47 protein-coding genes, 3 tRNA genes and 1 pseudogene (1 of these 51 running past the window's edge) are annotated in these 57,671 nt (G+C 50.3%); 27 read left to right on the top strand and 24 right to left on the bottom strand.

All coding sequences use genetic code 11. From position 1 onward, the window contains the following. The 4 genes from B7990_RS11700 to B7990_RS11685 all read left to right on the top strand — a co-directional run. Nucleotides 1-84, top strand: the final stretch of a protein-coding gene (locus B7990_RS11700; RefSeq protein ID WP_088641115.1) for a 1-acyl-sn-glycerol-3-phosphate acyltransferase. The gene continues 627 nt to the left of window position 1, outside the view; the window shows 84 of its 711 coding nt (coding positions 628-711); its start codon lies beyond the left edge, outside the window; its stop codon occupies nt 82-84. Then, nucleotides 84-932, top strand: coding sequence for a patatin family protein (locus B7990_RS11695; protein ID WP_088641114.1), 849 nt, complete (start codon nt 84-86; stop codon nt 930-932). The genes B7990_RS11700 and B7990_RS11695 overlap by 1 nt, the downstream gene beginning before the upstream one ends. A 443-nt stretch (nt 933-1,375) precedes the next feature. Beyond that, nucleotides 1,376-2,725, top strand: coding sequence for an NADP-specific glutamate dehydrogenase (gene gdhA, locus B7990_RS11690; RefSeq protein ID WP_014544927.1), 1,350 nt, complete (start codon nt 1,376-1,378; stop codon nt 2,723-2,725). Nucleotides 2,726-3,529: 804 nt separating this feature from the next. After that, on the top strand, nt 3,530-5,533 hold the full coding sequence (locus B7990_RS11685; RefSeq protein ID WP_088641113.1) for a bifunctional diguanylate cyclase/phosphodiesterase: 2,004 nt from the start codon (nt 3,530-3,532) through the stop codon (nt 5,531-5,533). Nucleotides 5,534-5,803: 270 nt separating this feature from the next. Here B7990_RS11685 and B7990_RS11680 read toward each other — a convergent pair whose 3' ends face one another. Both B7990_RS11680 and greA read right to left on the bottom strand, forming a co-directional pair. Next, nucleotides 5,804-6,637, bottom strand: a complete 834-nt coding sequence (locus B7990_RS11680) for a TatD family hydrolase (protein WP_088641112.1) — start codon at nt 6,635-6,637, stop codon at nt 5,804-5,806. A gap of 160 nt (nt 6,638-6,797) precedes the next feature. Then, entirely contained in the window at nt 6,798-7,265 is a 468-nt protein-coding gene (greA, locus tag B7990_RS11675) for a transcription elongation factor GreA (protein WP_088641111.1), read from the bottom strand. A gap of 224 nt (nt 7,266-7,489) precedes the next feature. Between greA and B7990_RS15255 the strand changes: the two are divergent. Together B7990_RS15255 and B7990_RS11665 are read left to right on the top strand one after the other, a co-directional pair. Next, nucleotides 7,490-7,972: pseudogene (locus tag B7990_RS15255) on the top strand (DUF2062 domain-containing protein); the annotation flags it as partial. A gap of 99 nt (nt 7,973-8,071) precedes the next feature. Beyond that, nucleotides 8,072-9,316 carry a DUF1015 domain-containing protein gene (locus B7990_RS11665; protein ID WP_368668132.1) on the top strand — a complete coding sequence of 415 codons (1,245 nt, stop codon included), beginning with the start codon at nt 8,072-8,074 and terminating at the stop codon, nt 9,314-9,316. A gap of 303 nt (nt 9,317-9,619) precedes the next feature. On the opposite strand, the gene B7990_RS11660 is transcribed toward B7990_RS11665, so the two are convergent. Both B7990_RS11660 and lepA read right to left on the bottom strand, forming a co-directional pair. Further along, nucleotides 9,620-10,561, bottom strand: a complete 942-nt coding sequence (locus B7990_RS11660) for a S26 family signal peptidase (RefSeq protein WP_088641108.1) — start codon at nt 10,559-10,561, stop codon at nt 9,620-9,622. A gap of 14 nt (nt 10,562-10,575) precedes the next feature. Further along, complete coding sequence (lepA, locus tag B7990_RS11655) at nt 10,576-12,396, bottom strand: translation elongation factor 4 (RefSeq protein WP_073424034.1); 1,821 nt, start codon at nt 12,394-12,396, stop codon at nt 10,576-10,578. Between the two features lie 241 nt (nt 12,397-12,637). On the opposite strand from lepA, the gene B7990_RS11650 reads away from it, so the two are divergent. Together B7990_RS11650 and B7990_RS14960 are read left to right on the top strand one after the other, a co-directional pair. Then, a complete protein-coding gene (locus tag B7990_RS11650; protein ID WP_173353887.1) occupies nt 12,638-13,063 on the top strand; it encodes a peptidylprolyl isomerase in 426 nt (141 codons plus the stop codon). A 2-nt stretch (nt 13,064-13,065) separates the two neighbouring features. Further along, nucleotides 13,066-14,157: a hypothetical protein gene (locus B7990_RS14960; protein WP_176407305.1), complete on the top strand. Its 1,092-nt coding sequence runs from the start codon at nt 13,066-13,068 to the stop codon at nt 14,155-14,157. A gap of 179 nt (nt 14,158-14,336) precedes the next feature. On the opposite strand, the gene lexA is transcribed toward B7990_RS14960, so the two are convergent. Then, nucleotides 14,337-14,990, bottom strand: a complete 654-nt coding sequence (gene lexA, locus B7990_RS11640) for a transcriptional repressor LexA (RefSeq protein ID WP_088641106.1) — start codon at nt 14,988-14,990, stop codon at nt 14,337-14,339. 182 nt (nt 14,991-15,172) lie between these two features. Here lexA and B7990_RS11635 point away from each other — a divergent pair. After that, nucleotides 15,173-15,246 (top strand) — tRNA-Pro (locus B7990_RS11635). 691 nt (nt 15,247-15,937) lie between these two features. On the opposite strand, the gene B7990_RS11630 is transcribed toward B7990_RS11635, so the two are convergent. From B7990_RS11630 to B7990_RS11605, 6 genes are all read right to left on the bottom strand, one after another. Then, complete coding sequence (locus B7990_RS11630) at nt 15,938-16,609, bottom strand: hypothetical protein (protein ID WP_088641105.1); 672 nt, start codon at nt 16,607-16,609, stop codon at nt 15,938-15,940. A gap of 66 nt (nt 16,610-16,675) precedes the next feature. After that, nucleotides 16,676-18,916, bottom strand: coding sequence for a CotH kinase family protein (locus B7990_RS11625; RefSeq protein ID WP_088641104.1), 2,241 nt, complete (start codon nt 18,914-18,916; stop codon nt 16,676-16,678). Nucleotides 18,917-19,233: 317 nt separating this feature from the next. After that, nucleotides 19,234-20,163 carry an alpha-E domain-containing protein gene (locus B7990_RS11620; protein WP_014544941.1) on the bottom strand — a complete coding sequence of 310 codons (930 nt, stop codon included), beginning with the start codon at nt 20,161-20,163 and terminating at the stop codon, nt 19,234-19,236. A gap of 31 nt (nt 20,164-20,194) precedes the next feature. Further along, entirely contained in the window at nt 20,195-21,688 is a 1,494-nt protein-coding gene (locus tag B7990_RS11615) for a circularly permuted type 2 ATP-grasp protein (protein ID WP_088641103.1), read from the bottom strand. Between the two features lie 141 nt (nt 21,689-21,829). Continuing rightward, on the bottom strand, nt 21,830-22,711 hold the full coding sequence (locus B7990_RS11610) for a transglutaminase family protein (RefSeq protein ID WP_088641102.1): 882 nt from the start codon (nt 22,709-22,711) through the stop codon (nt 21,830-21,832). A gap of 1 nt (nt 22,712) precedes the next feature. Next, nucleotides 22,713-25,088, bottom strand: coding sequence for a circularly permuted type 2 ATP-grasp protein (locus tag B7990_RS11605; protein ID WP_254917508.1), 2,376 nt, complete (start codon nt 25,086-25,088; stop codon nt 22,713-22,715). A 361-nt stretch (nt 25,089-25,449) separates the two neighbouring features. Between B7990_RS11605 and B7990_RS11600 the strand changes: the two genes are divergently transcribed. Then, nucleotides 25,450-27,090 (top strand): acetolactate synthase large subunit, encoded by a 1,641-nt coding sequence (locus B7990_RS11600; RefSeq protein ID WP_088641101.1) that lies wholly within the window; start codon nt 25,450-25,452, stop codon nt 27,088-27,090. A 9-nt stretch (nt 27,091-27,099) separates the two neighbouring features. Further along, on the top strand, nt 27,100-27,273 hold the full coding sequence (locus B7990_RS14955) for a hypothetical protein (protein WP_173355199.1): 174 nt from the start codon (nt 27,100-27,102) through the stop codon (nt 27,271-27,273). 235 nt (nt 27,274-27,508) lie between these two features. Here the strand turns inward: B7990_RS14955 and aspS are convergent, their stop codons facing one another. Continuing rightward, on the bottom strand, nt 27,509-29,302 hold the full coding sequence (gene aspS, locus B7990_RS11595; RefSeq protein ID WP_088641100.1) for an aspartate--tRNA ligase: 1,794 nt from the start codon (nt 29,300-29,302) through the stop codon (nt 27,509-27,511). Nucleotides 29,303-29,446: 144 nt separating this feature from the next. Here aspS and B7990_RS11590 point away from each other — a divergent pair, with 144 nt between their 5' ends. After that, nucleotides 29,447-30,025 carry a hypothetical protein gene (locus tag B7990_RS11590; protein ID WP_088641099.1) on the top strand — a complete coding sequence of 193 codons (579 nt, stop codon included), beginning with the start codon at nt 29,447-29,449 and terminating at the stop codon, nt 30,023-30,025. 8 nt (nt 30,026-30,033) lie between these two features. On the opposite strand, the gene B7990_RS11585 is transcribed toward B7990_RS11590, so the two are convergent. Continuing rightward, nucleotides 30,034-30,681 (bottom strand): hypothetical protein, encoded by a 648-nt coding sequence (locus B7990_RS11585; protein WP_088641098.1) that lies wholly within the window; start codon nt 30,679-30,681, stop codon nt 30,034-30,036. 190 nt (nt 30,682-30,871) lie between these two features. Here B7990_RS11585 and B7990_RS11580 point away from each other — a divergent pair, with 190 nt between their 5' ends. From B7990_RS11580 to B7990_RS11545, 8 genes are read left to right on the top strand one after another with little or no spacing between them, the layout of a single operon-like run. Continuing rightward, nucleotides 30,872-31,474, top strand: a complete 603-nt coding sequence (locus B7990_RS11580; protein WP_014544947.1) for an ATPase — start codon at nt 30,872-30,874, stop codon at nt 31,472-31,474. A 9-nt stretch (nt 31,475-31,483) separates the two neighbouring features. Further along, nucleotides 31,484-32,020, top strand: a complete 537-nt coding sequence (locus B7990_RS11575) for a hypothetical protein (RefSeq protein WP_014544948.1) — start codon at nt 31,484-31,486, stop codon at nt 32,018-32,020. A 17-nt stretch (nt 32,021-32,037) separates the two neighbouring features. After that, nucleotides 32,038-33,795 carry a V-type ATP synthase subunit A gene (locus tag B7990_RS11570; RefSeq protein ID WP_088641211.1) on the top strand — a complete coding sequence of 586 codons (1,758 nt, stop codon included), beginning with the start codon at nt 32,038-32,040 and terminating at the stop codon, nt 33,793-33,795. Then, on the top strand, nt 33,788-35,089 hold the full coding sequence (locus B7990_RS11565; protein WP_073424070.1) for a V-type ATP synthase subunit B: 1,302 nt from the start codon (nt 33,788-33,790) through the stop codon (nt 35,087-35,089). The genes B7990_RS11570 and B7990_RS11565 overlap by 8 nt, the downstream gene beginning before the upstream one ends. Before the next feature lie 2 nt (nt 35,090-35,091). Continuing rightward, nucleotides 35,092-35,724, top strand: a complete 633-nt coding sequence (locus tag B7990_RS11560; RefSeq protein ID WP_014544951.1) for a V-type ATP synthase subunit D — start codon at nt 35,092-35,094, stop codon at nt 35,722-35,724. Then, nucleotides 35,721-37,652, top strand: coding sequence for a V-type ATP synthase subunit I (locus B7990_RS11555; RefSeq protein ID WP_088641097.1), 1,932 nt, complete (start codon nt 35,721-35,723; stop codon nt 37,650-37,652). Before B7990_RS11560 ends, B7990_RS11555 begins: the two co-directional genes overlap by 4 nt. 39 nt (nt 37,653-37,691) lie before the next feature. Next, entirely contained in the window at nt 37,692-38,147 is a 456-nt protein-coding gene (locus B7990_RS11550) for an ATP synthase subunit K (protein WP_015732433.1), read from the top strand. An 18-nt stretch (nt 38,148-38,165) separates the two neighbouring features. Further along, nucleotides 38,166-38,621 (top strand): V-type ATP synthase subunit K, encoded by a 456-nt coding sequence (locus tag B7990_RS11545; protein WP_088641096.1) that lies wholly within the window; start codon nt 38,166-38,168, stop codon nt 38,619-38,621. Between the two features lie 359 nt (nt 38,622-38,980). On the opposite strand, the gene metK is transcribed toward B7990_RS11545, so the two are convergent. Beyond that, a complete protein-coding gene (gene metK / locus B7990_RS11540; protein WP_088641095.1) occupies nt 38,981-40,174 on the bottom strand; it encodes a methionine adenosyltransferase in 1,194 nt (397 codons plus the stop codon). Between the two features lie 215 nt (nt 40,175-40,389). On the opposite strand from metK, the gene B7990_RS11535 reads away from it, so the two are divergent. The 5 genes from B7990_RS11535 to B7990_RS11515 all read left to right on the top strand — a co-directional run bounded on the left by B7990_RS11535 (nt 40,390) and on the right by B7990_RS11515 (nt 45,054). Further along, nucleotides 40,390-41,154, top strand: coding sequence for a Nif3-like dinuclear metal center hexameric protein (locus B7990_RS11535; protein ID WP_088641094.1), 765 nt, complete (start codon nt 40,390-40,392; stop codon nt 41,152-41,154). Nucleotides 41,155-41,329: 175 nt separating this feature from the next. Then, nucleotides 41,330-42,250: a M23 family metallopeptidase gene (locus tag B7990_RS11530; RefSeq protein WP_088641093.1), complete on the top strand. Its 921-nt coding sequence runs from the start codon at nt 41,330-41,332 to the stop codon at nt 42,248-42,250. Between the two features lie 50 nt (nt 42,251-42,300). Next, on the top strand, nt 42,301-43,575 hold the full coding sequence (locus B7990_RS11525; protein WP_088641092.1) for a hypothetical protein: 1,275 nt from the start codon (nt 42,301-42,303) through the stop codon (nt 43,573-43,575). Between the two features lie 79 nt (nt 43,576-43,654). Beyond that, the gene (locus B7990_RS11520; RefSeq protein ID WP_254917507.1) at nt 43,655-44,356 is read left to right on the top strand and encodes a hypothetical protein; all 702 of its coding nucleotides are present in this window, start codon (nt 43,655-43,657) and stop codon (nt 44,354-44,356) included. Between the two features lie 11 nt (nt 44,357-44,367). Further along, nucleotides 44,368-45,054, top strand: coding sequence for a hypothetical protein (locus B7990_RS11515; protein WP_088641090.1), 687 nt, complete (start codon nt 44,368-44,370; stop codon nt 45,052-45,054). 99 nt (nt 45,055-45,153) lie between these two features. On the opposite strand, the gene B7990_RS11510 is transcribed toward B7990_RS11515, so the two are convergent. From B7990_RS11510 to B7990_RS11500, 3 genes are all read right to left on the bottom strand, one after another. Further along, nucleotides 45,154-45,229 (bottom strand) — tRNA-Asp (locus tag B7990_RS11510). 25 nt (nt 45,230-45,254) lie between these two features. Next, a tRNA-Val gene (locus tag B7990_RS11505) sits at nt 45,255-45,329 on the bottom strand. Nucleotides 45,330-45,335: 6 nt separating this feature from the next. After that, nucleotides 45,336-45,527 carry a hypothetical protein gene (locus B7990_RS11500; protein WP_088641089.1) on the bottom strand — a complete coding sequence of 64 codons (192 nt, stop codon included), beginning with the start codon at nt 45,525-45,527 and terminating at the stop codon, nt 45,336-45,338. 175 nt (nt 45,528-45,702) lie between these two features. Between B7990_RS11500 and B7990_RS11495 the strand changes: the two genes are divergently transcribed. Next, the gene (locus tag B7990_RS11495; protein ID WP_088641210.1) at nt 45,703-47,073 is read left to right on the top strand and encodes a chloride channel protein; all 1,371 of its coding nucleotides are present in this window, start codon (nt 45,703-45,705) and stop codon (nt 47,071-47,073) included. A 169-nt stretch (nt 47,074-47,242) separates the two neighbouring features. Here the strand turns inward: B7990_RS11495 and B7990_RS11490 are convergent, their stop codons facing one another. From B7990_RS11490 to hisS, 6 genes are all read right to left on the bottom strand, one after another. After that, on the bottom strand, nt 47,243-48,310 hold the full coding sequence (locus tag B7990_RS11490; RefSeq protein WP_088641088.1) for a peptidoglycan DD-metalloendopeptidase family protein: 1,068 nt from the start codon (nt 48,308-48,310) through the stop codon (nt 47,243-47,245). 173 nt (nt 48,311-48,483) lie between these two features. Further along, entirely contained in the window at nt 48,484-49,035 is a 552-nt protein-coding gene (locus tag B7990_RS11485; protein WP_088641087.1) for a hypothetical protein, read from the bottom strand. Between the two features lie 151 nt (nt 49,036-49,186). Then, nucleotides 49,187-51,037 carry an MBOAT family protein gene (locus tag B7990_RS11480; protein ID WP_088641086.1) on the bottom strand — a complete coding sequence of 617 codons (1,851 nt, stop codon included), beginning with the start codon at nt 51,035-51,037 and terminating at the stop codon, nt 49,187-49,189. A 27-nt stretch (nt 51,038-51,064) separates the two neighbouring features. Next, a complete protein-coding gene (locus tag B7990_RS11475; protein WP_088641085.1) occupies nt 51,065-53,101 on the bottom strand; it encodes a GDSL-type esterase/lipase family protein in 2,037 nt (678 codons plus the stop codon). Nucleotides 53,102-53,120: 19 nt separating this feature from the next. Further along, nucleotides 53,121-54,737, bottom strand: coding sequence for a hypothetical protein (locus B7990_RS11470; RefSeq protein WP_088641084.1), 1,617 nt, complete (start codon nt 54,735-54,737; stop codon nt 53,121-53,123). 37 nt (nt 54,738-54,774) lie between these two features. After that, a complete protein-coding gene (gene hisS, locus B7990_RS11465; RefSeq protein ID WP_088641083.1) occupies nt 54,775-56,079 on the bottom strand; it encodes a histidine--tRNA ligase in 1,305 nt (434 codons plus the stop codon). Between the two features lie 336 nt (nt 56,080-56,415). On the opposite strand from hisS, the gene mdh reads away from it, so the two are divergent. Next, nucleotides 56,416-57,357: a malate dehydrogenase gene (mdh, locus tag B7990_RS11460; protein WP_014547218.1), complete on the top strand. Its 942-nt coding sequence runs from the start codon at nt 56,416-56,418 to the stop codon at nt 57,355-57,357. 150 nt (nt 57,358-57,507) lie between these two features. Here mdh and B7990_RS11455 read toward each other — a convergent pair whose 3' ends face one another. After that, complete coding sequence (locus tag B7990_RS11455) at nt 57,508-57,663, bottom strand: T9SS type A sorting domain-containing protein (RefSeq protein WP_254917519.1); 156 nt, start codon at nt 57,661-57,663, stop codon at nt 57,508-57,510. Nucleotides 57,664-57,671: the final 8 nt, after the last annotated feature.

The raw sequence follows: 57,671 nt of genomic DNA, 5'->3' as shown, positions 1-57,671 counted from the left end.
CAGATTGCTTTAGGACAGCAGGGGGCTATTCTTCCTGTCGCGGCTGAAACTCCTGAAGAAATCATTCCTGAGGAGAGCAAGTAGTGAAGATTGGCTTGGCTCTTGAAGGTGGTTCGCGTCAGACCATTTTTACGGCAGGTGTTCTAGATGCCTGGATGGACGAGGATATTTATTTCTCGTATTTTACGGGTGTGAGTGCCGGTTGCCATGCCGCGATGAATTTTGTCACGCGTCAGCGTGGACGTTTCCGCCATATCATTCAGCCGACTAAAATCCAGCACGGGATGGATCACGCCAACCGCATTCTTGATGGGATCCAGAAAGAGTGCCATGCGCTCCATTACAATGCTGCGTATGGCGATATTCCGTTCGATTTTCACCTGTTCTTTGGTTCGGGCGTTGAATGCGAATTTGGCCTTACGTGCTGTGAAACGGGCCGCTCGGAATTCTTCCAGGAGTACATGAGCGAAAAGCGGTTGCTCGACATTGTTAACGCGAGTAGCGCACTTCCGATTCTTTTCCCGATTGCTGAAATTGATGGCAAGCATTATGCGGATGGCTGTGTCACTTCTCCAATTCCGTACAAGCGCGCCTTTGAAAAGGGCTGTGACAAGGTCGTTGTCGTCTCGACGCATTACCCCGGTGAAAGTGTGACGGACTTTCGCAAGTTCCGGATGGTCTTGAATCCGGTGTTCAAGCGCAAGTATCCAGATTTCTTCCGTGCGCTTATGTTGCGTTACAAGCGTTACGAGAAGATGTTTGCTGAAATGGAAAAACTCGAAAAGACGGGCAATCTTTTGATTTTCCGCCCGGAGAGCAAGGTCTGTGACCTTTTCGAGACCGACCGTGAAAAGCTCGATGAAACTTATAACATGGGCTTTGAATATGCCAAGCGCCGCATGGGCGACCTCAAAGCCTTCATGGAAATCTAGTAGACGCTTGTCATCTTGACGCTAAAAGCGGAAAGATCCAGTCATTTTTAGTATTGTAAAGTCCGCCTCTGTGCAGGCTTTTTTGCTATGTCATGCCCGCCTCCGAGTTCTTTGACCACTTAGAGCTTTAGCTCTTATGTGGTCATGATCCGCGTATGGGGAGCGCACCGCCTTCTCGTATAAAGAAAAACACTGTAGAGAATGTAAAACTTTCTTTACTAAATTTTGCAAAATACATAAACTTACAAAAATGTAAGTCTTTCTACTATATACCCTTGATTTTTCGCGAAAAAAAACAATTGGTAAAACTGATGAAAAACTAACTTACAAAAATGTAAGAAATTGAAGATTTTTACTCCTTTTTCACTTTTTCCTAACACCCTTTACTATCTTTACAAGCGTTAAAACATTAACAATCAAAATTCTCAACGGAGATATAAAAAATGGCAATTAAGAATGCTTACCTTCAGAAGGTTTATGAAAAGGTCGTCGCCCGTGATCCGGACCAGGCCCTCTTCCACCAGGCTGTCCGCGAATTCCTCGAATCCCTCGACCCCGTCCTCGAACAGGACAAGTCTTGGGAAACTAACGGCGTGATCGACCGCCTCGTTGAACCGGAACGCGTGATCACCTTCCGCGTACCTTGGCTCGATGACAAGGGTAACGTTCAGGTGAACCGTGGCTACCGCGTGCAGTTCAACTCCGCTATCGGTCCTTACAAGGGCGGTATCCGTCTCCGTAACGAAGTTACTCTTTCCATGCTCAAGTTCCTCGGCTTCGAACAGATCTTCAAGAACAGCTTGACCACGCTCCCCATGGGCGGCGGCAAGGGCGGTTCCGACTTCGATCCTAAGGGTAAGAGCGACAACGAAGTGATGCGCTTCTGCCAGTCTTTCATGACTGAACTCTGCAAGCACGTCGGTGCCGACACGGACGTTCCGGCTGGTGACCAGGGTACTGGCGCTCGCGAAATCGGTTACATGTTCGGTCAGTACAAGCGCATCCGCAACGAATTCGTCGGCGTTCTCACGGGTAAGGGCCTCTCCTACGGTGGTTCTCTCGCTCGTACCGAAGCTACCGGTTACGGCCTCTGCTACTTCACTCGCGAAATGCTCAAGGACCTCGCTAATGACTCCTTCGAAGGCAAGACTGTCGTGATCTCCGGTTCTGGTAACGTTGCTCAGTTCGCTTGCCAGAAGGCAACGCAGCTCGGTGCTAAGGTTGTTACCGTTTCTGACTCCAACGGCTACATCTACGACCCGAACGGCATCAACCTCGACGTCGTTCTCGACCTTAAGAACAACAAGCGCGCTCGTATCAGCGAATACGCTAAGCTCGTTCCGGGTTCTGAATACCACGAAGGTTCTAAGGGCGTTTGGACGGTCAAGTGCGACATCGCTCTTCCGTGCGCAACTCAGAACGAACTCGACCTCGAAGGTGCAAAGGCTCTTATCGCTAACGGCGTGAAGGCTGTTGCTGAAGGTGCTAACATGCCGTCTACTCCGGAAGCTATCGAAGCCTTCCAGAAGGCTGGCGTTCTCTTTGGACCTGCCAAGGCTGCTAACGCTGGTGGCGTTGCTACCTCCGGCCTCGAAATGTCTCAGAACTCCGAACGTCTCTCTTGGACCTTCGAAGAAGTCGATAAGAAGCTCGAAGGCATCATGAAGAGCATCTACGCCGCTGCTTCCTCTGCTGCTGTCAAGTACGGCCAGAAGGGCAACCTCGTCATGGGTGCAAACATCGCTGGCTTCCTCAAGGTTGCCGATGCCATGAAGTGGCAGGGCGCTGTTTAATAAGACCGCTCGGCTCTATCGCATTCAATACAATGTGATATCGCCTCGCTCTCGCAATCGCGACCGGTTAATACCGGTCGCTTTTTGCTCACGGATGCAATGCCTTGCTTAACGCAAGGCATCGCTTTAGACTAGGGAAGGCTCCGCCCTCCAAAACATTAGACCGAATCCGCTAGAATCTGGATGAAATATGCAGGCTGGCGGATTCTCTCGCAATCACGCCTCGTTAATACGAGGCGTTTTTCGCTCACGGCCCCTCCTTTCCCAAATGCTAATTGCATAGGAATTAAAGAACGCTTGGTTGATACCAAGTGTTCTTTTTTGCTTTGAATGTTTGCTTGTTTTTACATTACGGAATGTTGCTTGTTTACATTTTGCCGCGGGGTAGGGGTGCCTGGGCCATTTTTTTGATCATAAAATTTTAGGAAAATGATTGTCGGGGATGTATCTTTTTTCCAATTTTTTGGAACAATTTGGATCATCTTGCGATACGAAAAAGAGTGATGCCCCTCACAAAACGCAGTATTTAACGGTGTTGATAAATGGTAAAAAATAATTTATCCAAATGTTGAAAAATATTTTATCTATAATGAGCTTTTTCGATATTTTAAGCCTATATTCAATTATAGTTGATGTGGATACCTGCAAAATTTCAAATGTAAGTATCCATGTTAATTAACACGATAAATATTCCAAATTGGAATACTAGGAATTGGAGTAAAGAAATCATTACTAAATTCTTCCATGGTGTTCCGTTTTGAAATATTCTACCTATTTTAGGTGTAAATAAAAGATTGGGTTGACATGAGACTTTTTGATGAACATGTGGTGTTGCGTTTTTCGCTATTGTTAGCGTGTTTCCTATTTGCAGAATCGATTCCCGATATTCTGAATTTTACTGAGCACGTCTATAATTTCATACCGTACTTTTTGGCGATAGTTTTTTTGGCGTATGTTGCTCTTTTCTACAAGTTTCCAAAAGATGGTCGGAAGATCCGCAACGATGTTGAAATCCCTGAACCGAAGGTCGTAGAGCCGATTCGCGATCTTAAGAAGGATCTTCTTGAAAAAGATGAACTCTTCCAGATGATGATCGATGTGTCGTCTGATGGATTCTGGACATTTGATGTGGCGTCCGGGAAGGTTTACTGGTCTAACCGCATAGCGAAGTTGCTTGCTGCTGAAAGTGCGAACCTTGAAGATTCTTTTGAACCTCTAAAAAACAGGGTGATCGAAAGCGACTGGAATGCTTTCCGTGAACAGCTCAATGCCGCTTTGCAGACCTCAGGTACGTTCTCGTGCAATCTGACGTTGCTGGATGCTTCCAAGAAAAATGCAAAGCTCGTGATTAGCGGCCGTGTCCAGAGCAATGAAATGGGTCGCCCGATTCGCGTAATCGGTTCCCTGACTGAATCTGTCGATCGCAAGTCTGCGGAACGTGAACGCTATAATTACGTTTACCAGGATGCGCTCACGGGCATCTTCAATCGCAAGTATTTCTTGGAAAAGCTTAAGACCGATGTGGATATCGCAGCGAAGCGCCCGGGTTATGTTTTTGCCGTAGCGCTTTTGGATGTCGATAGCTTTGGCGCTATCAATGCTTCTTATTCCATCAATATCGGTGATAATGTCCTCCGCACGATTGCCGACCGTTTAAAGTCTGTTGCCCGCCCGGATGACTGCGTGGCTCGTATTGGACCTGATGTTTTTGCGGTCATTTTGCATAACATCCAGAGCCGCGATCCGAATGATGATTTGATACCGCTTGTACGTAATATTCATAACAAGGTAAAATCTCCGATTGCGCTGGAAGGCAAAGACCTTTACATCAGCGTTTCGATGTCGATTGTCGTAAACCAGGATGTCGATTGCGTCGAGGACATTCTTGCCAATGCAAACGCGAGCCTTCGCGATATGAAGAAGGGCATTAACCATGGCGGTATCCAGTTCTTTAGCGGCGGCATTCGCGAAAAGGCGATGAAGCTTTACAAGCTCGAATTTGAAATTCGCAGGGCAATCCAGGCCCAAGAATTTGTGCTGATGTACCAGCCGATTGTCGATATCCAGGCGGGCAACAAGATTGTGGGCTTTGAAGCGCTTGTGCGCTGGAATCAGTCGGAACGAGGCATTATTTCGCCGGCTGAATTTATCCCGATTGCCGAAGAAACCGGCCTCATTGTGCCTATGGGTGCACTTATTTTGCGCATGGCCTGTAGGCAGACCAAGCAATGGGTCGATATGGGCTACAAGGATATCCAGGTGGCGGTGAACTTCTCGGCTAAGCAGTTCTCGATGGATTCCATGGTCGATGATGTGCGTCGCGTGCTGACGGAGACGAACTTGAATCCGCGCAACTTGAAGCTTGAAATCACTGAATACACGGCTATGTGCGAGGCTGACAAGACGATTGAAATCATGCGTGCGCTTTCGAACATGGGCATCCAGATTTCGATTGATGACTTTGGCACGGGTTACAGCTCGCTATCTTACTTGAAGCGTTATCCGGTGCATACGCTCAAGATGGACAAGTACTTTGTGGATCACGTGGCGGATAATGAAGAAGATGCTTCGTTTGCACGCATGGTGATTGGCATTGCGAGGTCATTGAACTTGGACCTCATCGCCGAAGGCGTTGAAACGAAGGAACAGCTCGACTTCTTGTATCGCGAAGGCTGCCACTTGATTCAGGGGTACTACTTTAGCAGGCCGCTCAATACAGATAAAGCGCTAGAGTACATGAAGGAACATTATAATGTTCCGGCGCAGGGATCCAGCTTCGAAACAGAACCGGAAGCCGTTAAAGCATAAATGCCTTTGTCATTCCCCTAACGGGGCTTGACTTGATCGCCTCGGATATAGAAACATGCAAGCATGTTTCTGCATCACTCGACTCCTTTGTCATTCCCCTAACGGGGCTTGATTTGATCGCCTCGGTAATGCGAAAGTATGCTTTCGCGCTACTCTCGGCTTCGTTGTCATTCCCGGCGCTTGTCCTCGCTTGACGGGGATGACCGGGAATCTCCTTTTTATAGTCTTGGGAAATGCCCGCTCGGAGGCGGGCATGACAAATAAAGTTATTCAGATTCTATAGCATTTTTTCGTATTTTCACGACAGTGATGGTAGAGTTCTTCTACCGTCACGTTTTTTATTTCGGCGAGCTTGTCGGCAATAAACGGGATGTAGCCGGAATGGCAGGGCTTGCCGCGGAAGGGGACGGGCGCCATGTAAGGGGCGTCGGTCTCCAAAAGCATCTGGTCGAGCGGTACGAGCGCTGCTGCATCCCGGACGTTTTGCGCGTTGTTGAACGTGACGATTCCCGTGAATCCGACGAAGATGTTTGCGTCTAGCTGAAGAAGCTGCTCGACGAATTCTGGTGTACCTGTAAAGCAATGGACATGGATGTTGCGGTCGTGGAGGCTCGCAGAGTGGAGCACGGCGAGGGCGTCGTTATCGGCTTCACGCAGGTGGAGTACGAGAGGCTTGCCGCTTTCGATGCCGAGCTGCAAATGGCGTTCGAAAAGCTTGACTTGGGCGGCCTTTGTTTCGGCACCGTAATGGTAATCAAGGCCGAATTCACCGCAGGCAACGCACTTCGGGTGCTTCAAAAATTCCATCATTCGTGCTTCATCTTCGGCGGTCTCTGTTTCGACGTACTCGGGATGGATGCCGTATGCAGTGTAGACGAACGGATATTTTTCGCTGAGTTCTCGGGCGCGGTCGAAGTCGGCCGGGTCGCAGGCAACGTGAATGAATGCTTCGGGCTGTGCAATCTTGGAGGCTGCCGCCTTTTCCTTGGCTGTGCTGCGTTCGGTCGTGAAACTGGCGCTCTGGAAACGCTCTAGAAGTGCGTCAAAGGATTCGCCCGCATGGCGCTCGTAAGAGTCTATATGACAATGAGTATCGATGAACATAGTTTAGTAGACAGTAGGAAGTAGGCGGTAGGAAGTGGTTGATGCTTAGAAGCTGAGTTGTCATTCCCGCCCCGGAACAGAGTCCGGGATAAACTCCAGCGGGAATCTCCTTCTCTTTTAATGAAATGGAGGTGCCCGCTCGGTGGCGGGCATGACATGTTCAATAATTAACTTCTAGAATTTCGTACGTAATCTTTCCGCGGGGGGCTTGGACTTCGACGGTGTCGCCGGCTTTTTTGCCTTGCAAGGCTTCGCCGATGGGGGACTTCATGCTGATGCGGCCCTGGAGCGGGTCGATTTCCTTGTCTCCGACGATGCTGTAAACCTTTTCGCGTTTGGTCTTCTTGTCGAGCATCTTGACGGTAGCGCCAAAGCGAATGGATCCGTCCTTGGTGGCGGCGTTTTCGACAATCTGTGCGCCATCCAGAATGCGGTCTAGTTCACGCAGGCGGCGGTCAATTTCGCGTACGCGCATGCGTCCGTAAGTGTAGGCGGCGTTTTCGCTGCGGTCGCCTTCGGCAGCGGCGGCTTGTACCTGGTTGATCATTGCCGGGCGTTCGACGTATTTGAGATGTTCCCATTCTGCCTTGAATTTTTCAAAGCCTTCTTTCGAAATCAAGTGTTTCATGGGCGGAAATTTAGAAAATGTGTTTAAAACTTGTTCATGGGGTCTTAGGGGCGTAGTCCCTAGGCGTAGGGGTGATGGAAGACTTGCCCTAGAAGGAGGTGCCCGCTCGGTGGCGGGCATGACAATAGGGCAAGGCTGCAATCAGGGGGAGGCTTCCCCCTTCCTACTGTCTACTGCTTACTTCCTACTTTTACTATCTTTGGCTCGGTTATTTAAGAGGTGATATGGTTAAATTGAGAAGGAACGAATCGAAGTACAAACGCTTAAGCCGTATTTATTACAATAGGATGTTCCCGAGGCGTCAGGATGCCATGCGTGTGGCGTGGTCTGTGGCGGCGGGCGTCTTTATTGGTATTTGGCCGACGATTGGTGTCGCCATTATTTTGACGGTTGCGTTCTGTGCGTTGTTCCGCCTTCCGAAGGTTCCGGGGATTGTCTCGTCGTTTGTGGCAAACCCGCTGACTCAGTTCGGATTTTTCTACCCGACGGGCTACATGCTCGGGTGCAAGATTGTCCATCCGGCGGCGATTAAGTTTGACTTTTTGGAAGAATTCCAGGGGCTATCGTTCAAGAATTTCACGACGGTGATCGGGCATTTGTGGAATGATGCTGCGGACCACCTGTTGGCGTTCATGATTGGCATTACAATTGTCGCTGCTATTGGCGGCGCCATCTTCTTTTTTCTAGCTTATTTCATCGTAAGTTACAGAAAGAAAAAATGGATTGAGGCAAAGACGGGTTATATCCATAACTTGATTGCCGAAGACGAAGTTTTAATCAAAGAAGCACACAAAGGAAAGAAACCTATGATGCACATCTATCCGTTCAAGGCTTTGCGTCCGGTGAACCCGGCTGAAGCTGAGACTATCTCTGCGCTCCCTTACGACGTGATGAATCGCGCCGAAGCCAAGGCTATGGCTGAGGGCCTTCCGCACTCCTACTTGCGCGTGACGCGTGCCGAACTCGAACTTCCGGATTCTGTCGATGCTTACGATCCGAAGGTTTATGCCCACGCTCGTGAAAATCTCGACAAGATGATCGAAGACGGCGTGATCGCTTTCGACCCGAAGCCGTGCCTCTACGTTTATCGCCAGACGATGAACGGTCGCGAACAGTACGGTCTTGTGTGCTGCGTTCCGGCTGCTGACTACTTCAACGGCACCATCAAGAAGCACGAACTTACCCGCGCTGACAAGGAAGAAGACCGTTTGCGCCATGTGCTTGCTACGAACGCCAATACGGGTCCGGTGTTCCTCACTTACCGCGACAACGGCCAGTTTGATATCTTCGGTGCCGTGACGAAGCGCAAGCCTGTTTACGACTTCGTGAGCAAGGGCGACGGCTTTGGCCACACGGTTTGGGTCATCGACGATGACGCTGAAATCGAAGCTATCCGCAAGTCCTTCGAAGAAATTCCGGTGAGCTACATCGCTGACGGTCACCACCGCAGTGCTGCTGGCGCTCGCGCTGCCAGCTATCGCGCCGAACAGAATCCGAAGAACACGGGCGACGAAGAATACAACCGTTACCTCGCTATCCTCTTCCCGAGCACCCAGCTCAAGATTTTGGACTACAACCGCGTGCTTAAGGACTTGAACGGCCGTACGCCGGAACAGCTCATGGAAGAAATGAAGCTTGTGTTCGACATCGAAGAATTGCCGAGCATGCAGAGCCCGGCCAAGCAGAACCAGGTGAACTTCTACATGGGCGGCAAGTGGTATGCTTGCACGTTCAAGGACAAGTTCCTCAAGAATCTTGGCCCGGTCGATGGCCTCGATGTGGCTCTCCTCCAGAAGCTCATCTTGAAGCCGCTTTTCGATATTGACGATCCGCGTACTTCCAAGCGCATCGACTTTGTCGGTGGCATCCGTGGTCTTGGCGAACTTGTGAAGCGCGTCGATAGTGGTGAATGCGCTTGCGCCTTTGCCATGTACCCGACCACTCTCGATCAGCTCATGAGCATTGCCGATGCTGGCGAAATCATGCCGCCGAAGAGCACGTGGTTTGAACCGAAGCTCCGCGACGGTCTCTTGGTCCACACGCTCGACTAATTAGTGGAACGCGCGCTTGATGTAGTGCGAGACGCGCGGACTTCTAATGAGGATTTGCAAAACGCACCCGGCTCGGGTGCGTTTTTGCTTTTAATACGCAATGCTTTTATTTTTGTGTTCTTGCAAACGGTTGGTTGCAAAATTCGGCTTTCTTCTGCTTTTCTTAAAATAGGATTCTAAATTACCAAAGCGTAAAAAAATCTTGGAATGGAATGTTAAGACAAATGAATAAATTGTTGAGATTTTTAAATTTGTTGCGCTTGGCTGTTTTCTGGAAATTTAGATTTTTTAAGTTTTGGTAACTTATTGCTTTTTCTTGTTCGTTTTTTTCTTGTTTTTCTTTATTTGCTGCTGAATCGATTTCTGGAAATTTAAAATACGGTTGTCGATTTGCGATTGAATTTTATTGGCGACTTTGTTTGCTCGGCCGAGAAGGCGGTTTTTTGTAAAGAATCCGATTTCTCTTGAATCCGCGCAGTGGCTTGCCTTTTCGCAAACGAGGTAGTAGCAATCTTCTGGTACAACGTAATAAGAAATCTTGGACGAATCTGTGGCGCTGAAGAGTTCGCGCTTGATGTGGATGGGCGTGTTGCCCGGTTCTGCAAGGAATATTTGCAGTTCTACGAGGAATCGATCTTGCCATGGCATGTAGTCGATTTCCTGTAAACTAACAAGGCGGTTTCCAAGTTTGGTGGAACCGATGCGCTCTATGGGCATTTCTCGATTGCCTTGCCAGAGACTCGACTTGACATAGATTTTTTCGTTCTGCTCGTGCATGAGCGAAATCAGGTAGTCTTGTTCTACATCGTTTAACTGGTCGAATCGGAGCGTGTCTCCCTTGCGCGGAACGTAGATGCTTCGCGTTTCGATAAAGGCATCTTCTCCTCTCCACTTAAAATTGCGATGAGGTGTATAGACTTTGCCGTTGTTTGTAATCGTGATCGAATCGCCTGGAATGCCCAAAACCCTGCGCACCATGTTGTCCTGGTTCCGCATGATTCCCCAGACAAAGTCTCCATCTGCAATTTTTTCAGTGCAGCTTGGAAGCTTGCACATCCACAAAATGCTGTTCTTCTTGAATTTTGGATAGAGAGAATTGTCCAGGACTCGGACGGGTTCCATGATGTAGTAGCGTACTGCAATCATGGCGGCGAGTACAACACCGAGGATAAAGACGAGAAAGAACACGTGCGCCCTGGAATGGCGTCGTTGCAGTGACTTGACTTTACGATCGAGTGCTGACATGGTTCGAATTGCGATTAGTCGTTGCCGCCGGTGGAATCGTCGCTGAGCGAGAGGACTGCGAGGAACGCCTTCTGCGGCACTTCGACAGAGCCGATGCTCTTCATGCGCTTCTTACCTTCCTTCTGCTTTTCGAGTAGCTTACGCTTGCGGGTGATGTCACCGCCGTAGCACTTGGCAAGCACGTCCTTGCGCACAGCCTTCACGGTGGAGCGGCTGATGATCTTTCCGCCGATTGCCCCCTGGATGGCCACGTCGAACTGTTGGCGCGGAATGAGGTCCTTGAGCTTTACGCAGATGGCGTTAGCGTAGGTGTTGGCCTTGTCGCGGTGGATAATCACGGAGAAGGCGTCGACCGGGTCACCGTTCAAGAGAATGTCGAGCTTGACGAGGTTGTTGCGCTTGTATTCGCTCGGCGTGTAGTCGAGACCTGCGTAACCGCGGCTTAAGGATTTGAGGCGGTCGTAGAAGTCGAACATGATTTCGGCAAGCGGGAGGTCGTACTTGAGGATGACCTTCGTTTCGTCGATGTATTCCATCGTTTCGAACGTGCCGCGCTTTTCTTCGCAAAGTGTCATCATGGCGCCGACGTATTCTTTCGGCGTAAAGATCTGAGCCTTCACGTATGGCTCTTCGATGTAGTCGTAGCGGCTAGCGTCGGGGAGCTTGGACGGGCTTTCGATTTTCACCATGGAGCCATCGCTCATGTAAACATGATATTCCACGTTCGGCACAGTTGTGATGATGTCCACGTTGAATTCGCGGTCCAATCGTTCCTGCACGATTTCCATGTGCAAAAGTCCGAGGAAGCCCGTGCGGAAGCCAAAGCCGAGCGCTTCGGAAGTTTCCGGTTCCCAGCAGAGGGCGGAGTCGTTGAGGCGGAGCTTTTCAAGGGCTTCGCGCAAGTCCTTGTAGTCTTCCGGGTCGATGGGGTAGATACCCGAGTAGATCATCGGGAGCACGTCCTTGTAGCCCGGGAGCGGTTCTTCGGCCGGATTAGCGGCATCGGTAAGCGTATCGCCGATCTTCACGTCGCTAATCGTCTTCACGTTGGCGAGCACGTAGCCGACCATGCCTTCGGTGAGTTCCGGGCGCGGGTCGCGGCGCATGCTGAATGTACCGACTTCCGTGACTACATATTCGCCGCCCGTCTTCATCATGCGGATTTTCATGCCCGCCTTGAGTGTGCCTTCGACGATGCGGATGTAGTTGATGACGCCACGGTAGGAATCGTAAACGGAGTCAAAGATGAGGGCCTTGAGCGGCTTGCCGGAATCGCCCTTGGGGGCCGGGATTTCATCGACAATCTTGTCGAGTACCTGTTCCACGTTGAGGCCCGTCTTGGCGGAAATGCGCGGGATTTTGTCCGGGTCGTAGCCGAGTAGGTCGCCGACGAGCTGCGCCACGTGATCGGGCTGTGCACCCGGAAGGTCTACTTTGTTCAAAACCGGGATGATCGTGAGGTCGTTTTCAATCGCAAGGTAGAGGTTCGAAAGCGTCTGGGCTTCGATGCCCTGGCTTGCATCCACCACGAGGATTGCACCTTCGCATGCGGCGAGGGAACGGCTGACTTCGTAAGTGAAGTCCACGTGCCCCGGCGTATCGATCATGTTTAAAATGTATTCTTCGCCATCTTTTTCGTAGACCATGCGGATGGCGTGAGCCTTGATGGTAATGCCGCGTTCGCGTTCCAGATCCATGTCGTCCAGGAGCTGGTTCATCATTTCGTTTTTGGAGACAGTCTTGGTCAGTTCAATCATTCTGTCGGCCAAGGTGGATTTGCCGTGATCGATGTGGGCGATAATGCTAAAATTACGGATATTGTTGTTTTGCGGCATATTAAGATGTTGAAGAGTTTTTGCATAAATATAGAAATCTTGTGCCTGTTTATTGTAATTCGCTGTGAACCCTTTAAAAAAAAACTATATTCTTGTTTAACAATTTGTTCTTTTAGAACGGTATAACGACGGAAGTTAAGTTTTGTTTAGAAAACTCATTATTTGCAGTGCCTTGTGCCTTGCCGCAAATGCTTTTGCTGCGGGAAAAGTTTTTAACAAGGATTATACGGGTGTTTCCCAGATTCTTGCCGAAATTACAACCCATGAGGGGAAAATCGTGGTGGACTTGAACTTCAAGGCCGCTCCGAATACCGTAGCGAACTTTGTTGAACTTGCGAATCAGGGGTTCTACAACGGTCTTGTGTTTCACCGCGTTGTTCCAGGATTCATGATCCAGGGCGGCGACCCGAATGGCGATGGAACGGGCGGTCCCGGTTACACTATCGACGATGAAAAAAACGATCTTAAGCATGAGACTGGTGTGATTTCTATGGCGAACAAGGGTCCGAATACTGGCGGCTCTCAGTTCTTCATCACTCATCTCCCGCAGCCGCATTTGGACGGCCATCATACCGTATTTGGTAAGGTTATCGAAGGACATGATGTTGTCTGCCGTATTGACCTGAACGATCCGATTTTAAACATTAAAATTGTGGAAAAGAAGTAAATATGAGTTCAAAAAAAGCGACATCAAAAGCGCCTGCAAAGGCTAGTACTTCTGAAAAGAAAGCGGCAAAGGCCGCTCCGGCCAAAAAGCCTGTAGCAAAGGCTGCTCCGGCACCGGCTAAGAAGGCAGCCCCTGCCAAGGCTCCTGCAAAGGCCGCCCCGGCCAAAAAGCCTGTAGCAAAGGCCGCTCCGGCTCCGGCAAAGAAGGCTGCGCCGGCGAAGGCTCCTGCAAAGGCTGCCCCGGCTGCTTCGGCCAAAAAGCCTGTCGCAAAGAAGGATGTTCCGGCAAAGAAGGAACCCGCAAAAGTGGTGAAGGCCGCCCCGACGAAGGCTCCAGCAAAGGCAGCTCCGGCAAAGGCTGTTGCCGAAACATCCAAGAAACCAGCTCCCGAAAAGAAGGTTGAACCGGCAGTCGAGGCTAAGGCTCCAGTAGCTCCGAAAAAGGTTGTCGAAAAAGAAGTTGTAAAGGAAGTCGAAAAGAAAATCGAAAAGGAACCGGTTAAGGAGACTGTAGAAAAGGCTCCTGAAAAAGTTCTTGAAAAAGCTGAAGTTGTTGAAAAGTCTGAACCCAAAAAGTCCGCTGTGAAATCTGATTATCCGTATGCTGTTTTGCTTGAAGGCGGTAAGAAGCCTTGCAAGTTCATTATGTTTGTAGAAATTGATGAGCAGGAAGAACGCGCCAACAAGAAGAAGGTGACTTCTGAAATGAAGAACCTCGAAAAGAAGCCGACTTCCGCTATCCGCCACAAGATCTCTCTTGCTGAAGAAACTCAGGAAGAACTGACGGAACGCATCTTGAAGGAACTCGAAGAACAGAACGCTGCGTTCACGCGCGAAGCTGCAACGCAGATTTGCACTCGTTGCAACAAGAACCTTGTTTCTCCGGAATTTTGGGTCGATAAGCACCTCGGTTACTGCGAAGAATGTGCCGCTATTTTGCACTTGGGCCAGTCCAAGGAAGCCCGCAAGGTGGAATACCAGCTGGGCGCCATGGGTGGAGACTCTTTGGATGAAGTGGAGGACGACGATATCGAAGGACCGGACGCAGCTGACCTCAAGGAAGCTGAAGAAGAACTCGCCGATTTCGACGATTAATGTCGTCCTGGAACGTAGCGACGGACAACCTCGATAGGCGAGAGTCGCATCCATTAAATTATACGAACGAAAAAAAAGCCGAGGCGTTGAACCTCGGTTTTTGTTGTTTACTGTTCGCATCAATTCGTCATCCAGAGGATGTGAAACGACGATGGATCCAGTAAAGTGTTGTAGATAAATTAGTTGACTTTTCTCATGACGCCGATGACGCGGCCTGCAATGGAGAAGTCTTTTTTGTTGTTCACAATGATTGGCTTGTACTTCGGGTTGGCCGGGCGTAGTTCCACATGGTCTGCGCTCGGGTGGTAGTACTTGACCGTCGCTTCGTTATCGATTTGTGCAACGACGATTTCGCCAAGGTCGGCGGTCTTTTGCTGACGTGCAAAAATCAGGTCTCCATCGAAAATGCCTGCATTGATCATGGAATCGCCTTTGACGCGAAGCGCAAAGACGTCGCTACGGCAAGCGAGAAAGTCTCTGTCGATTGTGACTGTGCCTTCGAGGTTCTGCACGGCGAGAATCGGCGTACCGGCGGCAACGCGACCGACGATAGGAATCTCGATAGTGTTGTTTGCGACTTCCTTGCTGGATTCTTTGTCGTCGCTCAAGATTTCGATGCCGCGGCTGAGGCGCGGAGAGCGGTTGATGTAGCCTTTCTTGATGAGGGCGGCGAGAATGGAACGTACGCCGTTCGTGGAAGAAATGTCGAAGTGGTTGCCGATTTCGCGGACTGTTGGCGGCATGTGATTTTCTTTAGAATACTTCTTGATGTATTCGTAGATTTCTTCTTGCCTTGCGGTCATCTCTTTGCGTTTTTCGTTATTGTTTTCCATGGTTTGCCTCTCGTCATAAAGGATGCTGGAATATATACAATATAAATATAATGCACAACTGAGCAATTGTCAATATTTTCAGTGCACAAAAGTGAAGTTTTTGTGAAAAATTTTATTATAGATAAATTTTTTTTGTAAATAGACTCAATTTTCTGTTAATCTTTGCTATATTTGGAGCACTTCGGGGTGTAGCTCAGCCTGGTAGAGCGTCTGCTTTGGGAGCAGAATGTCGTCAGTTCGAATCTGGCTACCCCGATACGAAAAAGGACCCCTTGTGGGTCCTTTTTTCGTATCTTAGGTAGCCAGATCAGCTTCACCGAAGGTGAAGCCCGAAGGGCAAGCCGGGAAGTGAGCGAAGCGAAACCGAAGCCGGCGCCGCCAATCTGGCTACCCCTAGCATAAAAACGAAGTGAGTGTTTTGGCAATCTGGCTACCCCGATGTGCAAAGTAGGGTAGCGCAGCGAAACCGAAGCCGGCGCTGCCACAAAATTCGCCAATGATTAAACGGAGAGAAATCGTATGGAGAATTTTGCGCTACGTCGTAAGACGTAGCCCGTAGGGTTCGCGCCGCTCGGCGTAGCCGAATAGCGGCAAGAACAATCTGGCTACCCCGATGAAAATGTTTTTTCGCGAATGAAATCTTGACTGGATTCCTCCGCCTTCGGCGTCGGAATGACGGAGCGCCCGGAGGGCAAAACGCGAAACGAAGTGAGTGTTTTGGCCATCTGGCCATCCCGAACCCCTTTCCATTCCATAAAAAAATCTACGCAGCTGTAAGCTACGCAGATTTTTGTTGTTTGGGGGATATGTGCTTAATATAGTTATTCAATATCTTTAAAATATTGCTTTTTACTTCCCCAAATGATATGACCGTATCGATTGTATTTCGGTGTTTCTAATCAAAATCCCTTGCTGAATAAGTCTGTATATAGTTCAAGCCTAGTTCTCTAATCTTTCTTGAGAAAATATCTATCCGTCGGGAAATAATCTATAAGAAATGACCCTTGGTAAACTGTGTAAAATTCAGTTCCAATATTCGTTGCTAAATAAGTGCGTTTGCTGACCGTTATGTTCGATTTGCTACTGAATATAAGGTCGTAATGCATCCCTGATTTTGTTGTCCAAGTATCTTTATCAATAAGGATTTCTTTTTGAAGTATTGGCTTTTTTGTGAACCTTGCATGGAGTTCAATAACTTGCGGAATAGAAACGAGAATGGCAAGTAAGACTAGGAGAAATAATTCAGTAATAAAATTTTTTGTAGATGGCACTTTGTTGTTTTTTTTTATTGGCAATACTTTAAAGAAGTGTAAAATGATGCCCATTCCAAAGCTTACACAGAAGGCTAGTGAAATTCTAAGCAATGTTCTGTATAACTCACGCTCGGCAAGTTTGTCTAAAAATGCATCATCGATGATATAGCCGAGATTAAACGAATGTGTTTTTGCTCTTAGAAGGAAAAATGTTGCAATGAAACATACTTCTAATATGGATAAAGTAATTAGCGTCTTTTTTTTGAATGAATTTTTTTTAGAAATAGTTGACTTCACTTCGGACGGTGGGAGAGGTTGACTTTCCATCATCATGAGTTTTCTGCGTCTTTTGGCGGCTCTGGACATGTTCTCAATATAAAAAATCCCCGCGACGCTTGTTCGCAGGGAGGAGGATGTGGATTGTGTGATATCTTACTTGAACACAGCCGTAATTGTCATACCTGCGGTGGGCGTAACCTTGTGAGGGTTTTCTGTTGAACCGTCAGACCATCCCGTGAATACTGCACCGGCGCTTGCCGCAGCTGTCAATTGAAGCTCGTTGTTGCTGAAGAACTTGCACTGATAATTGTTGCTCGGAAGTTTCATGCCGTCCACCTGTACGCTGCCGTTTCCGCTGACGCCGATCGTCACGGAAACTTCGTTCTCAAGGTCAAAGCGTTCAGCCATTTCTTTCTTGAGCGTTTCGCCGCGATTCTTGGCGTAGGATATAAGTGTATTGCCTGTCGGATCCCACTTGAAATTGCTCTGATTGCGCGGCCAGCGTTTTTCGTCGCGCTGCTGTTCCGAAGATGGTATGGTTGCCATCATGGACTGCACAGTGCTCTGCACCTTTTCGTAAGTCAAGTAGCTGTTGAGGAGGATGCAGGCGTTGTTGATGAACATGCGCTTGAAATCAGGATTTTCAAGGAGCTTCTTGAGCATGCCGCCTGGAGACCTGCTGTCAACGGAGCTGCCGCCGCCAAAGCCGCCGAAACCGCCCCACATGCCACCGTTTCCGCCTTGATTGCTTGATTTTGAACCGAGAACCCAGTCAAACATATTCTGATTTTGAACATCGAAACCGCTAATGCCCGGTGTAAAACCAAAGCCGTGATCTGTGTCGAATGCGACGAATTTGAACGGGTGTCCGTTGCCGCCCCAGGCGCGAATATTGTTGTTTGGCCAGTCACCGTTGTGGTAGTACATTTCGGCGAACATGTACTGGGCAAAACTGTTGACATTGAGCTTGCTCTTAATCTGTTCGTACTGAGCGTTGTTTTCGCCTGCAAAATTTGCACTAGAAATGCTGTTTACAAGTTGCTGGTAATCGCTAGTTGAAGCTCCGTTTGTACCGCTTGCTTCGTAGCTTGTACCGGCGATCTTGATCATGTTGATGGACTTTGAATCAATGCCGTAGTTTGTTTCGACAAAGTGTCTGTTCAATCGTTCACGCATGTCATGGATGCCGAAGTATTCGCCATTGAAGAACACGACGACTTGGCGGCTGCGCTGGTAATCGACTTCCGTGCCTTCCATGAGTGATGTCATCATGGCGTCACCGATGTAATCCGTCCAGAAACGGTTGCCGTTGTTGCGCAAGTTGAAACTTTTGAATTTCTTGGCTTCTGGGCGCGTCTTGAACAAAGAGTATTTGATAACTTTGTCGCCGTATGTGTCGTTGTCCATTTTTATGGCCACGCTTTTCTTTGGCTTGTAGCGGCTCCAGTTCCCGATAATTGAAATGCCTGCATCAATTTCCCAAGTCTTTTCAGTGGTAGAACTTCCTTTTTCAAAGTATTCCACGTGTACGGGAAGCTCCGTGTCTTTCCAGAAGTTTGCGGCCTTGCAAGGTTCTGTACATTTGGGATTGCTGTTGTCTGTTATGTTGCCACCTCCGCCAATGTCCCACATGCCACCGCCAAATCCGCCGCCAGTGAGGTTCCCTGTTGCATAGAGACCGTCTGTAGAGTCGAACATGTCGTGGTGATTGACGGTGAGTGCGATAACCGGCATCGAAACGCTTTCGTTGATGAAGTACGTCTGTGTCGTGGTATCCACAGCCATGCCGTTTACAAATTCAGAACAACGTACAACTGAGTTTTCTGTAATTGGGGTGGCTGATGTAATTTGTTTGGAATTTGCTGTCGGGAATGAACCGTCAAATGTGCAACGGATTTCGCCGCCTTTTTGAGGCGTGGGCGGTTCAATGGTTAAACTCTTGTAGAACCCTGCTTTCGGGAGGAATGTTGCTTTAGGCTTGTGGTTATCGCCATAATCCTGAAGACTGCTAGATGATGATTGTGCTGTCGATGTATTTGATGTTGCTGTGGAGCTTGAGGAAAGTGCTGGCTGCTCTGGTGTAGTCGAACTGCTCGTCTCTGAAATGACGGAACTTGAAAGTGCGATAGGCGAGGAAGAACTGCTGAGGTTGTTTACGCTAGATGAGCCTGGAACAGGAGCGGTCTGTGAACTTGAAACTTCGGAAAATTCGACAGAAGAAGACAAAAATTGTGCTGGAGGAAGGTTGCTTGAATTTTCCTGGGGGCCAATAGATGACGAACTTTCGCTGATTTGAGGTGTGTCGTCAAACGGAGCTGCGACATTGTCGTCTGTGCAACTACAAAAATATGTGCTCGCAAACGCAAGAAACCAAACTATGTGTTTATTTTGCATATCTCATCCCATAATGAATTAACAAACATACCAACACCTTCATAATGGAATATATAGTGGTTTATCTTGCATTTGATAATATTTGTCAAAAAATTTTATTGACTGTTGTCAAAATTGAGAATTTTAAAAAACGAGTGGGGCGAAAACGCTCAGAAAATTTTTTTTTGCATGAAAGAAGTATTTTTTTTATATGATTTAAATGATTGCTTTTTAAATTGATTTTGGTTATATAGCATAAGTTCGGCGTTTTTTTATCAAAAAGAAATGGCGAGCCGAAACCCGCCATTGTGATTTTATTTGAGTGTAATGGAATTTTTTTAGCAGAAGAAATCTTTCCAGATCTGGTTGCCAAGTTCGTTCAAGCGAATCTGAACTTTTTCAATTTGTTCGTGAAGCCCTTGATCGATGATTTCTTCGATGGTGGTGAACGCAATGTCGGAACGCAACTTTCCTAGGAGGCGGATGGATTCTGCCTTGCTCTTGACAGGGTAGGCGATGTTCTTGAGGCATTGCTCTGCTTTTTCTAGGCAGTAGCGCAAGGAACGCGGAAAGTCTTCGGAGAGCAGGAGAAATTCCGCGACGTTATGCGGTGTCACATTCGAATTGCGACGGTGAAACATTTCGTACGCACCGACGCTCTTGAGAACGGCGTTCCACTGCACGGTATCGAGCGCCATGCCCACCATGCTCACGTCCGGAAGCAAGATGTAGTACTTGACGTCCAGAATTCGCGAAGTCTGGTCAGCGCGTTCGAGCAATGTGCCGAGATGCGTGAAGTTCCAAGCGACATCGTGGTTCATCGTGCCTTGAATGATGCCCGCGGTGAGCTGACTGAATTCCTTGACGCTGTTGTAAAATGCGTGCGGACCTGCCAACGCTTCTTTAGGCATTTCAGGATCGTTCAGTTTCAGATAGAACTGGTTGATGGCAATCCATAGCTCCGAAGAAATTCTTTCGCGGACGCAGCGGGCGTTTTCGCGGGCGGCCCCGACGCACGAAATGATGCTGTTCGGATTTTCCTTATCGAACGTCAAGAACATGAGCGCGTTTTCGATGGAAACGTGCGCGTATTTTTTGAAGAAGTCATCGGCATTGCCGGCAATCTGAATCACCGGTTCCCAAGGGCGCTCTTCACCGGGCAAATCCAGTTGCAGCTGGAGGTTCACGTCGATGCTTCGCGCGACGTTTTCGGCGCGTTCTATATAGCGGGCGAGCCAATAAATGGAATTTGCGACTCTACTTAACATAATCTACTTCCTACTTCTAACTTCCTACAGTCTACTGTTGCTGCTGTTGTTGTTCCATCCAGAGTTTAGCTTGTCCGAGTTCTGGAGCCTTTTCGTTTTCGGCAATGACCCAGGTGTCCTTGCATCCACCGCCCTGCGAACTGTTTACCACGATAGACCCCTTGCGGAGCGCCACACGGGTGAGACCGCCAGGGAGAATGTAGGTCTCACGCCCTTGCACGATGTAGGGGCGCAAGTCCACATGGCGACCTTCGAAACCGCCATCGACAATGCATGGTACGCGGCTGAGCGAAATCATGGGCTGCGCGATGTAGTTACGCGGATTTGCGATGATCTTGCTCTTGAAAGCTTCACATTCCTCCTTCGTCGATTTTGGACCGACGAGCATCCCGTAGCCGCCGGATTCGCTAGCAGCCTTGACGACCATGTTCTCGATGTGATCCAATACATGCTGCATGTGCTTCGGGTTCTCGCAGACAAATGTCGGCACGTTCGGGATAATCGCCTCTTCGCCGAGGTAGTACTTGATAATCTGCGGCACGTAGGTATAAATCGCTTTATCGTCCGCGACGCCGCAACCGGGCGCATTCGCAAGCGCAACGTTACCTGCCTTGTACGCTTCGATGAGTCCGGACACGCCGAGGCAAGAATCCGGACGGAACACTTTCGGGTCCAAGAATTCATCATCGACACGGCGGTAAATCACGTGAACCTGCTTGAGGCCGCGCGTCGTACGTGCATAGACCTTCTTGTCCTGCACGACGAGGTCGTCGCCGGTCACGAGGTCCACGCCCATCTGCTGTGCCAAATAGGAATGCTCGTAGTACGCCGAATTGTAGATGCCGGGAGTCAACACCACAACTTTAGGCGATGCTGTGGAATCTGCCAAGTATTCCAGCGCGTGGCGCAAACGAGTGCAGTATTCGTCTACAGGGCGAATGGAGCAGTTGGAGAAAACCTGCGGGAATGTCCTCTTGAGAATCTGGCGGTTCTGCAACACGTACGAGACGCCACTCGGGCAACGCATGTTGTCTTCAAGCACGTAGAACGTGCCGTCGGTATCGCGCACAAGGTCAGTGCCGGTAATGTGCGCCCAGATTCCCTTGGGCGGCACAAAGCCTTCCATCTGCGCTCTGTATGCGGTGCAGGTGTTGATGAGACTTTCAGGGACGACCTTGTCACGCAAAATCTTGCGATCGTTGTAGATGTCCGTCAAAAAGCAGTTCAGTGCTTCTGTACGCTGTTTGAGGCCTGCTTCGAGGTGCTTCCAGTCGGCTGCGCTTACAATACGCGGGATGACGTCAAAGGGGATGATTTTGTCCTTGCCGTCCTTGTTGCCGTAAACCGCGAATGTAATGCCGTTATCGTAAAACGCAGATTCCGCAATGATTTGACGGCGTTGCAGTTCTCCTTCGGGAAGCTCGTTGATTTTCGTAAACAACGGCTCTGCTGCCGGGCGGGGAGTCCCGTCAGGTAAGCAAAGCTCGTCGTAAAAGCCTTCGGTGTCGTAATTTCCAAATCGCATGTTTTGTTTCCTTATGCTTTTATGTGTTAGTTACTTCGCCCTTCGGGCTTTTCTAGTTGCTAGTTAATAGTTGGTAGTTATTAGAGATTGCTATATAAACATTTCTAGTAACTCGGAACTAGTAACTGCCGCGAAGCGGCCTCAGTAACTCTTCGTATCCACGTTCACGGACACTTTCAAGGTATGCTCGCCACCTCCGGTGATGACGCCCTTTAACGGGCTAACATCTCCGAAGTCTCTGCCCCAGGCGAGTATGATGTGCTCGTCACCTCCAAGCACATTATTGGTGGGGTCCAGTTCTACCCAGCCGTGGCCGGGAATGTAGGTGCTGACCCAGGCGTGGGTCGCGTCGGCTCCGACGAGTTTGGGTTGCCCTTCGCATGGGTGTGTGCGGAGGTAGCCGCTCACATAACGGCAGGGCAAGTACAGTGAGCGCAAACAGCCTATCATCAGGTGCGCAAAGTCCTGGCAGACGCCTTTTCGTCCGCGCAAGATCTCTTGCGGCTGCGCCCCGATTCTCGTGGCTCCCGGCGTGTACTTGCAATCCGTGTAGATGCGCGTCATCAGCTCGTAGGCGGCGTCAAAAATGGGGCGGCCCTGCTCAAAGCTTTCGAGCGCGTAATTGCGGACCGATTCGTCAAACTTGGCGAAAGGGGAGGCGTAGGCGTACATCGCGGCGTCTAGCGTCTCGTCGCTTGTCGGGCGTTCCAAAAGTTTTGCGACATCTTCCCATTTCATTGTTTCACCTTTCTTTGGCGGCTCGTCATTTTGAACATCCACGATGCCCGTCGTTTTGAATCTAAAGTGCGTGTGCTCCTGCTCGATGCTAAATGCCAACACCCTGTTCCCGAAAATGTCGATGCGTTCCTGCTGAATTGTCGGGTTCGGCTCCACTTCGATGCTGTGGCTGAGCCAGTGCTGTCGGCTGACAGTTCGTGGGAGCATATGGGCGAGGTGGTTGCTGTAAAGAACGGGGAGTCGGTAGTCGTAGACGGTCTCATGGTCAACTTGATAAATGGGCATCTTAAACCTCCGACACATCCGTGGTTGTCGCGTGGAAAACATCTGCGCGTGGGGCGTGGCTTAAGTAGAGCCTGTTCACGATTTCTGCAATCCGTTCAATAGAGTTTATCTGTGCATCTATGAGTTTTATGAGGGTCTCCCTTTTGTTGTCAACAGTTTCTGCAAGTTGTTCAATGTTTGCGAGGCGGAGTTCGGCGAGCACACGCATCAGTTCACGGTCGAGCGGCGAGAATGTCGCTTCGCTCTGGTCGTTTCCGGGCAAGTGCTTTGCTGCTTTCCGCAATTTTGCCACCTGGTAGGCGACGCTTCGCGGGTTGGATTCGTCCGACAATAGCAAGTCAATGACGGGGACAACTTGCAAACGGCCTCCATAGCGGCGGTGGTATGTCATAAGCCCATCGCCGATTTCAAGAACTGCTTGTAACAAGCGCAAGTTTGTCATCTCGTCAGTGGGGGCTGTGTAAAGCAGACTCTTGACCAGCTGTAAGGTGCGGATGGCGCACTCGATTTCACGACCGAGTTCCAAAAAGCGCCATTCGTGGCCGCGCGTCATGGAATCTGCGGCAAGCCCGGCCACTGCAGCGCTGTCCGACAGAACCTCCTTTAGGTATGGCAACAGAGCTGCTGCACCTGTGCCTGCCGGCATTTCTGCAATGCCAAATCCGTTCAGATAAAGCCATAAATCCTCCGAGATGCGGTCTCGCAATTGCATGCCGAGTTCTCGAATTTCCGTCAGCACACATTGCATGCCATTCTTGTTGTCCTTGCGCAAGATGAAGTAACGGAGTGCGTTTTCGGGATCTTGCGCGAGTCTGGATTGCGATTCGTCTGTAAGCCCCGCCTTCAGTATCCACGGCAGTTCCGGCATATCCATCCAGGATTCGTCCGAAAGCCTTACCGCGATGCCCCTTGCAATACGGGCCATCATGTTTGATGATGACAATGCTCGCCCCAGCCGGAACAAGTTCTCGGCCGCACGGCTAGGCAAATCGCCTCCAGCTCTCGACGGCGTAATCGCCTGACTTGCTGGAGCGAGCAAAGAAAAGTTCGCCACAGGATTTTCCGAAAGCACCCAGATGTCTTTTTCTCCAAGGTATTCGTTCTTCGCACAAACCGTTGAAGCGCTCGCATCATTTGTGGCGTTGGAATCCGCGAACTTGAATATCCCGAGACCACCCGGCATCACCGAAGTTTCCTTTGCCGTATTGACTGCAAAGAATCGCATCAGCGAAACCACCGGAGTGAACTCGCCACGGTAAGCATAAACTGTTGAAACCTCCATAGATTTTTCTGCGACCCATTGCTCGGGCGCGTTTTCGACAGCTTGCAGCAGGGCGAGCTGTGCCGTTGTCGTCATGGTCGCATAAGTCTTGGGTTCTGCCTCCTTGAAGTTCCCTTCGTCGCGGAAAGCTTTCTTGAAAATCCATTTTTCGGGTTCTGCCAACACGCGTTCCGTATCAACTGCGTTACCGAGCCAAAGCGTTTCCACATCGCGCAACAGCAGTTTTTCGCCCAACAGCTCACGGCAAATCTCCGGCAAAAACGGCTTGAATACGGGCGTCTCCAGAACTCCTGTCCCGAGAAAGTTCGCTATCGCGACATTCCCTGCGCGCACAGAGCTGATTAAGCCCACGGCGCCTTCGCCGCTATCGATTCGCAACTCCAGCGGGTCGCACATGCCGTCTTCCACTCGGCGGAAAATGGTCCCAATCTTCTTGAGTCCCATAAGCGTCTTCATGTACACCTGCATGTTACGAATCGCGAGGTCGTCGTTTTCGACAAGCGGGATCCCGAGGTAACGGGCTATTACGGCATCTTCTGCGCGACGCGGATTGTCCGGACTCGATGCCAAAAGTACCACCTTGCTGGTTTCACCTTCACCTCCTATGTTCTTGTGCATGGCGTCTAGGCCATCCATCAGTTTCTTGAAAAATCCCGCCAGCCGTTCCGTTTGCATGCTGCGGAATAGTTCCGGGAACGCTCGGCTCACGCCAATGCGATTCTCCAGCGCACGTCCCAAGCCTTCGGGCACTTGCAAATGGTCCGACACAGCCACGAATGATCCGTCTTTGAGCCTTGCCACATCGGTCGAAGTCAAGTTCACAAAAACATCGCCAACTGGCCTAACTTTCCAGACGACCTGCAAAAAATCCGGGTTCGCAAACAGCAGCGCGGCGGGCAATTTTCCTTTTTTCCAAAGACTTTGTTCGCCATAAATGTCTTTTGCGAGAGCATTGAAAAGTCTTGCCCTTTGCGCAATGCCCGTTTCTAGCGTTTTCCATTCTTCAGCCGTAATCACGAGAGGGATGGGGTCTGTACCCTTGTGGTTGCCTCCCATGCTCGACGAAAGATCGTTCTCGTCAAGAACGTTATGCAAACGCCTGCAGCGGTGCTCGAACTCCACTTTCGACAATGCCGAAATAGATTTGATAAAAGTATCTTCAGTCTCTACACATTCCATGTTCATTTAGTCGCAAAAAATGTGCCAAGACTTGTAATGCTTAAAATCGCGTATTTTTATAATCCGTCTATTACATTTCTTGTAATTGTTACGGAAAATGTTGTGTAAAGACGTATTCCATTATTTGTATAATCGGTAGCTTTAAATCATTTAAAATGCTCAAATTGCTCTAAAAAATGCTCTCTAGAGTCCTGTTTCTTTCAAAATTTGGCTTTTTTACGGCAAAATCACTTATTGGCACGATTTTTGCAAAACGATTGCGGAGACTTTTAAAATTATGAACACTGCTGAAGTTTTGATCAAGTCCTTAGAAAGCGAAGGCGTCAAGTACATTTTTGGAATCCCCGGTGAAGAAACTCTCGAACTGATGGAAGCGATTAAGAAGTCGTCCATCAAGTTCATTACGGTGCGTCACGAGCAGGGCGCTGCTTTCATGGCTGATGTCTATGGACGTTTGACGGGTAAGGCGGGTGTCTGTCTTTCGACTCTTGGTCCAGGCGCTACAAACCTTGTGACAGGCGTTGCCGATGCGAATTCCGATGGTGCTCCGCTGATTGCAATTACGGGGCAGGTGGGTACTGAACGTATGCACTTGACGAGCCATCAATATTTGGATTTGGTGAACATGTTTACGCCGATTACCAAGCGCAGTAAGCAGGTTGTCCGCCCGGATACTGTAAATGAAATTGTTCGTATTGCTTTCAAGTATGCCGAAATGGAAAAGCCTGGTGCATGCCACATCGACTTGCCGTGCAACATTGCCGCTATGGAAGTGGATGGCGAGGTCGCTCAGACTCCGCTGAAGCACCATCGCGAAAACACCGTGTACGCTAGCACCGATGCGATTCTTGCGGCGGGCGGGGTCTTTGCGAATGCAAAGCGCCCGGTGGTTCTTGTGGGCCATTCCGCTGTGCGTAACCACGCTTCCGAGGCTTTGCGATCATTTGTCTCTTCGTCCAAGATTCCCGTGGTCTGCACCATGATGGCGAAGGGCGTGATTCCCTCTTGTGAAAAATATTTCATGGGCTGCATCGGTATGCCGCAAAGGGATTTCCCGAACATTGTCATGGAACAGGCTGATCTCGTGATTGCTGTGGGCTATGACGTTGTGGAATATGCGCCTGCCAAGTGGAATCCAAATGGCGACAAGATGATTATTCACATCGACGAAACGCCGAACCATGTGAACAAATTCTATCAACCCGACGAAGAAATCATTGGCGACATCTCCGCGTCTCTTGATGCGCTCAGTAGCGTTTGTCCGAACTCCTGGGAACCGGAATGGGCTATGCAAATCCGGGAGATGATGGTGGCCGACCACTCGCGTTATGATCACGACACGAGCTTCCCGCCGACACCGCAGAAGGTGCTGCACGATATCCGCCTCGTTCTGGATGAAGATGACATTCTGATTTCGGACGTGGGGGCGCACAAGATGTGGATCGCTCGCCAGTACAATTGCGACCATCCGAACACCTGCATCATTTCTAACGGTTTTGCGACCATGGGAATTGCAGTGCCAGGCGCCATTGCGGCAAAACTCTTGAACCCCAAGAAAAAGGTCTTGGCGGTCACGGGGGACGGCGGCTTCATGATGAACAGCCAGGAACTCGAAACGGCTTACCGCGAACACATCCCCTTCGTGACGCTGATTTTTACTGATGGCGGTTACGGTCTCATCAAGTGGAAACAAGAAGAACGCTACGGCGACAGCTATGCGGTCGAATTCACGAACCCGGATTACGTCAAGTACGCTGAATCCATGCACTTGAAGGGCTACCGCATCGAACGCACCGAGGACTTGCCGAGCACCTTGCGCGAAGCCTTCCGTCAGAACGTGCCGAGCATCATCGAGTGTCCGGTGGATTACTCCGCGAACATGGAACTTTCGCAATACCTGAAGAATTTGAAAATATAGGAGAACGACATGGGATACATCAATAGCCTATTTACGGGGCAATCGGAATTGTTCGGTGTTGCCGTCTCCGAATCATCGCATTTTCTATCCATCGACAGCATCTCGGGGCACCCCGCCGTTTACCGCCATCTAAAACCCTGCGGCAATGTCGATGAACACAAACCGCAGAAAAAGAACTTATAAAAAGACTCCTCCATATCCAGTAATCAAAGAACCGCCGGTAGCAATACCGACGGCTCTTTTCTGAATCTTGAGTGCCGCGACTCTCGCGGAAGCTGTCATTCCGGCCACCGGCCGGAATCACCTTACGCATTTGTCATATCTTTTTTTGCAAAAAAAATGGCGGGTCGAAACCCGCCATTTTTCAAAAGCATTAATAAAAGGGTGATGCCCGCCTTCGCGGGCATGACAACCACTATTACTTTTTCTCGTTACCCTTAGGCATCTGCACGGAGATGTGGATGTCCTGCAACTGCTGGAGGTCCACTTCACTCGGGCACTGGTCCATCGGGCTAGAAGCACTCGTGTTCTTCGGGAATGCGATGTAGTCACGGATAGATTCTTCACCTTCCATCGTAGCAACAACGCGGTCGAGACCGAAGGCCAAACCACCGTGCGGAGGAGCACCGTACTTGAATGCATCGACGAAGAAGCCGAACTTGGTCTTCACCTGTTCTTCGGAGAGACCGAGCAAGCGGAACACCTTTTCCTGAACTTCCGGGTTGTGAATACGGATAGAACCACCGCCGATTTCCACACCGTTAAGAACAAGGTCATAAGCTTCAGCGTTGCAATCCTTGAGGTTGCCACCGAGCATCATGTCCAAGTGTTCCGGAAGCGGGTTCGTGAACGGGTGGTGCATAGCCATGTAGCGGCCTTCCGTGTCGCTGTATTCGAACATCGGGAATTCGGTAATCCAAACAAATTCACGCTTCTTCGGATCGCGGAGACCCTTGATACGGGCGACTTCCAAGCGGAGCTGACCCATAGCCGTAGCTGCAATCTTTTCCGGACCTGCGATGAAGAACATCATGTCGCCGCACTTAGCGCCAACAGCGTCGCGGAGTTCGTTAAGTTGTTCGGTCGTGAAGAACTTGCCAACCTGAGTTTCAACTTCGTCATTTTCCTTGACGCGCATCCACACGAGGCCCTTGGAACCGTACTTAGCAACGTAAGCGGTGAGTTCGTCAATCTGCTTACGAGTAAAGTCAACGCAACCCTTAGCAGCGATACCGCGGATCTTGCCACCAGCGGCAACGCAGTTCTTGAACACGCCAAAGTTGGACTTTGCACCGATTTCAGACACGTCGTGAATTTCGAGGTCGAAGCGAAGGTCCGGCTTATCGGAACCGTACTTGAGCATAGCTTCTGCCCACTTCATACGGCGGATGTGACGCGGCGGTTCGAAGTTCCAAACCTTGCCCAAAACTTCAGTCACGAACTTGTCGAACATTTCCATCACTTCGTCCTGGTTGACGAAAGACATTTCAACGTCAATCTGCGTGAATTCCGGCTGACGGTCAGCGCGGAGGTCTTCGTCGCGGAAGCACTTGGCGATCTGGAAGTAGCGGTCCATGCCTGCAATCATCAAGAGCTGCTTGTACTGCTGCGGAGACTGCGGGAGGGCGTAGAACTTGCCCGGGTTCACGCGGGACGGCACGAGGTAGTCACGTGCGCCTTCCGGAGTGGACTTGCAAAGGCACGGAGTTTCAATGTTTTCAAAACCGTTAGCGTAGAAGAAATCGTACACGGCCTTGAGGAAGCGGCTCTTGAGGAGGAGCTTCTTCTGGATCCACGGACGGCGGAGGTCCAAATAGCGGTACTGCAAGCGGAGGTCGTCGTTTTCCTTGCATTCTTCGTTCGGGTCGTTAATGGCGAGCGGAGAGGTGAGGGCGGCGTTCAAAATTTCGAGCTTGTCAGCCTTGACTTCGATTTCACCCGTGGCGAGCTTTTCGTTCGTGTTGCCTTCTTCGCGGGCGTAGACCTTACCAGTCACGTAAATAACGTATTCGTTACGGAGCTGTTCGGCAGTCTTCAAAACATCGGCATTGTAATCCGGATTGAAAACGATCTGGGTCTTGCCATACTTGTCGCGGAGGTCAACGAAAATCACACCACCATGGTCGCGGCGGCGATCCACCCAACCGGCGAGTGTTACGATCTGGCCAACATCTTCCTTGCGAAGCTGGCCGCAGTTATGTGTACGTTTCATGGTTGTATCCTTGAAGATAATTTTTTCGGGGCAAAATATAGAAAAAATAGTTCCTAGTTATTAGTTAGTGGTTACTAGAAAAAGCCTTTTTGATTTCCTGATTGATTGACTATATATTTCTATATACCCACATTGGGTTGTATTATGGAAAAACATGTCGTTTTGAGCTTACGTCTTGGGTTGAGGCTGTTTCATGGGGCGGCCTTTCTTTATGGTTTTTACTTTTTTAGCGCAGTCCTTAATATAGTAGAAATGTTCCAGTTTCACTGGTTTCTTCCCTTTGCTGCTCTTGCATGCATGACCTTCATATTTTTTTCCGCCTGTTCTATTTATGTTGTCACGAAGGATGGAATCCGATGGCAGTTGATGTTTGGGCCTGCGCTAAGTCCATCGAAAAGACGTAAGTTTACGCCATGGAATTATGAAATTCTTCAAGTCCGCGGCGTATTTCCTTTTTACTATATGTTTGCATTCCTACGTCAGGACAATCCTTACCCTTATGGGGGAGATTATGATCTTAGTCCAGACAATATACCCTATCGACGTTCGATAGCATTCTTTTTCTGCAGAAATTTTTTAGACCTCATTATTTTCATAGATGAAAACATCCCGTATGAAAAAATGAAACCTGAATACAGAGATCGAATCTGGCAACTCGCTGACAAATATCGTCGGTTGAAAAAGAACCATCAAATAATATATTGGATATTGAATAACGTTTGAGTTTTGCTTTACATGAACTTTGCTACGATCCTATATTCAACACCGTGTCTGCGATACGCACCTCGCATGTAGTATACGACAGTAGGTCTCGTTGTTCCGTCTGAGAGTTTGGCTGTCCCGTAATACGTGTTGCCGTTGTGTCTGTCGATGTCTACTCCTGTGCATTTTATTAGTGCATAGTTTAACAAGTTTCCGTTAAGACTAGCTATGGCTTCGTCTTCTATCCAGCCGTATTTATCTGTTGTGTACCCCGAAATGAGTGCTGCCAGAATTCCGGCGCAGAGTAAGATTACGCCTGTAATGCGCAGTTTTCCCTTATTGGGTTTATCTTCAGTTCCTTTGAAAAAATTGGAACATTGCATATATAATAGGGTCATGGCGGATAATACGATTATGCCGGAAATGTATGCGTCCACAACTTTAATCAAATTGAAATCGATGTATATGTGGTTCCATACGGGCCTAATAAAAATGGCAATTACGATGATGTAGATGACGGATAAAAAGAGAGGTCCTGCTGGGTTCTTATTGAACTTTTCACAGCATTCCTTGGCCTCTTGAATCTTTTCTGCTTCGCTTTTTTCTTTGCGCATGGAAAAACCTTTGTCGCTTATAAGATACGCATTTTTCTCCCAATTTTGTAAAGCGCTTTCCATTTTCTGTCGCGGTTTTCCACCTTTTGTCGCTCCTTTTGGTCTTTTTATCCTCCATTTGTGTAAGTAAACAATATTTTCGCAAATTTTTGTCGATTTTCTTGTCTTTTTCCAAATTTTCCTAGTATATTCTTTTCTGTGTTTAATAAAAATGCCCTACCAAGGGGTGTTTTGGTTCAATTTGGAGATTTAAATGGCAGAAGATTTGCAAGCCCTTATGGAACGCATCCAGAAGGATGCTGTCGAAAAGGCAGAACTCGCAGCAGCAGATATTATTTCTAAGGCAAAGGACAAGGCGGCCGAAATTGTCAGGGCAGCCGAAGACGAAGCCAAAGCAAAACTCGAAAACGCCGACAAGGAAGCTCAAGCATTTACAGAACGCAGCGAACGCACATTGGAACAGTCTGCTCGCGATTTGCTCCTCTCGGTGGGCAAGAACCTCGAAAAGATGATTCTTGATCTTCTCAGCCTCCAGATTGACAAGTCTCTCGATGAATCGACCGTGAAGAACATGCTCCTCACAGTTGCAAAGAGCTATACCTCCGACATCGAAATCAACTTCTCCGAAGCCGATGCCAAGGCCCTCACGAGCTTCGTGATGGGCGAGTTTGCAAAGCAGCTCAAGGCTGGCGTCAAGGTCGAAAGCGACAAGGGCGTCAAGTTTGGCTTCCGCGTGAAGCTCGATGGCGGCAAGGTCAGCCACGAATTTACAGAACAGGCAATGGCGGAATCTCTTTCTGCCTTGCTCAGACCGCAACTTGCAAAGATTGTAAACAAGGCCGCCCAGGGCAAATAAGGCGGTCCAATGAGCAGTCCAGCATATTTGATGGCATCGCTTCCGATGCTAGAACTGGGCGACGTTCCGCCCCTTAGCATGGCCGAGTTCCGTGGCCGTTGCGAAGGTGTGCTGGATGCCCCAGAACTCGAAGCGCTCGACGCCCTCTTAGCGGGCGAAGAGAGCGATGATGAATTTGTTAGGGAATACCAGTCCCGCGAAACCCAGATGAGAAATGTTTCAGGAAGGCTCCGCGCCCAGGCGTGGGGCCCTGAAGTGCGTTTTGCGGAACGTTCATTCTCTGGTTATGACGTCACCTTTGCGAAGATGATCCAGGACGCGTTCATGAAGTCAAATCCGCTTGAAAAGGAACAGGATATCGACCGCGCCCGTTTTTGGCTTGTGGATAGCCTTGCCGGTGTAGGCGAGGGGACCATCAAGCACGTCTACGCCTATGCGATTAAGCTTAGAATCTGCGAGCGTTGGGCTCGCTTGAACGATATCGCAGGCGACAAGGCCGTCATCAATATTATTAATGAAAACGATCCTGCATACAGGCAGGAATGAGTGGAGGTCCATTTTCAATGGCTAGTATCGGAAAAATAACCGGCGTGAACGGAAACCTGATTCGTGTCAAGTTTGAAAGCGCCGTTTCCCAGAACGAAGTGGCTTATGCAAAGCTCATTTCGAAGAACGAAGCAGGTAAGACAGAAATCATCCCCCTTAAGAGCGAAGTGATTCGTATCCGTGGTGATTACGCTGAACTCCAGGTGTTCGAAGATACGACTGGCCTCAAGGCTGGCGACGAAGTCGAATTTACGGGTGAACTTCTTTCTGTTGAACTTGGTCCGGGTCTCCTTACTCAAGTTTTTGATGGTCTTCAGAACCCGCTGCCGAAGCTCGCTGACGAATGCGGCTTCTTCCTCCAGCGCGGTAAGTACCTGAAGGCTCTCCCGCGTGACAAGAAGTGGGCTTTTACTCCGGTCGCTAAGGCTGGCGATGTTGTTGTCGCTGGTGATACGCTCGGTACGGTTCCGGAAGGTGTTTTCTCGCACCGCATCATGGTGCCGTTCAAGCTCCTCGGCAAGTGGACTGTGGATTACATCACGACTGCCGGTGACCGCGTTGTCGAAGATGTTGTCGCAAAGCTCAAGAACGATCACGGCGAATCTGTTGACGTGACGATGGTGCAGACCTGGCCGGTGAAGATGCCTATCAAGGCTTATGAAGAACGCTTGCGCCCCTCCAAGCCGCTTACCATGCAGCAGCGCATTATCGATACGTTCTTCCCTGTGATGCAGGGCGGTACGTTCTGTACGCCGGGTCCATTCGGTGCCGGTAAGACCGTGCTCCAGCAGCTCATGAGCCGTTATGCCGACGTGGACATCGTGATTTTGGCCGCTTGCGGTGAACGTGCAGGTGAAGTGGTGGAAACCCTTCGCGAATTCCCGGAATTGATTGACCCGCGTACGGGCAAGTCCTTGATGGAACGTACGCTTATCATTTGTAACACGTCTTCGATGCCGGTGGCTGCTCGTGAAGCTTCCGTTTATACCGGCGTGACGCTCGCTGAATACTATCGCCAGATGGGCCTCAACGTGCTCCTCCTCGCTGACTCCACTTCCCGTTGGGCTCAGGCTCTCCGTGAAATGAGTGGCCGTTTGGAAGAAATTCCGGGCGAAGAAGCATTCCCGGCTTACCTCGAATCGGTGATTGCATCCTTCTACGAACGCGGTGGCGTTGTCCGCCTCAAGGACGGTTCGACCGGTTCCGTGACGATTTGCGGTTCCGTGTCTCCGGCAGGTGGTAACTTCGAAGAACCGGTGACCCAGGCAACCCTCAAGGTGGTGGGCGCATTCCTCGGGCTTTCCCGTGAACGTTCTGACCAGCGCCGCTTCCCGGCAATCCATCCGTTGGATTCCTGGTCCAAGTACGAAGGTATCATCGATTCCAAGAAGGTCGCTCAGGCCCGTTCTATCCTCGCTAATGGCGTGGACGTGAACAACATGATGAAGGTTGTGGGCGAAGAAGGTACTTCGATCGAAGACTTCATTGTTTATCTGAAATCTGAATATCTTGATGCCGTTTATCTGCAGCAGGACGCCTATAACGAAATCGACGCCGCTTGCTCTGCAGAACGCCAGAAGTACGTGTTCGACAAGATTTACACCATCCTCATGACGCCGATGACGTTTACCGAAAAGGATGTCGCCCGTACGTTCTTCCTCAAGCTCACGCAGGCAACCAAGGACTGGAACCGCGTGGCATTTGACTCTCAGGAATTCAAGGATCTCGAATCCAGTATTTTTGCTTCCGTAAAGGAGGTTTCTGCTAATGCATAATGTTGCTTACCATCGTATTGAACGCATTGCCGGTTCTGTGATTACTTTGAGAGCCGAAGGCGTTGCAAACCAGGAACTGGCTCAGGTAACGAGCTCTTTCGGTACTTCTCTTGCCCGTGTGATCCGCATTGACGGTGACCTCGTGGACTTGCAGGTCTTTGCAGGTGCTCGTGGTATTTCTACGGACTCCGAAGTGCGATTCCTCGGTGAACCGATGAAGGTCCCGTACAGCGATGCTTTGCTTGGCCGCGTGTTTAACGGTGCTGGCAAGCCGCGTGACAACGGCCCGGAAGTCGATGGCGAACGCATCACGATTGGCGGCCCCTCTGTGAACCCTGCTAAGCGTATCATCCCGAAGACGATGGTGCGTACGGGTATCCCGATGATTGACGTGTTCAACACGCTTGTCGTTTCGCAGAAGCTCCCGATTTTCTCGATTGCTGGTGAACCGTATAACGAACTTTTGGCACGTATCGCCTTGCAGGCCGAAGTTGACGTGATTATCCTCGGCGGCATGGGCCTCAAGCACGATGACTACCTCTACCTCAAGGATTACCTCGAAAAGAATGGTGCTCTTTCCCGCACGGTGATGTTCATGCATACCGCATCTGACCCGATTGTGGAATGCTTGCTCGTTCCGGATGCATCCCTCGCTGTTGCTGAAAAGTTTGCAACCGAAGGCAAGAACGTGCTCGTGCTCCTCACGGACATGACGAACTTTGCCGACGCCATGAAGGAAATCGCTATTACGATGGAACAGATTCCGTCGAACCGTGGTTATCCAGGCGACCTTTACTCTCAGCTCGCAAGCCGCTACGAAAAGGCTGTGGACTTTAGCGATGCTGGTTCTATCACGATTTTGGCTGTGACCACCATGCCGGGCGACGACGTGACGCACCCGGTTCCGGACAACACGGGTTACATTACCGAAGGTCAGTTCTACTTGCGCAAGGGCCGTATCGAACCGTTCGGTTCTTTGAGCCGCTTGAAGCAGCAGGTGAACGGCAAGACCCGTAGCGACCACCGTACCATCATGAACACCATGATTCAGCTGTACGCAAGCTACAAGGAAACCTTGGAAAAGCAATCCATGGGCTTCAACATGAGCAACTGGGACCAGAAGCTGTTGAAGTACGGCGTACGCTTCGAAAAGGAAATGATGGACCTTTCTGTGAACATCCCTCTTGAAAAGGCTTTGGATCTCGGATGGGAAATCCTCGCCGATTGCTTCACTCCTGAAGAAACCGGTATCCCCACCAAGATGATCAATCAGTACTGGCCGAAGAAGTGGTAATTATGGCTAAGGTCAAGTTAACTAAAAACGCCCTCAAGGCGGAACGTGACGCACTGAAGCGCTTCCAGCGCTATCTGCCGACGTTGCTTTTGAAAAAGCAGCAGTTGCAGATGGAAATGCGTACGCTCCAGGAGAAGGTGATGGCGAAACGCGAAGAAGAGGATAAGCTCCGCAAGAGTATGGCTTCGTGGATTTCGCTTTTTGCCGATCCCATTGAGTGGAAAAACTATCTCTCGGTGAAGAGTGTCGAACAGGGCGAGGGTAACATTGCCGGCGTGAAAATTCCGACGTTTAGCGGTGTGGAATTCAACGTGAACATTCCGGACTTCTTTACGACTCCGGTGTGGCTCGACGATGGTATCCGCAGCTTGCAAGGTTTGATTTCCTTGCGCCTGGAACGCCGTGTGCTCGAAAAGCAGTACGAACTCCTTTCGAAGGAACTGCGTACTACGAGCCAGCGTGTGAACCTGTTCGAAAAGGTGAAAATTCCCGAGTCTAAGGATAACATCCGCAAAATCAATATCTTCTTGGGTGACCAGCAGACAAGCGGTGTGGCCCGTAGTAAGCTTGCAAAGGGCAAGGCTACGGCTAAGGCGCTTGCACTTGACGCCCAGAGTAAGGAGGTTGCCGCATGATTACTCCTATGAAGAAGGTGACCATTCTTACGCTTGCAAGCCATAAGGAAGAAACTCTTAAGGCTCTGCGCGAAATGGAAATTATCCATTTGACTCCGCTCCAGAACGCCGCTGGTGCATCTGTGAACGGTGCAAAGGGTGCTGTGGCCCGAGTGCAGAAGGCGATGGAAGTCGTTCCGGATAAGCTTCGCAAGGGTGTGACACCTGCCGAAAAAGGTGCAAGCGGTGTAACGCTTGTCGAAGAGATCCAGACTCTCATTACGGACAAGAAAAATGCCGAAATCCAGCTGGAGCAGGCCAAGGAAGAACTTGAAAAGCTCCACGCTTTTGGAAATCTCGATCCGCGTACGGTCAAGGAACTCGCCGCAAAGGGCATCTTTGTTCGCCTTTATCTTGTGGACCTTTCAAAGGAACCTTTTGAAGTCGAAGGCGATAACGCTTACAAGCATGTCTTTGGCAAGGATGAAAATGGCACGTACATTGCCGTGTTCACAAAGGGCGATGCTCCTGCATCTGTGAAGGGTGCGTTTACGGAACTCGCCATGCCTCTCAAGTCGCTCGAAGAATATCGAATGATCGAAGAGGAATCAAACACGACGATTTCTGCTGTGGACGAACGCTTTGCCCAGCTTGCCTCCGTGAAGGACGATCTCGAAGACCGCCTCTTGGAAGTGACGGACCGTTACAATCTCGTGGAAGCTTCTGCAAGCATGCTCCAGAACAAGGGCCTTGCAGCCCTCCAGGGATTTTGCCCGGAACCGCGCGTTGCTGAAATCAGTGCGGCAGCGAAGGCAAACGGCTGGGGCATCCGCGTTGAAGATCCGACGGACGAAGATAGCGTCCCGACGCTTCTCGGCTACAACAAGCTTTCACGCCCGATGCAGTGCCTCTATGACATCATTGGCATCTCGCCGGGCTACAACGAAGTTGACGTGAGCTCTGTGTTCCTCTGCTTCTTTAGCATTTTCTTTGCGATGATTGTGGGCGATATGGCTTACGGCCTGTTGTTCCTCGGTCTTGCGATGTTTGCTCGCTCGAAAATGCCGAAGGCAAGTAGTGCCGGATTCCACTTTGTGTATTTGATGAGCTGGGCGACTATCATTTGGGGCGCCATCAATGCGAACTTCCTTGGACTTACTCCGGAACTTGCAGGGTGGAGCTACTACCTCGATATCGCTAACTATAACTTTTTACCGGAAGGTGTGCGCAACGTGCTCTATTGGATTCGCAGCTCTGCTCCGACGGATCCGACGCGCTTTGAAGCATACAAGCAGTTCTGCGAAACGTTTACGTTCTTGCCGGCTAGCTTTGTGCCGAATGCCGCTGGGGCATCCCAGATGCAGCATATTCAGTTGTTCTGCTTCTGCATTGCCGTTGTGCACTTGAGCATTGCTCATGCGTGGAATGTCGTTGTGCGTCTCAAACGCAAGTCTTCGACGTTCATGGCGCAGGTGGGTTGGCTCATGGGCGCTTGGGTCATGTTCTTCCTTGCATGCAACATGGTGCTTGGAATCGACATGCCGAAGTTCGTCATCCCGATGTTTATCGTGGAAGTCGTGCTTCTCGTGCTCTTTACGGTGCCGCCAAGCCGCCTCAAACAGGACTTCATCAGCATCCCGATGCTCGTGCTTGACATCGTGAATAGCTTCACCGACGTCATCAGCTATATCCGTCTTTTTGCAGTGGGTATGTCTGGTGCCGCCATCGCCGAAGCGTTCAATGGAATGCTCTCGCCGCTGTTTGGCTCTGCTGTTGGCGTTGCTGGTGCTGCTCTAGTTCTTTTGGGCGTTCATGGTTTGAACATTGCACTTGCCGTGATGGGTGTTGCAGTGCATGCCGTACGTCTTAACACACTCGAATTTTCAAATGGACTTGGTCTTGAATGGAGCGGATTTGCGTTCAGCCCCTTCGCCAAGCAAAAAAATTAAACCAAGGGTTAAATCCCGCTACTTAATGAGGATAATATAATGGAACCGAATACAATGGTGACTCTCGCTAAAATGGGTGCTGCAGCTGCGCTTGGCATTGCGGCTATGGGCTCTGCCCTTGGTTGCGGAACGGCTGGTATGTCTGCTATTACGATGTGGAAGAAGGCTTACGCTCAGGGTAAGTCCGCTCTCTTCACGCTTCTCGTGTTCGTCGGTGCTCCGATTTCCCAGACGATTTACGGCATGTTGCTCATGAACTTCATCTTGAGCAAGGCTGCTGAACAGGGCTTTACGAACTGGGGCGGCTGCCTCGGTGCAGGTATCTTCGGTGGCCTCGGCATGATGGCTTCTGCTTGGTACCAGGGCAAGTCTGCTGCTGTGGCTTGCGATGCTCTCGGTGAAACCGGCAAGGGCATGGTGAACTACTTGATGGTTCTCGGTATCGTCGAAACTGTCGCTTTGTTCGTGCTCGTGTTCTCCATGATGGTGCTTTAATCGAAAGAGGTTGCACTTATGGATCAATCACAACTTTTAACGCTCGCAAAGCTCGGTGCGGTGGCGGCTCTTGGCCTTGCTGCAGTGGGTTCTGCGCTGGGCTGCGGGACTGCCGGCATGGCGGCCATCGGTGCCTGGAAGAAGGCGTATCTCAAGGGTAAGAACGCGCTCTTTACGCTGCTCATCTTCGTGGGTGCGCCGATTGCGCAGACGATTTACGGCATGCTCCTGATGATGTATATCTTGAACAAGTCGCAGGCAAATCCTGGCAACTGGGCTGCTTACCTTGGCGTAGGCATCTTCGGTGGCATCGGCATGATGGCTAGCGCTTGGTACGTGGGTAAGTCCGCTGCTGACGCTTGCAACGCTCTTGGCGAAACGGGCAAGGGCCTCGTGAACTACCTCATGGTGCTCGGTGTCGGCGAAACGGTCGCACTGTTCGTCATGGTATTCTCGATGATGCTTGTTTCGTAGCTTGTGTCATCCTGAGCGAAGAGGCGCAAGCCTCGAAGTCGAAGGATCTAGACAACAAAAGAAGACTGCTTAACGGCAGTCTTTTTTTTTGTATTTGAAACAAACTAAAAAATGACGGATCTTCATCCGTCATTTTTTGCTAAATGCTTTTTGTCGCGATCTTGGTGCGGCTATAGAGCCGGGCGGTCTTCTGTGAGTCTCAAACGACTCGTATTGCAATGATTGCATAAACCAGCGCCTCAACAATAGAAACAAGTAAACTTGTTTCTGCTGTATTCGGCTTAGGTTTATTTAACGAGTCGTGGAGACGAGAGCGAGGCGAAGACGTCGGTTCTTTTTGCTATAGAGCCGAGCGGTCTCTATACCGCTTCAGCAGCCTTCTTCAGAGCTTCTGCCTTGTCGGTCTTTTCCCACGTGAAGCGAGCGCCGGTACGGCCAAAGTGACCGAGGGCGGCGGTAGCGACGTAGCCCGGCTTGCGGAGGTCGAGCATCTTTTCGATGCCGGCCGGAGAGAGGTCGAAGTTCTGTGCGACAATAGCTTCGATCTTGCGGTCGTCAATCTTGCCTGTGCCAAACGTGTTCACGAGCACGGAGACCGGCTTGGAGTAGCCGATAGCGTAGGCGAGCTGCACTTCGCAACGGTAGGCGAGGCCGGCAGCCACGATGTTCTTTGCCACATAGCGGGCTGCATAAGCTGCGCTGCGGTCAACCTTGGACGGGTCCTTGCCGCTGAATGCTCCACCGCCATGACGGCCCATGCCGCCGTAGGTATCGACGATGATCTTACGGCCTGTGAGGCCGCAGTCGCCGTGCGGGCCACCGACAACGAACTTGCCGGTCGGGTTCACGAGGTAACGGGTCTTCTTGTCCAAGAGCTTGGCCGGGATGACCTTCTTGATGAGCTTTTCGATGATTTCCTTTTCGATCACGGAATGCTTGAGTTCCTTGCCGTTCACCTTTTCGTCGTGCTGGGTGGAGATAACGACAGTGTCAACGCGAACCGGCTTGTCGTTTTCGTCGTATTCGACGGTGACCTGGGACTTGGCATCCGGGCGGAGCCACTTGATCTTGCCCTTTTCGCGGAGGTTCTGGATTTCTTCCATGAGCTTGTGGGCGAGGCTGATCGGGAGCGGCATGAGTTCCTTAGTTTCCTTCACGGCGTAACCGAACATCATGCCCTGGTCGCCAGCACCCTGCTTGTCGTCTTCCTTGCCTTCGGCAGCCTTGGCGTCAACGCCCTGGGCGATATCCGGAGACTGCTTGTCCATGGCGACGAGCACGGCGCAGCCCTTGTAGTCGAACTGGAGGTCCGGGTTCACGTAGCCAATGTTCTTGATGGTGTTGCGTGCCACTTCCTGGAAGTCAACAACAGCCTTGGTGGTAATTTCACCAGAGATAACGACGAGGCCTGTGTTCACGAGAGTTTCGCAAGCGACACGGCTTTTCGGGTCTTGGGCGAGGCAAGCGTCGAGGATGGAGTCGGAAATCTGGTCGGCAACCTTATCCGGGTGGCCTTTAGAAACGGATTCAGAGGTAAAAAGATAATGTGCCATTGGGGCTCCTATAATAAATCTTCTATTTTCTTTCTATGCGTAAATTTATTTAAATGCATAGAATGTGGCAACGAGAAAAAACTCTAAAAGGCTTTTTTGTACCCTAAAACGCTTTTTCTGGTTGTAAATAATTATTATATATCTATATTTTTTATAACTGCTAATAGTTTCTATAAAGACGAGTTGGATGGAGGCTAAATCAACAAGGAGATTTTATGGATTTGCCTTTTATGACCGCTTGGCTTGACGATTTGCTCGATCCAAAGTCTTTTAATGATTTTTGTGTGAATGGTCTATGTGTTGAAGCGAACGACAAAGTGACCAGGATTGTGACGGGCGTGAGCCTGCGCGACCAGCTGATTGATGCCGCTATAGAAGAAAAGGCGGATTGCATCATCGTTCACCATCCCAATGGATTCTGGAAGGGAGAGTCTCAAATCCCGGTTGGGAAGTTTGGGGAACGCCTCCGCAAGCTTATGTGCAACGGTATTTCCGTGTTCGGTTTCCATTTGCCGCTGGATGGCCATCGAGAAATCGGCAACAACGCCATGATCGCGAAAATTCTAGGGCTAAAGCCGGTTCATGAATTTATGTACGAAGGCACGAGGGCTATCGGTGTCATTGCCGAATGGAATACTCCTGCGACGAGGGAAGAATTTTTGGACTGCCTGGACACGTCTTTTGAACATGGCGTACAGAACAAGTTCTTTTTCGGTCCAGAACAAATTAGGCGTGTGGCCATATGCAGTGGCAGCTGCGGCGAGGAAGGCATTCGAGAAGCCGTGGAGATGAACTGTGACGCTTTTGTCACGGGAAGCATTAAGGAAAGCGTTCCTATATTCTGCCAGGAAAACGGAGTGAACTTGGTTTCGTGCGGGCACCACCGTTCGGAAATTTTTGGCGTATGTGCTCTTGCGGAAAAAATCCAGACTGAACTGGGCATTCCGTCGAAATTTGTCGATCTGGACAACCCGATTTAGGGATGATGGCGCGTCTTCAAATTTCGTGTAAACTTTTGTTGTTGATGGCTTGAAGCGCGTTAAATGGCTGTTTGTTTATTACAAGAATCATACAAATTTCTATATATGGCTTGTAATAAAAAAATAGGGATAAATCCTTTGAAATTTCTGTGCCATTTATTTACATTATCCTTTGATGAATTTCGTTAAGGCATCCATACACTTTCAGAAGTCGTCACGGGCATTGACCGTGAAAGTGCCTTCGTTTGTTCTTCGTGGATCGCTTTTCTTGCGAATTGTCGTTGTCATTGGCTTTGTCCTTTTCCTTGTGCAAGTGCTCTCGACTTCCGTTTATGATGGCGTATTGAGGCATGCTTTTGCAAGCCGTCAGAAGTTGAATAAGGAACTTTCGCAGATCCAGAGCACGGTTGACTATATCTCCAGTACGTCGAAGGATTTTTTCTCGGCTGAAAAGATGCTCCATGCAAAGCTTGGACTTCCGCTGCCGGATGACGCTTCCCGTAATTTGTCGACTGGTGGACATATTGAACCTGAAGTGCAGTTATTGCGCAAGAGTTCTCCTGTTTTTGAGCGTACCGCCAAGATGCACGAAGACGTTTGGCGTATTTTTGGTAAAATCCAGAATAATGAAAAGTCTTTTGGCGCTTTGACCAAGTACATTGACCAGAGCCGTTCCGTTTTGCGTTACATCCCCTCTATTTCTCCGACGACAGGTCGCTATGCATCTGCTTTTGGACCGCGTATCCATCCTGTGACGGGCGAAGTGGGCAAGATGCACCAGGGGATTGACATTGCCAATGACCGTTGGACTCCGATTTATGCTCCGGCGGATGGCGTTGTTGAAATTTCCCAGCTGAGTTCCTCTTTTGGGAATTTTGTAGTCCTGAACCATGGCAACGGCTTCAAGACCCGTTATGGGCACATGCAGATGTCAGCCGTGACTCCGGGGCAGTTTGTACATCGTTATCAGATTCTTGGCTATATGGGCAACACGGGTCGATCTGTTGGTCCGCACCTTCATTATGAGGTCTGGAAAAATGGCAACCCGGTGAACCCTCTTCCTTATATTCTCCCTAACGACTATGAAGTCGACTGATTCTCGCTAGCGTTTTTTACGCTTGGAGGGGCGCGCCCGGGGAGGGTGTCGTGAAAAAATATGTTGTTGTGCCGGCTGTGGGCCTGGCGCTTTTTTCGTGGGCATTTTCGTGTCCGCGCTTTGTTGAATTCTATCCAGATCCGAAAGATGTATCTGACCGGGAGGGCGAGTACGTCGAGATCCGTATGGACGATTTCTGGGCGGAATCGCTTTTTGTGCAATTTGAATCTAAGGAAAGCCTCTCGTTTGCGTGGCCAAAAGCGGAACGCTTTGTGCTTGTGCACGACTCGGTGCAATGCCCTGTTCGGAGCGAACCCCAAGAGGCGCCTTTGGTCCTGTCTCAGGAAGCGCCGCAAGCGAGTGTTGCATGTGGTTCGCTCGGAAAAATTTCGCTGCCGAATTCCCGTGAGACCGTCTGGAAGGTCTGGGCGGGAACGTGCGTGGATTCCGTGACCGTTCCGCATCCAAAGCCTGGGAAAGTCATTCAGCGCGTTGGATTGACTGACCGGTGGGAATTTGTCGATGCGGCTACAGCGTCTTCAGGGGAGGCGAGTGCTTCGGACACGTTATTGGAGTCCAGGGTGCTTGTGAACGGCGTCTCGGTGTTGCGCGTGACGGAGGTCCATCACTGCCCAGAGGAACCGATGCCGGAATGGGTGGAACTCTATAATGCGGGAATGCATCCGCTCCCGCTTGATGCGTTCCGCTTTTGCGATCGCGGATCCGCGTTAGGGGGTGTGGGTGATTCGATTCGGCCGTTCCAGGCGGTGCTTGTGAGCAAGGATACAACGTCGCTGCGGGCCGCTCTTGAAATTCCTGAGATCCGGATGGTTCAGGTTTCGCTTGGATTCTTGAACAATAACGAGGGCGCGCTCCGGCTTTGTTTTCGCGATCGGAACATTGATAGCGTTTCCTGGAACAAGAGCACGGTGGCATGCCCTTCTGGGTTTAATCCGCTCTCGGGGCGTCGTGAATTTACGCCCGGATTTTTGCCTAAAAGTGCGCGGAATGTGTCGCGGGCTGGAGGTGTGAATCAAGATGCATTTAATCGAGATGCGGCAAAAACGCCTGTTGAATACAAACTATCTTCTCGCGTGGTCTCCAAGAAAGGCTCTCCGCTTCGAGTTCGAGTGGAATCCGAACAAGATGTTGTTCTTTCGCTTCTGGATTCTGCAGGGCGTCGCGTGTGGAAATCGGTTGTGCCTGCAATGGCCAATGAATGGGTGAAGGTTCCGGCTCAAGAATATCTTGGAATAGGTGCTGGTTTTGTTTCTTTGTCTGTGGGGGATTTCGAGAATGTGGTCGGGATTCTTGTTCGCCCGTAGATGCAAGTGCATTTGTATAGAATGCATTTGGATTTTTTTTGTTATTTTGTCATGTATTATGCCTAGCATGGCTTGTGCAATGGATGGACGCGCGTCGTTTGCAACGCTTTTGGCTGGCGGACTTTCTCCTGTCGGTCTGGGCGGATTCAGCTCTTCTCCTGCGCGGTATGCAGATCCTTCGTATGGAGTTTCTTATTACTGGTTGGATGGCGTTGAGGAATCGTCCTGGAACCTCTCGCTTGAATTTGGAAACGATGCGTACCGCATGGGCGCCTTTGTTGCTTATGAGTCGATGGATTCGCTTTATCGCAAGTTATATTCAGAAGCGGCTTATGCGAGAACGTGGCCGCATTTGGCGCTAGGCATGGGCTATGGACTCGATATGGAGTGGATTCCTGGTGGCGATTTTTGGACACGGCACCGGTTCAAGTGGGCGGCTCTTTTCAACTGGCGCAAGATTTATGTGGCTGGCATGGTGAGTGGCTTTATGGACGAGGGGGTTACGTCTATTCTTGGCGTACACTGGATCTCGGACGAGGCGATTGTTGCCTTTGCTGAATGTGATTTTCGATATCTGTATGTGGGGGCCAATTTCCGGTGGAAATTTGTAGAAATAGGCACCTCCTATAGATTCCCGAATTTTGCAGTCGCGGTTCAGCTCTCGTTTAATGGGAGTCATTATGGAGTTTCATATGCGCGAGGTTTTAAGCATAATTCAATTGGGTGGAATGGAGTTCATGTTTCAAGGTGGTTGAATAATGAAAGACGAAAAATAAACTAAATTTTGAAGGTATGAAAAAAGTCGTCCTTTTACTGATTGCTTTGTCTGTTTTTTCTTTTGCAAAAGCGGCTAAGGCGCAACCGGAACCCAGTTCGAAAGAAGAAGAAAAACAGGAAGTTGTTGTAAAGGACGATGATTCTACAGAGATTGTTGATTCAACGTTCACCCTGTATATACATCCGTTTAATTTTATTGTGCCGTATTCGCATTTTTGGGGCGGTATTAATGTTCCCAATGGCTTTACGGATTATCCGATATTCAACTTGACTTTTGAATGGAAGTTGATCGAGAAAATATCTCTTGTCTCGATGCCCCATTATGTACGTGTGGACCGCACAGATGACGATGGCGGGTACAAGATTTACGACATTGGCTTGCAAGAAAGTTTTCGCTTGTATGGCGTTGGAGGAAGGCGCTGGCGGTATTTTCAGGCGGGACTTCTGCTAAACCATCTGCATGTCGCTTCGAAAAATGACGGGCGTTTTGATGGTTGGCTCTTTGGCCTTATGTTTAATGGCGGCGTGAAGAAAATATTGAATGGGGGAGCCGGTTTTCTTGGGCGCTTTGCGGTGACGGTCGATGTTGGCTTGGGCTATGTATGGGTCAGTGATTTTGATGCAGAGCGCAAAGGGGCCTATTTTGAAATGGATAAGGGCCTTGTCATTGATGTCAACGCTGCGATAGGATTCCAGATTTAATTAGTAGACAGTAGGAAGTTTGAAGTAGGAAGGGGTTTTTCGTTTGTTTCGCGATGCTCAACAAACGAAAAGCACTTCTCAAAGAGAAGTGCTTTATCGCGGGATAGACGAGGCTTGAACTCGCAACCTCCGGCGTGACAGGCCGGTGCTCTAACCAAAATTGAGCTACCACCCCAAAATCGTTTCCGATTCTTCGGTAGTGGACGATAACGGATTCGAACCGCTGACATTCTGCTTGTAAGGCAGACGCTCTGAACCAGCTGAGCTAATCGTCCAAATTTTTACTTGTTTTCATCCTTGCCGCTGAAGAGAATTCCGAGAGGAATAATCACAACGTAAGCAATCGTCAAGATAATGGGTGCAACCGAGAGGCTTACTGGATTATCGGCCGGACCTGTCGCAAGACAGATAAAGCCAATGACGAGTAGCAAAATGCCAATACCGATAAGAATAAGATTCTTTTTGCTTAACATTTTCTACAACCTCAAGATTACGAGCCAAATATACAAATATTAAAAGTCTTGTCAACCGAAAATGGGCTTTTTTTGTGAAAAAAAGATTTTTTTTCAAGTGAATGCTTTATTCTCGCATGGTGCTGGAATTTGGCGAACCTTGTCGCGCTCTTTTAAAATTTCTATCTTGCGGCGCGTGAAGCGAATCCATAGAACGATTGCGAAACTTCTCGTGGTGAACGGTTACTTGCCGAAGCTTGGGCTTGCTGCGGTAATCGGTTGCGTGACGGGTCTTGTCGCGGTTGCGTTCCATTTTGGGCTTGGCACGGCAATTGAATGGGTGCGCAAGCCATGGACGCTTGGAATTTTGCCGTGGTATGCTTTTGCCGCGGTGCCTGCGATTGGCGGGCTTGTTGTCGGGCTTTTCATTTATAAGGTGGCACGTGCGCCGGAGACGGCGGGGCAGGGCACCGACAAGATGATTTATTCGTTCCATCACCAGGGCGGGAATGTGCGGGCGCGCGTGGCGCCGGTGAAGTTCATTGCGAGCATCGTGACGCTTGCGACGGGCGGCTCGGCGGGTTACGAGGGGCCAATTTCGCAAATCGGATCTGGCATCGCATCAACGATTTGCAAGTTCTTCAAGATGCCGAGGATGATGCGCGGGCAGTTTATGCTGGCGGGCACGGCGGCAGGGCTTGGCGCCATTTTCAAGGCTCCGCTTGCGGGGGCGCTCACGTCGGTCGAGATGCTTTACCGCGAAGACTTTGAGTCTAACGCCTTTGCGACTTCGATTATCTCGTCGGTGGTGGCGTTTACGGTCTATATCGCATTTGTCGGCTCGGCGCCAGTAATTGGCTGCACGATGGATTTTCCGTTTACGAATGCGGTGGAGCTTTTTGCGTGTGCGTTGCTTGGAATTCTATGTTTCCCGTTTTCATACTTGTATGTGCGACTTTATTACGAGTCCGAGCGTCGCTTTAACAAGTGGACGATTCCTGCGTGGCTCAAGCCTGCTGTGGGTGGCGCGTTCATTTCGCTTTTGGTATTTGCGTATCCGGAAGTTTCGGGGGGCGGTTTTGAATTTATCGATAACCTGATGGCTGGGCTTGTGCCGCATTCGCTGTGGGGCGTGATGCTCTTGCTCGGTATCGTGCTTGCGAAAATCGTGGCGACCGCGCTCACGGTCGGTTCGGGCGGTTCCGGGGGTGTCTTTGGACCATCGCTATTTATTGGTGGGGTTATTGGCGCTATGTTTGCTGGAATATGCGAACTTGCGTTCCCGGGAGTTATCCGCATGCCCGAGATGTTTATTCTCGTCGGGATGGCGTCGTTCTTTGCGGGTGCTGCGAAGGCCCCGATTGCGGGTGTCGTGATGGTCTGCGAAATGACGGGCAGCTACAGCTTGCTGCCGGGCCTCTTGATTGCGGCCGTGATGCATATCGCCTTCTCGCGCAACTGGACGATTTACAAGAGCCAGGTGCTCAACAAGTTTGCGTCTCCGGCGCATCGCCGTGATATGGACCGCGAACTGATTCAAGCGTACGACAAGATTGCTAAAGAGTAATGTTTTTTGTTGGTCATTAGTCTTTAGTTATTAGTCGTTAGTTACTAGAGAGTTGCACTTTTGTTATAAAAAGGAGATGCCCGCGCTGCGGTTTGCTGTATGTAATTGAAAAAGCCGCGCTTTTCCGCGCGGCCATTCTCTTAAAATTAATTTCCTACCGTCTACTGCTTTACGAGCAGCGTAGCACTTGTCCTGGGCGGATGTTGTCTGACTTGAGGTTGTTCAGGCGCTTGATGCGTTCGACAGATGTGCCATACTTGTGGGCAATCTTGCCAAGGCAATCGCCGCGGCGGACCTTGTAAAACTTGCTCTTGCCGATTTCTTTCTGGTAGGCGGCTTCAGCTTCTTGGAGTTTGTCTGTGTCGAGCGTGACGGAAATATCCCTGAACGTGCCTTCGGCAAAGTCGTAAACGGTTTCGGGATTGATGTAGATGCCGTTGTAGCGCATTTCAAAGTGCAGGTGTGCACCGAAAGAACGGCCTGAATTGCCTCCGATGCCGATGGTATCGCCGGCCTGGAGTTCATCGCCGACCTTGACCTTCCAGCGTTCGAGGTGGGCGTAAAGTGTGGTGAGACCATTGCCGTGATCGAGAATCACGTAGCGACCGTAACCCTTGCGGCGGCCCTGGTTGCGGACCTTGACGACTTTGCCTGCAAATGCGGCGACGATCGTGCGGTTTTCGCCGTGGCAGAGGCCGAGGTCAACACCGCGATGCATGCGGTGCTTGCGCGGACCGTAATGACCTGCAATGCGGCGGCTTTCCGTCGGGATGATGGACGTCGTCATGTCGAGGACGAACAGCTTGGCCGGAGCGCCTGTAGAGGCGGAGTCTGTCGTAGCCTTGATGTCGGCATCGGCTTCGGCGTATTCGCGGACGGCTTCTTCGGTATCGAGGCTGTCGCTGTTAATGCCATCTTCGGTACCGAGATTTGCTGTGACGGAATCGTTAATCAGGTCTTGCTTGGCGATTATTTCGATTTTTTCGACTTTCGGCGCGGCCTTAGCCTTGCGAGACTTTGTCTTTTTATGGGTAAAATTGCTTTCGTTGATGACGAATTTTCCGACAGTCTGAGCTTCGGCTTCGGATGCAAAGTCGTTGATTCCATCGATAGTCTGGTTTAATTCAGTACTTTTAGAGTCAACGAGGCGAGGAACGATTTTTCCGGCCATATCGTCGTCTTTTGCAAAAAGCGCGATCGGCAGGACTCCTGCAATGAGTATAGTTTTAATCTTCATAAAAATAGGGGGTCTATATATATGGGCTAAATAATACTCAATTTTGGACTTTTTGTCACTATGTTTAGGATATTTTTTCACGAGATATTAACAAGAAAACTTTGTGTAGTATTCTTGTAAACTTATGAAAACCCTTGAATGTGCAAATTTCTATAAAAATGGTCAAAAATTCGTTATTGCACTCCGCATTTTTCCATGCCTTCGTTGATTTCTTCGAGAGTGCTTTTAACGGTTTCGTAATAGTTTTGTTCTTTGCGTTGCAGAGCTTCGATATAAGCTTCGTCGATGCGGACTTGGTTATAAACGCTGTAGGTCGATCCGTCTGTTTCACAAGGTGTCAGGTCTGTGGGACATTCTGGAACACCATATACAGGCGCATTCCCTAGATGTCCTAAGATATCCCTATAACATCTGTTATAGCCGTACCAATAGTCTGGATCATCCTTGTGCTGTTCATTGAGCTTTTCAATGGCGATTGATGCAGCGTGAGCTTGTGCGGAATAATAGCTACTCCAGCTATCTGTCGTTTCGCAATATTGATATTCGGGAATGCATTTCCCTCTGAGTCCGGTTGTGTCCGTTGGTGTTATTTTGGCGAGTTCTTGGTCAATGTCGATAAATGCTGAAGGCTTTTCGGCTGACGTACCAGAATCGCAGCTTGCCCAAAAGAACGAAGCCCCCGAAAGGAACAATTTCCCCAATAATTTGCGTAATCTTATATTCATAAAAATGAATATAAGTTAATTTTTAACAAAGTCAAGCATGCCTCGACTTCATTGCCTAAAGCGAAGCGACCTCAGAGCACTTCTGTGCGACCCCATACCTGACAACCTATAATTTACTGCCTACTTCCTACCGCCTACTGCGGCGAAGCCGCTAGAATTGGAAGTAAATGAACGGGCAGCTGTCTGCGCTCATGAACTGGTAAATCACGAAGATGATGAACGCCGTCGCCAGAACCATTCCAGGAATCGGGAGCGATGCAAACGTGATGCGGTAACGGGACTTCACGCGCTTCGGGATCCAGTGGATAAGCATACCGGCGATGAACACGAGGATGATATTGATGTGTTCCCATGCAATCGGGAGAATCGTGTCCCAGCGCCAGGCGGTGCCCATCTGGTGCACCATGTTCTTAGCCGTGTTCCATGCAACTTCGTTTGCTTCTGCTGGGTCGAGGTTCGAACCTGCACGGAAGAAGAGGCGCGTGAACGTGATGAACACAAACGTGAGTGTCACATTCCAGGCGGTCGTGAGCCACGGCAGTTGCTTTTTGCAGAACAAGTGATAAATGATGGTCGAGTAGATGCCCACGAAAAGCACTCCGAACCATACGGCGGTAATGGCGCATATAGGAATCGTGTAGTGCTTGTAGAGGATCGCACTCAAAGCAAAGAAACCAAGAGCAATCGAGGCGCGAACCGTTGCGCTGCGCTTCACCCAGAGCTTGTTGAACACTTGTCCAAAACCATTCAAACCGCCCCAGATGATAAAGTTCCAGCTTGCGCCATGCCACCAACCGCCGACAATCTGCGTTGCCATGGCGTTCATGTTCGTGGTAATCGTCTTGCGGGATTCCGGCTTGAAGTATGCAAAAATTGCGATGTAGACAAAGAAAACGCCAAGTGCGATGCCGACCCACATGCTGCCAGAAAGGAGAATGGCCACAAGGCTCAAGAATCCCATCCAGAAGAACGTGCCGACGGTTGCATTCCTGTTGCCGCCAAGGGGGATGTACAAGTAATCGCGCCACCAGCTAGAAAGGCTGATGTGCCAACGACGCCAGAATTCGGTCGGGCTTTTTGCCTTGTACGGGCTGTTGAAGTTCTGCGGCAGACGGAAGCCCATCAAAAGTGCAACGCCAATGGCGATATCCGTGTAACCCGAGAAGTCTGCGTAAACCTGTAACGAATAAGCGAAAAGTGCAATCAGGTTCTCGAGGCCGGTAAAGAGGAGCGGCGTATCGAAAACGCGGTCCACAAAGTTCGTGGCGAGGTAGTCGCTCAAGATGATCTTCTTGGCAAGTCCGTTCAAAATCCAGAACACAGCCATGCCGAAGGCGCGGCGGGGGAGGAAATACGGCTTGTAAAGCTGCGGTACAAACTTGTCTGCACGCACAATCGGGCCAGCCACAAGCTGCGGGAAGAACGAGAGGTAAAAGCCGAAGTTCAAAATGTTGTCTACAGCCTTGATCTTGCCGCGGTAAATGTCGATGCAATAGCTCATCGCCTGGAACGTGAAGAACGAAATGCCCACCGGGAGGATAATCGTATCGACGAGCGAGTGCGTGTTGAACATCGCGTTGCTTGCGGCGGCAAAGAAGTTGTACACGTGGAGTTCGATGCCGGTAAAGTCGTAAAGTGCGTCCAGGAAGAAGTAGGAGTACTTATAATAGCAGAGCACCAGCAAGTCGATAATCACGACGATAATCATCAAAAGTTTCTTTTTCCACTTGACCTCGGACTTCTCGATCCACTTGCCGATGAAGAAGTTTGCTATCACGCAGAAGATGAGGATGCACACGTAGCTGCCGCTCGTCTTGTAGTAGAAGAACAAGCTCGTCGCGAACAGGAACGCGTTGCGGAGTAAAAGCTTGCTGTGGACTAGCGAGAAGATGGCAAAGACGACCGCGAAGAAACCCCAGAAATAGAACTGGGTGAAGAGTAACGGGGAGTTCGGGTCAAACGCAAATGTGCGGGTCAGGTAGGGGATGATATAGTCAAGCATGATTTTTGGGCTTGTAAATTAGAAAAATTATTTGGAGTCCGTCGTGCTGGGTGCTGGTGCTGTAGGCTTTTCTGCGGCTTGTGGAATCGGCTTTAGCGGAACCTGAATTTTGGGCTGTGTGGGTTGTGCTGTTTGCTTTACGACTTCAGGCATCGGGACATCTTTATGGGCTGCGGCTGCAATCTTTGGCATTTGCGGTGGGGCGACCGTTTTTGCAACAGGCTGTTTTGCGGGAACTTCCGTTTGGGCTGTTGTTTCTGGTTTGGCCGGAGCGGCTGTCTTTGCGGAAGTTGCTGTAGGTGCGGGGGCTGCGACTTTAGCTTGGATGGCGGCTGCGGCCTTTGCGTTTGCAGGGGCTGTTGCTGTGGCCGGAGCTGTGCTTGATGCTGTCTTGGCCGATGGCGCTTGCGTCTTGGGGGCAACGCTTGATGCGGCAGGAATTGTGGTTGGTGCCGGAGCGGGCTTTGCTTGAACGGGTTTTGCCTGGGCTACGACCGGAGCTTCTGCGGGGAGGTTTGCAATGTGGTCGAAGTAGGCCTGCATCAACGCCTTGTAGAACATGTCTCCTAGCAGATGGTAACCGGCGGTCTTGAAGTGGACCTTGTCTTTCTTGGCGAGGTCCGCCTTTTCCCACTTGGCCATGGAGCCAAGCCCGCCCATGATGGAGAACTTGTCCCAGACGCCAGCCTTGTGCTTGTCAGCGAGCATAAAGAAAGCTTTGCGAGCGACTTCGCCGTTCGGGTGCTGCACGTATTTTTTCTTGCGGACTTTGCGATAGGAATCGTTGTTAGTCTCGAAAATGAACGCCGTCTTGGGGCTGACCTTGCGGATGCGCTTGATGAGTTTGTCGTATTCTTCGCGGAATTGCTTGTCGTTAAAGACTTCTACGTTTGCATCGTTGATGCCGATGGCAAAAATGACGAGGTCCGGCTTGTAGTAGGACATTTCCTTTTCAAATAGCGGACAAATTTCTTCGAAGTAGTTTGCGACCTTGGCGCCGTTGATTCCGACATTCGTGTACGTGATGCCGGGCGCGTTGTTCTCTGCCAGGATGCCTGTGAGCGTAAAGTGCGGGCGAGGCGGAACCGTATCTGCGGCAACGGAATCTAGTGCGGCTTGCATGTCTTCGTCGCGGTTCAGGCAGTTCGTGTCGAGAACGTCTTCGCAGTCGCCCTGGAACATCGAGTCTGCGGCAACGGCCTGTGCCATTTGCTGTGAAGAACTTGCCGGAGGCGTGATGCCGAGCGAATCCATGCGGAGTGAATCGGCGACGCGGGCGAGCGAGTCTGCGCGGGCTACAGAATCCTTGAATAGCGAGTCCGTGATGAACGCGGCGACTTCGGCTTGCTTGGTCGTGTCTGCCCAGCGGAACGCAATCTGGATCGTGTCAATTGGACGCGGGCTAGTGAAAACGTAGCTCTGGCTTGAGGCGTCGAACGTTCCAAAAACATCCATCGAATCGATGCGGAGCACTGGTTCCACGTCATTGCTGTCGCTATAGCCGAAAACTCTAAAGCTTGTTTCGCCCCAAATCGGTTCGGTGTTGTACTTGTCCAAAAGGAGCGTAATTTCGGCGCGCGGGTCGCGGGTGCTTACCGCAATGCCAAGGAGTCCGAGCGGTTTTGTGATTTCGTGCTGGACGTTCTTGTTCTTGTCCCAGATGCCCTTATAATAGCTAGCGTAACTTGCAGGGGTGTTTGTCCTTGCTGCCGAATACGGGAATACGAAACCGCGACCAGCTGATGCACCCGGGTATTCCTTCACCAGGTGCTCGCGGATACGGCCCGAGATAACGTCTGCCTGCAAGTGCGAACCGCCAATGTGGAGGATGCGCACCTTGCCCCTGTTCTCGAAAACGAGCGTGTCGAGCTTCTTGAAGAACGGCTCGAAACTCGCGCTCCCTTGCGGAAACTGGATGGTATTCAAGGATGTATCGATAAAATCGTATTTCGTAAAGTCAACGTCATAATAGCCCGGGGTGATTTCCATGTCCTTGGCAGAAACCATGGATCCCATGCTAACGATGCCAAGAATGGCAGCAATGACGGCAAGCTTTTTCTTCACTTAACACCCCCTCCGGTATTTAAGGATTTAGCTTATCAGAATTCAAGTCGATTACTTTGGTCGTGTCGGCGCTAGCCTGCTTTTTATCCGAAAACTTTCGGATGTCCTTAAGCTTTGAATCGTTCAGCTTGTGCCTTTCGCGGAACTGGAAGTAATCGTAGTACATATGGAGTGAAGAGCAGAACAGGTCGCCCATGTATGCGGCACCGCGACGCGTAAAGTGAACGTGGTCGGTAAAGCCAAGCGGCGGGGATTTTTTGACCCACTTGATCATGGAGCTTTCGCCTCCCATCACGCGGTGCATATCCCAGTAGGCAAGCCCGTTTTCAAGAGCCACTTCACGAAGCATCTTGATGGTGATGCCAAGACCCGGGTACGTTTGCCACCTTCCATTAATTTGTTTGGCCATGTCGGCAGGCCCAATGAACAAAATGTCAGCATCGGGATTTGCTTTCTGTATGGCCTGAATTTGTCTGGTGATGAGCTTTTTGCTCCAGTCAAGAGTCTTGGGCGTCATGCTCGGTACCATGTTTCCGCCGTACTCCATGATGATGAGTTTTGCATTCATGGCCTTGTACGATTCGGCGAGAAGCTGGCTATCGATCTTGTGGAATACCGTGCCCGAGCTACCGCGCATGGCTACGTTGTCCACCGCAACACCGTAAGAACCGTCCACAGAAATGGCATAGATTTCTGTGCGGCCGCTCAGGTAGAGCTTGATGTTCGAAGTCGTGTCCGGGAGCTTCCACGTGTAAACGTTCAGCTTAGTGAGCTTTTCGACGGCAGGGGCTTCGGCGGTTTCCTTCTTGTTCTTTGTCTTGAACTTGGGCGTTCCGTCGGCGTTTGTTCCAACCTGTTCTGAAATCTCGTGTTCATAGGTGAGGCGGAGCTTGAGACTGCCCTTGTTGCTTGCGAGAACCTTGATGGTCGAGTATCCGCCGACATGCGGGAACATGTCCTTACGGCCTTCGCGCTTCTTGACGCCGATAACGGCAGAACCGTTGAGTTCACCCACCTGGGCCAATGGACCATAGCGGTTGTGCGTCGCGTGTTCTTCCTTGGGGCCAAAGATGATGTATCGCTGCAAGTCGCCGTTGTTCCACTGCGATGTCGATTGCGACGGAATGTGCATCACGGCGGGGAGCATGCCCGGGCCGTTGCCGCCAAATTCAGTCTGCAAGTCTTCGCGGATCGTAGACGAGATGCGGTCTTCTTCGAGCTGCGAGTCACCGTAATGGATCACGTGGACAACGCTTGAATCCTTCTTTGCCAACAGGAGATTCTGGAAGAATCGGTCAAACCACGTAGGGTCGTTGTTGGGCAAGTCGAAGCGCGTACGGCCTTCTCTAAAGAAGTCTTCGTAGTACTTGAGCGAGTCCGAGAACGCCGCAAATTGCTTTGCCTTGGTCTCTTCCATCATCTGGCGGATGGCGTCTTCCGGATCGACCTGTTCGACCTTGACCTTGTTCCCGGCGGAGTCCGTTGTTGTCTCGGCCTTCTCGAAAACCTGGGAAAGCTTTGGGTAGCGGAGCGTCGTATCGCCAACATGGATGCCGTCTTCAGGGTAGGCGAGCGCCATCAGCCCGAGAACGAGGTACAGAGAAATGATGCTGAGTAATACTTTTACTGGAGTCATGCAGAGATGTCATCCCCGGCTTGACCGGGGATCTCCTTTATGCCTTTTTTGTTTCGATGTTCTGCTTGCTGCGTTCGACAATCGCGGCGACGTCGCCCACGTGCATGGTGCCGTCGCGGAGGTCCTTGTATTCGAACTGACCGGCAGCCGCCTTGTCACCATCGACATATACGACGATGCTTGCGCCCTGGTAGTTGGCCTGTTCCAGCTGCTTGCCCATCTTCATTGTGGCGAGCGGGTGAGAAACAGCGTTGCCGTTTGCGCGGAACACCTGAGCCGTTTCGAAGATCTTCTTCATGTCGTTCGTGAAGCTTGCGATGTAGAAATCCACATGCTGCTTCGGGCTTGGCAAAAGTCCACGTTCGCGGAGGAGGTCGGCGAGCACGACGTCGCCCATGCCAAAGCCAACGCCCGGGATGCGGTCGCCACCGAGCTTTTCGGTGAGGCTGTCGTAACGTCCGCCACCAGCGATGGCGCGCATGGATTTGCCCTTGTCGAATACTTCGAACACGATGCCCGTGTAGTAGGCGAGACCGCGCACGATGGAGAGGTCGAGGTTCACGCATTCGCTAAAGCCTGCTGCGGCAAGCGTTGCAAAGAGGTCTTCGATTTCGGCGAGAGCGGCTGTTGCGTTTTCGCTCTTGACGGCGGCCTTCACTTCTTCGATGGACTTGCAGCTCATGAAGTCGTCGAGCTGTTTGATCTGCGCTTCGGTGAGGCCGGCTTCGGTAAGAGCCTTGGCAAAAGCTTCCGGGCCGATTTTCAAGCGACGGTCGAGAACCGGGTAAACGAGGGCCGGGTTCGGGGCGCCAATTTCTTCGAGGTAGGTGGCGAGGAGCTTGCGGCTCGAAACGCCAATCGCAAAGTCCGCGTCCTTGAGACCGAATTTGCGCAACATTGTGGCGATGGAGGCGAGCAAGTCTGCTTCGGCGTAAATGCTTTCGGTGCCGATGATGTCCATGTTCAGCTGGAAGAATTCGCGGAGGCGACCCTTCTGAGCCTTTTCGTAACGGAACAGGCGCGGCATGGAGAACCACTTGAACGGCTTCTTGAGTTCGCGGGCCTTCTGGATCACGAGGCGGGCGAGTGTCGGCGTCATTTCGGGGCGGAGAGCGATTTCGCGGTCGCCCTTGTCCTTGAAGTTATAAAGCTGGCTTACGATTTCTTCGCCGGACTTGCCGGTGTAAAGTTCCAGATGTTCAAACATCGGACCTTCGTATTCTTCGTAGGCGAAGCTTTCGGCGACTTTGCGCCATGTGTCAAAAATGTAGTTCTGGATGCGCTCGGCTTCCGGGTAAAAATCGCGTGTGCCTTTGGGCAACTGAGGAATAGCAATACTCATAGTGCGGTGAAATTTAGAAAAATAGTTACTTGTTTTTAGTTACTAGTTAGTAGAAAAGTAATCGTTACGGACGTCTTTGGCATCAAAGTGATTTTATTTAATTTATATATAATTACTGGCTTGGATGTAATGAGGAGAAATCCCGCTAGAACTGGTGTTCCCGAAAAATTGACGGATACTTCCGAAAAACAGTCCTGGACGGTCGGATTGGGTTCATTTTCAACGTCCCGGATGCCAAATAAATAATATGTAACATTGGTTCATATTGCCGGTTTTACATTTCTTTTGCTATATTTGGTACGTAAAATTTTAAATACCTTAAAAGGAAGGTTAATCATGGCTAGAAAGAAGATTGCACTCGTTGGTGCTGGTCAAATTGGTGGTACAATGGCTCTCGTGCTCGCACAGAAGAACCTCGGCGACGTCGTCCTTATCGACATCCCGATGACTCAGGGCATGCCGAAGGGTAAGGCTCTCGACATTATGGAAGGCCGCTCCGTCATCAATTCGTCCGTTGATCTTCAGGGTTCTACCGATTATTCTGCCATTAAGGGTGCTGACGTTGTTATCGTTACCGCTGGTTTCCCGCGCATGCCGGGCATGAGCCGTGACGACCTTTTGGACAAGAACTGCGGCGTTATCAAGACTGTTGCCGAAGCCATCAAGGAAAATGCTCCGGATGCATTCGTGATCGTTATTACGAACCCGCTCGACGCCATGGTCTACAACATGCAGAAGCAGTCTGGCCTCCCGGCTAACAAGGTTATCGGTATGGCTGGTGTGCTCGACTCCGCTCGTCTCGCTTGCTTCGTCGCTGACGAACTCGGCGTTTCCGTCGAAGACGTCAAGGCTCTCGTTATGGGCGGCCACGGCGACACGATGGTCTCCATCATGGAATGCGTCTCTGTCGGCGGTATCCCGGTTTCTCAGCTCATGAGCAAGGAAAAGTTTGCTGAACTTGCAAAGCGTACTGCTGGTGCAGGTGGCGAAATCGTGAACCTCCTCGGTCGCGGTTCTGCTTTCTACAGCCCGGCAACTTCTGCTATCCACATGGCTGAAGCTTACCTCCTCGACAAGAAGAGCGTGTTCTCTTGCGCTGCCAAGCTCAATGGCGAATACGGCGTGAACGGCCTCTACTGCGGTGTGCCGGTTGTCGTTGGTGCAAACGGTGTCGAAAAGATTCTCGAAGTCAAGATGAGCGCCGAAGAAAAGGCTGCTTTCGACAAGTCTGTCGAAGCTTGCAAGAAGAACGCTGAATGGGTTGACGCTCACACGTAATTTAAGAAATGTCATTCCCGCCTCCGAGCGGGAATCTCCTTCTTAACAAAACAGCCCGCGGGTAATGAACCCGTGGGCGTTTTTGTTGTGTTCTTATCGAACCCGTTACATGTCATGCCCGGCTTGACCGGGCATCACCATTCTATAGCTTTACCTCAGCACGATCTTCTTTGCAAAATTGATGTTTTTTGCGTTCACACGCACCATATAAATTCCGGCATCGAGAGCGGAAAGGTTAAGTGTTGCCGCGTTATCCGAAGCGTTGTTGATGGCGCCCTTCGTCACGACTTGCCCGAGCGAGTTCATCACTTCGA

It is taken from the genome of Fibrobacter sp. UWB4, from assembly GCF_002210345.1.
GTDB lineage: Bacteria > Fibrobacterota > Fibrobacteria > Fibrobacterales > Fibrobacteraceae > Fibrobacter.
Note: the sequence above shows the minus strand (reverse complement) of the source record. Positions and strands in the feature narration are given on the sequence as shown.

Excerpts from the sequence above, each read along its gene's own strand:
- gdhA (WP_014544927.1), top strand. The coding sequence starts at position 1,376 with ATGGCAATTAAGAATGCTTACCTTCAGAAGGTTTATGAAAAGGTCGTC.
- B7990_RS11685 (WP_088641113.1), top strand. The coding sequence starts at position 3,530 with ATGAGACTTTTTGATGAACATGTGGTGTTGCGTTTTTCGCTATTGTTA.
- B7990_RS11680 (WP_088641112.1), bottom strand. The coding sequence starts at position 6,637 with ATGTTCATCGATACTCATTGTCATATAGACTCTTACGAGCGCCATGCG.
- greA (WP_088641111.1), bottom strand. The coding sequence starts at position 7,265 with ATGAAACACTTGATTTCGAAAGAAGGCTTTGAAAAATTCAAGGCAGAA.
- B7990_RS11665 (WP_368668132.1), top strand. The coding sequence starts at position 8,072 with ATGATGCACATCTATCCGTTCAAGGCTTTGCGTCCGGTGAACCCGGCT.
- B7990_RS11660 (WP_088641108.1), bottom strand. The coding sequence starts at position 10,561 with ATGTCAGCACTCGATCGTAAAGTCAAGTCACTGCAACGACGCCATTCC.
- lepA (WP_073424034.1), bottom strand. The coding sequence starts at position 12,396 with ATGCCGCAAAACAACAATATCCGTAATTTTAGCATTATCGCCCACATC.
- B7990_RS14960 (WP_176407305.1), top strand. The coding sequence starts at position 13,066 with ATGAGTTCAAAAAAAGCGACATCAAAAGCGCCTGCAAAGGCTAGTACT.
- lexA (WP_088641106.1), bottom strand. The coding sequence starts at position 14,990 with ATGGAAAACAATAACGAAAAACGCAAAGAGATGACCGCAAGGCAAGAA.
- B7990_RS11630 (WP_088641105.1), bottom strand. The coding sequence starts at position 16,609 with ATGTCCAGAGCCGCCAAAAGACGCAGAAAACTCATGATGATGGAAAGT.
- B7990_RS11625 (WP_088641104.1), bottom strand. The coding sequence starts at position 18,916 with ATGCAAAATAAACACATAGTTTGGTTTCTTGCGTTTGCGAGCACATAT.
- B7990_RS11620 (WP_014544941.1), bottom strand. The coding sequence starts at position 20,163 with ATGTTAAGTAGAGTCGCAAATTCCATTTATTGGCTCGCCCGCTATATA.
- B7990_RS11615 (WP_088641103.1), bottom strand. The coding sequence starts at position 21,688 with ATGCGATTTGGAAATTACGACACCGAAGGCTTTTACGACGAGCTTTGC.
- B7990_RS11610 (WP_088641102.1), bottom strand. The coding sequence starts at position 22,711 with ATGCCCATTTATCAAGTTGACCATGAGACCGTCTACGACTACCGACTC.
- B7990_RS11600 (WP_088641101.1), top strand. The coding sequence starts at position 25,450 with ATGAACACTGCTGAAGTTTTGATCAAGTCCTTAGAAAGCGAAGGCGTC.
- B7990_RS14955 (WP_173355199.1), top strand. The coding sequence starts at position 27,100 with ATGGGATACATCAATAGCCTATTTACGGGGCAATCGGAATTGTTCGGT.
- aspS (WP_088641100.1), bottom strand. The coding sequence starts at position 29,302 with ATGAAACGTACACATAACTGCGGCCAGCTTCGCAAGGAAGATGTTGGC.
- B7990_RS11590 (WP_088641099.1), top strand. The coding sequence starts at position 29,447 with ATGGAAAAACATGTCGTTTTGAGCTTACGTCTTGGGTTGAGGCTGTTT.
- B7990_RS11585 (WP_088641098.1), bottom strand. The coding sequence starts at position 30,681 with ATGGAAAGCGCTTTACAAAATTGGGAGAAAAATGCGTATCTTATAAGC.
- B7990_RS11580 (WP_014544947.1), top strand. The coding sequence starts at position 30,872 with ATGGCAGAAGATTTGCAAGCCCTTATGGAACGCATCCAGAAGGATGCT.
- B7990_RS11575 (WP_014544948.1), top strand. The coding sequence starts at position 31,484 with ATGAGCAGTCCAGCATATTTGATGGCATCGCTTCCGATGCTAGAACTG.
- B7990_RS11570 (WP_088641211.1), top strand. The coding sequence starts at position 32,038 with ATGGCTAGTATCGGAAAAATAACCGGCGTGAACGGAAACCTGATTCGT.
- B7990_RS11565 (WP_073424070.1), top strand. The coding sequence starts at position 33,788 with ATGCATAATGTTGCTTACCATCGTATTGAACGCATTGCCGGTTCTGTG.
- B7990_RS11560 (WP_014544951.1), top strand. The coding sequence starts at position 35,092 with ATGGCTAAGGTCAAGTTAACTAAAAACGCCCTCAAGGCGGAACGTGAC.
- B7990_RS11555 (WP_088641097.1), top strand. The coding sequence starts at position 35,721 with ATGATTACTCCTATGAAGAAGGTGACCATTCTTACGCTTGCAAGCCAT.
- B7990_RS11550 (WP_015732433.1), top strand. The coding sequence starts at position 37,692 with ATGGAACCGAATACAATGGTGACTCTCGCTAAAATGGGTGCTGCAGCT.
- B7990_RS11545 (WP_088641096.1), top strand. The coding sequence starts at position 38,166 with ATGGATCAATCACAACTTTTAACGCTCGCAAAGCTCGGTGCGGTGGCG.
- metK (WP_088641095.1), bottom strand. The coding sequence starts at position 40,174 with ATGGCACATTATCTTTTTACCTCTGAATCCGTTTCTAAAGGCCACCCG.
- B7990_RS11535 (WP_088641094.1), top strand. The coding sequence starts at position 40,390 with ATGGATTTGCCTTTTATGACCGCTTGGCTTGACGATTTGCTCGATCCA.
- B7990_RS11530 (WP_088641093.1), top strand. The coding sequence starts at position 41,330 with ATGAATTTCGTTAAGGCATCCATACACTTTCAGAAGTCGTCACGGGCA.
- B7990_RS11520 (WP_254917507.1), top strand. The coding sequence starts at position 43,655 with ATGGATGGACGCGCGTCGTTTGCAACGCTTTTGGCTGGCGGACTTTCT.
- B7990_RS11515 (WP_088641090.1), top strand. The coding sequence starts at position 44,368 with ATGAAAAAAGTCGTCCTTTTACTGATTGCTTTGTCTGTTTTTTCTTTT.
- B7990_RS11500 (WP_088641089.1), bottom strand. The coding sequence starts at position 45,527 with ATGTTAAGCAAAAAGAATCTTATTCTTATCGGTATTGGCATTTTGCTA.
- B7990_RS11490 (WP_088641088.1), bottom strand. The coding sequence starts at position 48,310 with ATGAAGATTAAAACTATACTCATTGCAGGAGTCCTGCCGATCGCGCTT.
- B7990_RS11485 (WP_088641087.1), bottom strand. The coding sequence starts at position 49,035 with ATGAATATAAGATTACGCAAATTATTGGGGAAATTGTTCCTTTCGGGG.
- B7990_RS11480 (WP_088641086.1), bottom strand. The coding sequence starts at position 51,037 with ATGCTTGACTATATCATCCCCTACCTGACCCGCACATTTGCGTTTGAC.
- B7990_RS11470 (WP_088641084.1), bottom strand. The coding sequence starts at position 54,737 with ATGACTCCAGTAAAAGTATTACTCAGCATCATTTCTCTGTACCTCGTT.
- hisS (WP_088641083.1), bottom strand. The coding sequence starts at position 56,079 with ATGAGTATTGCTATTCCTCAGTTGCCCAAAGGCACACGCGATTTTTAC.
- mdh (WP_014547218.1), top strand. The coding sequence starts at position 56,416 with ATGGCTAGAAAGAAGATTGCACTCGTTGGTGCTGGTCAAATTGGTGGT.
- B7990_RS11455 (WP_254917519.1), bottom strand. The coding sequence starts at position 57,663 with ATGAACTCGCTCGGGCAAGTCGTGACGAAGGGCGCCATCAACAACGCT.